Raw genomic sequence first — 57075 nt, 5'->3', positions numbered from 1 at the left:
TACCTGCCACAGACGCTGGCTGTAAAGCGGGCGGCGGAAAAGGCCAACCAGATGATTTTGAGGGTGGCGCGGAAAAACTCGCAGTGCCAGGACATGGGAACGACACTGACGCTCGCCGTGTTCCACGATGATCGCATTTCCATTGCTCATGTGGGTGATTCACGTCTTTACCGCTTGCGCTATGACCGGCTTGAACAACTCACTATGGACCACTCGTTGCTGCAGGGCCAGGTCGAGGCTGGATTGATCGATTCCGGGGATGCCAAACTTTCACATAACCGTAACCTGGTGACTCGTGCATTGGGCAAAGAGGAAAAGGTTGAAGTGGATGTGCGCGAAGAGGGCATGTTGCCGGGGGATCTCTACCTGCTCTGCTCTGACGGCCTGAATGATATGGTGGAGGATACCGACATCGAGCTTGCCTTGTGCGAACTTAAAGCAAATTTGCCGCTGGCGGCGAATTTGTTGGTCCAGATGGCGAATGACAATGGCGGGCACGACAATGTCTCCGTGGTTCTGGCTCGGGTGCGGGCACAATCCGCCAGGCGTGGACTGTTTGAGAGACTGTTTGGCTGGTTCAGGAGATAAGGCAATGGCGAAGCTGGTGGTAACTTTGAATGGAGCGATGGTCGGTAATCATTTTATCGACAAGGGGCGGATTACCATCGGTCGTCGGTCCGGCAACGATATTCACCTCGACGATCCGAGTGTGAGCAAGGAACATGCCGTTATTCAGACGGTGGGCAACGACCATATTTTCGAGGATCTGGGTAGCACTAACGGCTCGACCTTGACCGGTGCACGCATTACCAAACATATTTTGCAAAATGGCGACGTAATAGAACTCGGTGCTTATCGGATCAAGTACGGCAACATCAAAGCCAACCCGGAGATGGATTACGACCGGACTATGATGATACGCGCCGTCGATAGGGAAGTCGGGGCGGTTCCGCAGTCAGCAGGAAGGGATGCGGGCAGCCATGCTTCGGTCTCGACTGCGAGGTCTTCACTTCGGGCGAGTTTTCCGTTGGGCCTGGTGAGAGGTATCAAGGGCAAGTTTGCCGGTCAGAATATCGAGTTGGAACGGCCGCTTAAAACTTTCGGAACTGCGGGAGAACAGGTTGCGGTGATCATGCGGCGGCCGCCAGGCTATTTCATCACTCAAGTGGAAGGGAATAAAGCCGCAAGGCTTAACGGACAGGCCATCGGCAGTGGGCCACATATCCTGCAGGACGGTGATGTGATCGAGGTCGGACAGGAAAAGCTGGAGTTTTTCCTGAAGTAGATGCTAGCCCGGATTTGCCTCGATAATCTGGCCGCTCGTCCCATGGCTGTCCGGACCCATGAGGTAGAGGTAGAGCGGCATCAGCGTTTCAGGCTTGGGCAGACTATCCTTGCGCTCACCGGGATAGGTGCGGACACGCTGTGGTGACTGCACCGGGCCTGGCACCACCGTGTTGATGCGTAGCGTGGGGTAAACCTCCAGTTCTTGCGCCCATATCTTCACCAGCGTTTCCACGCCTCCTTTGGCAACAGCAAAGCCGCCCCAGAAGGCGGTTGGAGTGTGGCCGTGGGTTTCCGAGGTCATCAGGATCGAAGCGTCCGGCGAAGCTTTCAGCAGTGGCAGGCAGGCGCGGGTGAGGGCGAAGGGTGCGGCCAGATTAATGCGCAGCAGTGGCAGCCACTGCTCCAGGGTTTGGTCTTCCAGCGGCTGCGGACGATCAACCTTGGCGGCGTTGTGCAGAATGCCGTCGAGCCGCCCGAGCTGTCCGCCAATGCCGTCAGCCATTGCAGCGAAATCCTTGTCTTCAGCCTTGTTTAGGTCAAGCGGAAAAATCGCCGGCTGTGGGTGGCCTGCGGTCACGATTTCATCGTATACCGCTTCCAGTTTCTTTACCGATCGGCCATGCAGGATTATCGTGGCGCCGTGGGCAGCAAAGGTCAATGCTGCGGTTTTGCCTATGCCTTGGCCCGCACCTGTGATGAGAATGACACGGCCCTTGAGTAGGTCTTGAGGTGCTTGGTAATTTTTCATGCTGATTCCTGAATAAGTTTTGCGCATTTTACCCCACTTCGTACTGCACTTTCGAGAGTGGCGGGATAATCGCCGGCGGTGTAGTCGCCGGCGAGGAAGAAATTTGGTAGCGGTGTGACTTGGTCGGGGCGCTCCATGCCTGGGCTACAGGCAAAGGTGGCGCGCTTTTCCGCAATCACCTTGTGCCACAAAGGTTGTGGCAGATCGGGAAGGAGCACACGTAATTCGTCATGCACCCGTTGTGCCAGATCGTCGTGATCAAGGGTCTGGTGCGGGCCTTCCGAGCTGATTACGGCACACAGCAGACCGTTTTCGTGGTTGAGCTGGCCGCGGTCGAGCACCCATTGAGTGACTCCACCGTACAGGCCGATCATGGGCCGGGACAGGCGAGTTGCAGCGGGATATTGCAGGAACACGCTGTAGATCGGCTGGTAACTGAAACGGGCGACCTGTGCCCTTGCTTCCGCTAGTTCAGGCAGGTTGGCGGTAAGAGCAGCCAAGCGCTGTGGTGGCACCGCAGAAATGACCTGGTCGAACTTTTCAGACCCTGATTGCATTTCGAGGGAGAAGCCGGCGGCCTCGGCTTTGACTGCGAGCACAGGTTGGGAATGCACAATTTTGCCGCCATGGCTCTCGATGAATGCGGCCGCGTGTTCCGGAAAGAGATGAGTCAGATTTGCCAGTGGCAGCAGCATGTCGCTGTCTTCCCGGCTGCCGGCCAGGCTGTCGCGCAGGACGTTAAGGAATACCTGGGCCGAGGCGGTTTCGAGTGGGGTGTTCAGCGCGCCAATGCACAGCGGCTCCCATAAATAGCGGCGCAGATTGCCAATCTGGCCATGCATAGTCAGCATTTTTCCGGCGTCAATGTCGTCATTAAGCCGGAAATTCCGACGCCGCATTACGCTCATGAAACGCGCAGCAGAAAGACGTTCGCCCCAGGTCAGACCATGCGCAGTGAGCAGGGCTAGCACCAAATGTAGAGGGGCTGGCAATGGCGCCGCTTGCAGGCTGAAGCGGCCAGGAATGACCAGTTGCAGGGGTAGTCGCAGCAGCAACACAGCGGGATCGGCACCGGTCATGCGCATCAGGCGCAGGGTTTCGCGGTAGGCGCCGAGGAGAATGTGCTGGCCGTTATCCAGTGCCATGCCGCGGTAATCCACCCGTCGTGCACGGCCTCCAAGCTGCCTGGCAGCCTCGAAGACGGTTACGGGTATCCCTTTTGCGGCCAGTTCCACCGCCGCCGCCAAGCCGGCATAGCCGGCGCCGATGACGGCGACTCTCATTCTTTGAGCCAGGTCCTGTACGCAATCCACAGTTTGCGCAGTGGCGTCAGCGAGATTCGCTGATTCAGGACGTGGTAGCCGTCTTGTCTGACTTCATCCAGTACAGCATGGTAAATCGCCGCCATGATCAGGCCGGTGCGCTGACTCTTGCGATCCGCCATTGGCAACTCAGAGAATGCCTGAGCGTAGTAATGGTTTGCCCGCTCACCCTGGAACGTCATCAGTTTGATGAAATTTTCAGTTTCACGGCCATGCAGAATATCGGCTTCGCTGACGCCGAACCGGGTCAGCTCGTCCAGGGGCAGGTAGATGCGGTTGCGTCTGGCATCTTCGCCGACATCGCGGATAATGTTGGTGAGCTGGAAAGCTAGGCCGAGGTCGTGGGCGTAGGCTTCAGTGCGCGCATCCTGGTATCCGAAAATGCGTGCGGAAAGTAGTCCCACTACGCCCGCCACACGGTGGCAGTAGAGCTGGAGCTGGTCGAAATCGGCATAGCGGTTTTGGGTCAGATCCATTTCCATGCCGGTGATGATTTCATCGAACTCCGCGGCGGGCAGGCCGAATTCCCGAACCAGCGGCGCCAGGGCCTGCCCCACGGGATGCTCGGGGCGGTCGGCGAAGAAATTGGAGACTTCATTGCGCCACCAGGCAAGCTTGGTGCGGGCGATTGCGATATCGTGGCATTCGTCAGCGACATCGTCCACTTCGCGACAGAAGGCATACAGGGCGGTGATCGCACGACGCTTGAGCGGCGGCAGGAAAAGGAAGCTGTAATAGAAGCTGGATCCGCTTTTTGCGGCTCGTTCCTGGCAGTATTGGTCAGGGGTCAAGGTGTTTTCCTTCATTTTTTTCGCAGTGCCCGATACAGCATGAATATCCAGTCGCCAGGCTTGATCAGCGGACGGTCATTGAAAATATCTCCGTCGGATTTATGCAGCTTACGGAGTATGGTTTCGCCACCCATGATGATCATGCGCATTTCCAGGCCGATCCTGCCGCGCAGTACGCTGCCAAGCGGCGCGCCTGCCTGCAGCAACTTGCGCGTGCGCTCGATCTGGAATTGCATGAAGGGTTTCCACAGGCCGCTGTTGTCGCCGCGCGCGATTTGCGTTTCAGAAATGCGGTATTTTGCCAGTTCATCCTGCGGCAGGTAAATTCTGTCCTTGTCGTGGTAGTCGATGGCGATATCCTGCAGGAAGTTGATCAACTGCAAACTGGAGCAAATGGCGTTCGAGTAGCTGATGTTGCGTTCCGTCGCTGCGCCGTAAAGGTGTAGCAGCAGCAGGCCGACCGGATTGGCGGAGCGCTGGCAGTAATCCATTACCTCGCTGAAATGGGCATAACGTTTTTTAACGACGTCCTGTGAAAAGGCGTCGAGCAGGTCGTAGAAAGGTTGCAATGGCAGCTGATGGAGGTCGATGATCTCTTTGATCTCGTGGAACAGAGAAATTGCTGGCGGCAGGCCTGCTTCGATCTTGTCCAGTTCGTCACGAAAGCCGTCAAGCAGAGCCAGTCGCGCATCATCGTCGAGATCGCCTTCATCGGCAAAATCATCTGCCGTACGGGCGAAAGCATAAATGACGCTGATCGGGCGGCGAAGGTGTTTTGGCAACAAAAAGGATGCCACCGGAAAATTTTCATAGTGTTGAGGCATAGGATTTTCAGGTAGGATGGCTCGCGGAACAAGTGAAGCTGGAAACTGATAAGCTGACAGCCGATCATTGAATATATTACACTATAGGTTTTTGCGAAAGTGGCGGAATTGGTAGACGCACTGGATTTAGGTTCCAGCGCCGCAAGGTGTGGGGGTTCGAGTCCCCCCTTTCGCACCAGACATGCAACAGTCATTAATTTAGAGGGATAGACAGGTAATGGAAACGACTACGGAAAACTCCAGCTCACTGCAACGCACGCTTAACCTGGCCGTTTCGCTCGCCAGTATGGAAGCGGAAGTGGGTAACAGGCTGAAACGGCTGGCGCGCACGGTCAAGATGGATGGTTTCCGTCCCGGCAAGGTGCCGATGAAGATTGTGGAGCAGCAGTACAGTGGCCAGGTACGCCAGGAAGTCCTGGGTGAGGCGGTGCAGAAAAACTTTTCCGAAGCAGTCAGGGCGCAGAACCTGAAAGTGGCAGGCTATCCACGGATCGAGGCCAAGCCGGCCGAGGGCGAGTCCAAGGATCTGCAATTTGCTGCGACTTTCGAAGTTTATCCTGATGTAGTGGTAGGTGATGTCAGCGGGGTAGCGATCGATCGCCCGCAGGTGGTGGTTGGTGATGCCGAGGTTGATAAAACTATCGAAATCCTGCGCAAGCAGCGCGTGAGCTATGTGCTGGCCAAGCGCAAAGCTGCAACTGGCGATCAGGTCGAGATCGACTATCGCGGCACCCTGAATGGTGAAGAATTCCAGGGCGGTCAGGCCAAGGATTATAAGCTGGTGCTGGGCGAAGGTCATACGCTGAAGGATTTTGAAGAGGCTATCCTTGGCATGACGGCAAGCGAGAGCAAATCGTTTGAATTAACCTTTCCAGATGATTATCATGCCAAGGAACTAGCCGGGAAAACCGTGACTTTTGCGGTGACGCTGAATCAGGTGGCGGAGCCGAAACTGCCGGAAGTCGATGCGGATTTCGCCAAGTCGCTGGGTGTATCGGACGGCAATCTGGAAACCATGCGCAGCGAAATCAAGGCCAACCTGGAACGCGAGGTGAAAAAGCGCATTGACGGCCGGGTCAAGGAGCGCGTGATGCAGGCTCTGCTCGACGCGACACCGTTCGAGCAGCCCAGATCTATGATCGAGATGGAGATCGACCATCTCCGCCAGCAGGCAGGCGAAGATTTGCGTGCCCGTGGATTGAGCGCCAGCGGCGATATTTCGCTGCCGGCCAATTTGTTCGAGGATCAGGCGCGCCGCCGCGTCAGCCTTGGCTTAATCATGTCTGAGCTGGTTAATGCGAACCAGTTGCAGGCCAAGCCCGAGCAGGTGCGTGAACTGGTGAATGAGCTGGCGCAAAGCTATGAGCAACCGGAGCAAGTGCTGGCTTGGTATTATGGTGAACCGAATCGCCTAGCCACAGTCGAATCTTTGGTTATCGAAGACAATGTGGTCAAATGGGTGCTGGAACGCGCCAAAGTGGTGGAAGTTAATTCCGCCTTTGATGAACTGATGGGGAATAATTAATGATTCATAGTCAGAACTGGGAGCCGCAAAACCTGGGTATGGTCCCGATGGTGATCGAGCAGAGTGGGCGAGGCGAACGTGCATTCGACATTTATTCTCGACTGCTCAAGGAACGGGTGATTTTTCTGGTGGGCCCTGTCAATGATGTGACGGCCAACCTGATCGTGGCGCAGATGCTGTTCCTGGAATCGGACAATCCTGACAAGGATATTTTCTTCTACATCAACTCTCCGGGTGGTTCGGTCAGTGCTGGCATGTCGATTTACGACACCATGCAGTTTATCAAGCCGGATGTCAGCACGCTCTGTCTGGGCCAAGCGGCTAGCATGGGTTCATTTTTGCTTGCGGCCGGCGCCAAGGGCAAACGCTTCTGCCTGCCGAACTCCCGTGTGATGATTCATCAACCATCGGGTGGTTTCCAGGGTCAGGCCTCCGATATTGAAATCCATGCCAAGGAAATCCTATACTTGAGACAGCGTCTGAATACGATGCTGGCTCAGCACACCGGCCAGTCCGTTAAAACCATTGAAAAAGACAGCGACCGTGATAATTTCATGAGCGGTGATGAAGCGGTTAAATATGGGCTGGTGGATAAAGTTCTGGCGAATCGAACCGATATTACTGGTTGATGCCCAAAATATTTGAGGAAAACTGAATATGTCTGATAAAACCGGCGGCGAAAAACTGCTTTACTGCTCGTTCTGCGGCAAAAGCCAACATGAAGTGCGTAAATTGATTGCCGGCCCGTCCGTGTTTGTCTGTGACGAGTGCGTCGAACTGTGCAACGACATTATTCGCGAGGAGGCACAGGGCGACCAATCGGCAAAGGGCGGTGCTTCCGACTTGCCTGTGCCTCAGGAAATCTGCCAGATGCTCGACGAATACGTGATCGATCAGCCGAAGGCGAAGAAAATCCTCTCTGTTGCTGTTTACAATCACTACAAGCGGCTCAAGAACAGTTCCAAGACCGATGAGGTCGAACTGTCCAAGAGTAATATCCTGCTGATAGGCCCAACGGGATCCGGTAAGACGCTGCTGGCCCAGACCTTGGCGCGCATGCTCAACGTGCCATTCGTTATTGCCGATGCGACTACCCTGACTGAAGCGGGTTACGTTGGTGAGGACGTCGAAAACATCATCCAGAAATTGCTGCAGAAATGTGATTACGATGTTGAGAAGGCGCAACGTGGCATTGTCTACATTGATGAGATCGACAAGATTTCACGCAAATCCGACAATCCCTCGATTACCCGCGATGTGTCCGGTGAAGGCGTGCAACAGGCACTGCTCAAGCTGATTGAGGGTACTACTGCCTCGGTGCCTCCGCAGGGCGGACGCAAACATCCGAATCAGGAGTTCGTTCAGATTGATACCACCAACATCCTGTTTATCTGCGGTGGTGCGTTTAGCGGCCTGGATAAGGTGATTCGAATGCGCTCCGAGAAGGGCGGTATAGGCTTTGGCGCCGAAGTGAAGAGCAAGGACGACCGCAAAGAAATAGGTGCTGTGCTGCGTGACGTCGAACCCGAAGATCTGATCAAGTTTGGTCTGATCCCGGAATTTGTCGGTCGCCTGCCCGTTATTGCGACCCTCGAGGATCTCGACGAGCATGCTCTGATGCGCATCCTGACCGAACCCAAGAATGCCCTGATCAAGCAGTATCAAAAACTCTTTGCGATGGAAGGTGTCGAACTTGAGTTCAGGGAAAATTCGCTGCTCGCCATTGCCAAGAAAGCGTTGGCGAGAAAGACTGGCGCCCGTGGCTTGCGTTCGATTCTGGAACACACCCTGTTGGATATCATGTACGACCTGCCTTCCATGAGTAATGTCGCCAAGGCAGTAATCGACGACGGAGTGGTTAGTGGGGAGAATCAGCCGATTCTGATTTATGCCGATCAGCCGAAGGTGGCCGGCACAGCCTGATGTTTTGCCGCCGCTTCCCCAGCGGCGGCTTGTTTGGCTCTTTCTGTTGGCGGCGTTCGAATTTTCTCAGATGCACTTGAATTGCCGCAAGTCGTCCCTACCTTTGTAACTGTAAGTTAAATTTCAGGTGGAGCCCATGACTGTACACAATGACACGTTAGATCAACCCGTGAAACTGCCGCTGTTGCCGCTACGCGACGTGGTGGTGTTCCCGCACATGGTGATCCCGCTATTCGTAGGTCGTCCCAAGTCTATCAAGGCGCTGGAAACAGCCATGGAGTCCGGGAAGCACATCATGCTGGTGGCGCAAAAGTCCGCCGCCAAGGATGAGCCTGTACCAGAGGACCTGTACGAGGTTGGCTGCATGGCCAGCATCTTGCAGATGCTGAAACTGCCCGATGGCACCGTCAAGGTGCTGGTGGAAGGCAGTCAGCGCGCCCAGGTCACTAAATTTTCTGATGCCAAGACCCACTTCGTCGCGGAAGCCGACCTGATCACGCAGGAAGATGGTGAAGAAAACGAGATCGAGGCCTTGCGTCGCGGTCTTTTCGCGCAGTTCGATCAGTACGTCAAGCTCAACAAGAAGATTCCCCCCGAGATCCTCACTTCGCTCGCCAGTATTGATGAGGCGGGGCGCCTGGCTGACACTATTGCCGCTCACCTGCCGCTCAAGATCGAGCAGAAGCAGGAAATCCTGGAAATGGTTAGCGTGCAAAAACGCCTGGAGCACATGCTCGGCATTCTGGATGCGGAAATCGATATCCTTCAGGTGGAAAAGCGCATCCGTGGTCGTGTCAAACGCCAGATGGAAAAGAGCCAGCGCGAGTATTATCTGAACGAGCAGGTTAAGGCGATCCAGAAAGAGCTGGGCGATATGGAAGAAGGCTCTGATCTGGATGAACTGGAAAAGAAAATCAAGGCCGCTTCCATGCCCAAGGAGGCATTGGCCAAGGCTGAATCCGAATTGAAAAAACTGCGCCTGATGTCACCAATGTCTGCAGAGGCGACGGTGGTACGCAACTTCATTGATGTTCTGACCGGATTGCCGTGGAAGAAGAAAACCAAGATCAGCAAGGATCTGAAGGCTGCCGAAGCAGTGCTGGAGAAGGATCATTATGGTCTGGAGAAGGTCAAGGAGCGTATTGTCGAATATCTGGCAGTACAGCAGCGTGTGGATAAATTCAAGGCGCCGATTCTGTGTCTGGTTGGCCCACCAGGGGTAGGCAAGACCTCCCTGGGTCAGTCAATCGCCCGCGCAACCAATCGAAAGTTTATCCGCATGGCGCTGGGCGGTGTGCGTGACGAAGCCGAGATTCGAGGGCATCGCCGCACTTACATCGGTTCCATGCCGGGCAAGGTGTTGCAGGGCATGACCAAGGTCGGCGTGCGTAATCCACTGTTTTTACTTGACGAAGTGGACAAGATGGGGGCGGACTTCCGTGGAGACCCCTCCTCTGCGTTGCTGGAGGTGCTCGATCCGGAGCAGAACCATACCTTCGTCGACCATTATGTCGAGGTGGAATATGACCTGTCCGACGTGATGTTTGTCGCCACTTCTAACTCCTTGAACATCCCCGGTCCGCTACTCGACCGGATGGAGGTGATTCGGCTTTCTGGCTACACCGAGGACGAGAAGATCAACATCGCGATGCGCTACCTGCTACCGAAGCAGCTGAAGCTGCACGGACTTAAGGATGAAGAGGCCAGTATCGCCGAAAGTGCTGTGCGCGATATCGTTCGTTATTACACCCGCGAGGCGGGCGTGCGTAGCCTGGAGCGGGAAATCGCCAAAATCTGCCGTAAGGTGGTTAAAGCGCTGTTGCTCAGAAAGGGCAAAGGCAAAATTGCGGTGACCTCGCGCGGCCTTGATAAGTATTTGGGTGTGCGCCGTTACAGCTACGGTATGGCAGAGCAGAACAATCAGGTTGGCCAGGTGACGGGTCTTGCCTGGACCGAAGTGGGGGGCGAGTTGCTGACCATTGAGGCGGTGGCGCTGCCTGGCAAAGGAAAAATGATCACCACGGGCAAGCTTGGTGAAGTGATGCAGGAATCGATTCAGGCCGCACTTTCCGTGGTACGTAGCCGCTCACGTGCGTTAGGTATCCCCGAGGATTTTTACCAGAAGAACGATGTCCACATTCACCTGCCGGAAGGCGCCACACCTAAGGATGGGCCCAGCGCGGGTGTTGCCATTACCACCGCGATGGTATCCATACTGACCGGGATTCCGGTGCGTGCTGATGTCGCGATGACCGGCGAGATCACGTTGCGTGGTGAGGTTTTGCCGATCGGTGGGTTGAAAGAGAAACTGCTGGCGGCTCACCGTGGCGGGATTAAAACTGTCTTGATTCCGCATGAGAACGTCAAGGATCTGGTTGAGATCCCTGATAACATCAAAAATCGGTTGGATATCCACCCAGTCAAGTGGATCGACGAAGTGCTCGGTTATGCACTCGAGCGCAAGCCGGAGGCGCTGCCAGAGGAGGTTGCATCTACGTCTATTCCACCGGTTGAAGAAAAGGCAAAGGACGCCGTCATCAAGCATTAACTCGCAACGCGCTTCATTCAAAGCCAATCCGGCAATTCGCCGCCCGGATTGGCTTTTTTATCGGCATGAAAACGCTCATGTTTATTGTCAATTATTTGCTGGCTGCCCGGAACCCCTTAATTGACGCCGTTAAATTAGATTAATTTTGCGGAAACCGCTTGACACATGGTTTTGCGGCTTGTTATAAAGTGTGTGCAGGACTCAACCTGTTTCTCAAACCAAATAGAAAGGGGACTACACGTGAACAAATCCGAGTTGATTGATGCAATCGCTAAATCCGCCGATATGTCCAAGGCTGCTGCTGGCCGTGCTCTGGACGCTACTATTGGCGCCGTTAAAGTCGCGCTGAAAAAGGGTGATATGGTTACCCTGGTTGGTTTTGGTACGTTCTACGTCGGTACACGCGCCGCTCGCAATGGCCGCAATCCCCGCACCGGCGCAACCATCAAGATTAAGGCAGCTAAAGTGCCTAAGTTCCGTTCTGGCAAAGCGCTGAAGGATGCTGTAAACTAGCGAACTTCGGGTGCTTAGCTCAGTAGGTAGAGCGTCGCCCTTACAAGGCGAATGTCGGCGGTTCGACCCCGTCAGCACCCACCATTATTATTTTGAAGTCTTTATAGGTACATGGAGTGGTAGTTCAGTCGGTTAGAATACCGGCCTGTCACGCCGGGGGTCGCGGGTTCGAGTCCCGTCCACTCCGCCATACATGGGCGAACTCTGTTTCGCCCATTTTTTTTGTGTTTCCCCGCAATGGGGCCGAGGTGTTCGTAATATGCTGGAAATCATTCGAGATCGCGCCCAAGGACTGATCGCCAAGGTCATCATTGGCCTGATTACAATTCCTTTTGCGCTATGGGGGGTCGACTCCTACATACGCGGTGGTGACAAGGCCGATAATCTGGCTAAGGTGGATGGTCATGAAATTACCAGACAGGAATTCGGCCAGGCTTTAAAGGAGCAACAGGAGCGGATGCGTGGTGCGATGGGCGAGCGTTTCGATCCGGCCATTCTGGATCGTCCTGAAGTCCGTCAGTCGGTCCTGGATGGATTGGTTCAGCAGCGCTTGCTGGCCACGGAGGCTAACCGCGTCGGATTTAATCTGCCCGATACACTGCTTGCCTCTATTATTGCCGAGATCCCGGAGTTTCAGCAGGAAGGCAAATTTTCTCAGGCTCAGTATGAATCCATGATACGTGCCCAAGGCATGACCCCTACTGTTTTTGAGAATCGTCTGCGCCAGAATCTGGTGATTCAGCAGCTGTTAGAGGGATTATCTCATGGCGTTGCAGCGCCACACACCGCAGAGGACATGATTGCGCGACTTGCGGAACAGCAGCGTGAAATCAGCCAGGCTATGCTGACGCCAGAACAATACATGATTCAGTTGAAAGTGAACCCCGCCGACGTCAAAGCCTACTATGAAAAGCACCGTGACGAATTCCTTGTTCCCGAGCAGGCCCGGCTTGATTATGTGGTCTTGTCGGTGGATGAATTACAACAGCAGATGGTTATCAGCGATGAAGAATTGAAGAAATATTATGACGAACATAGCGCCCAATATAATGATCCGGAGCAACGCAGAGCGAGTCATATTCTGATTGCAGAACGTACCCAGGCAGAGCAGATCCTGAAAGAATTAAAACAGAACCCGGCAAAATTCGAGGATCTCGCCAGACAGTACTCCAAGGATCCGGGTTCTGCAGTCAAAGGAGGAGATCTGGGTTATTTCGCACGTGGTGCAATGGTTAAGCCGTTTGAGGATGCCGCGTTTGGCATGAAGGGCGGGGAAATCTCCGGCCTGGTTCAGTCCGATTTCGGTTTTCATATCATTAAACTGACAGCGATCAGGCAGGGCGGCGCGCGCAGCTTCGATGAAGTCAGGGGGGCGATCACGCAGGAACTGAAGAAACAGAAGGCGGTCAAGAAATTCGCCGAACTGGCTGAAACCTTCAGTAATACGGTTTACGAACAGCCGGACAGCCTCAAACCAGTGGCTGACGCTCTGAAATTAAAAGTTCAGTCTAGCCAGTGGATCAGTAAAAAAGGGACGGACATACCCTTGCTGAAGCATCCCAAGCTTTTGCAGGCTGTGTTTTCAGAGGATTCTCTCAAGCTTAAACGCAACACGGAAGCGGTTGAGGTCGCGCCGAATACGTTGGTGGCTGCGCGGGTGACAGAATTCAAGACTGCTAGCTATAAGCCGTTCGAAGAGCTGAATACTGAATTGGCCAAGCGCCTGCTACGCGAACAGGGCAATGCCATGGCGGTGAAACAGGGCAAGGATGCGTTAGCTAGCCTGCAGAAAGGGGATGCGGTTGCTGATTTGAAATGGGGTGCGACTATCCTGATCAACCGTGAAAATGCTTCCAGTATGGGCAAGGACGTGTTGAACCAGATTTTCCGGGCGGACTCGGGCAAACTGCCGGCCTATACGGGTATCGAGAGCCCCAAGGGCGGGTATCTATTGATAAAAGTAAGTAAGGTTGTCGAGCCTGGCGCAATCGATCCGGAAAAAAAGAAATCCTATGCCAATCAGTTGAGGCAGGCAATTGCACAAGAATATTCTGCTGCCTATCTGGCGAGCCTGAAGCAGAAGGCGGACATCAGCATTAAGAAAGAAAAGCTGGAAAAGGTTGAGCATTAAAGAAATTGTCGCAACAAGTGCAGGCTTAACGAAGGGCGAGGCCCACCAGCCATCAGGCGGTGGGCCTTTTTTAATGGTGGATGCGCCACTGGTTTTGGTGATATTTTGAAGTGCTCGCCCAATAAGCCACAGGCATTGCCGGTGCATAATTGACGCGTCGCGTCAAATCGGGTACGGTATTTAGCTATGGCTGATAAACTTGCAATCATGCTGCTGACGGTCGATCCGGATCATCCTCATGTGTGCGGTACGCCGTTTTTCCAGGCAGCAGCAGCAGCTGCGATGGATGTGGAGGTCGAGATTTATTTTGCCAGTCGTTCTGTGCGCCTGTTGATCAAGGGTGTGGCTGAGGATATTTTCCCCAGTGACAACCGGACAAAATCAGTCTACGGTTTCATGAAGGATGCTTCCGAACTCGGCGTCAAGTTCTTTGCCTGCGGCGGGGCGATGGAGCCTTGCGATGTGACACAGGAGGAACTGGTGCCGGAATGCACCGGCATTGCCGGCGCAGCGACCTTCGTTACTCGGGTCATGGATGACGACTGGAAGACGATTACCTATTGAGTAATGGACTCTGTGCATTCTGGTGGGCAAAAAACAGAACACGGATGAACGCTGTTTCCATCTGCTCCATAACTTCTTCAGCTTGCTCCCAGGCTCCAGTCCTGATTGCCTGTTCAGCTTCACGTGCCAGATCGGCCATTTTTCGCGCAGCGATATAAGCTGATGCTCCCTTGAGTTCGTGGGCGGCCTTGGCGCCTGCGACATCCTTGCGCTCGATCGCGGCCTTAAGTCTCTTCAGGAGCGATGGTGTTGTGTCGAGATAAAGCGCCATCAATTCCTCAACGATTTTACGATCCTGATTGAACGTGTTGTATAGGTGTTCAAGATCGACAGGCGCCATCTCTGTAGACGTGGATGCTGTGTTGTCTTCCAGTTGTGGCAGCCATATTTTAAGTGTTGACTCCAGATCTCCTGGTTCCAGTGGTTTTATCAGGTAATCATCCATGCCTGCCGCCAGGCATTTTTCTCGGTCACCGTGCATGGCGTTGGCGGTAATGCCGATAATCGGAACTCTTTTTGCGTGCGCGGCTTTTTCGCGGCGACGTATTGCGGCAGTGGCCTCGAATCCATCCAGTTCTGGCATCTGACAGTCCATCAGCACCAGGTCATAGCAACTTTTTGCCAGCGCTTCCAGGGCTTCACGTCCGTTGCTGGCACTTTCGGCCTGAAGCGCTAGTTTATTCAGCATGTAGAGCACGACCTTGCGGTTGACCAGGTTGTCTTCTACGATCAGGATGCGCGCCGCAGGCGAAATTTTCGCGGCGGGGCGAAGCGTCGAGTCGGTATGACGGTCGCGTACTGGTTGCTCCGCACCAGCCAGGACAGCTGCAAGCTTATTCATGCGCACCGGTTTGGTGAGCATGACGTCGATGCCGGCTGCGATTAGCTCTTCCTGGTGGGAACGTAACGTAACAGGTGCCAGCAGCACCAGACGTGGTGATGCCTGCCCGGCATCGTTCTTGATCAGGCGCGATAGAGTGGTGATGCTGTGGTCGGGCAGGGTGGAGTCGAGGATCACCAGGTTAAACATGGTTTCTTCATCCTGCGCGGCATGCAGCTGTATTAAGGCTTCTTCGCCGTTAGTAACTACGGCACAGGGGACTTGCCAGAATTCGAGTTGATGTTCCAGAATGGTGCGGCAATTGGCGTTGCCGCTGGCGATGAGCACGCGCAACCCGTGCAGGCTGATATCGGGCTCGACCGGAACTGAACGCCCCGGCTGCCTGCCCAGGTGCAGTCGGAACCAGAAGGAGCTGCCCTGTCCGGGACTACTGTCCACACCGATTTCACCACCCATCATCACGGTGAGTTGTTTTGAGATGACCAGACCGAGTCCGGTGCCGCCGTGCTTGCGGGTGGCAGATCCGTCTCCCTGGGAGAAAGACTGGAACAGGCGCTGATGGCCTTCCTCGCTAATGCCGATGCCAGTGTCAATAACCTCGAAACGCAACGTTACAACACCGGCTTCTTCCTTCTCGGGGATTACCTTCAGCAGCACTTCGCCGGCATCGGTGAATTTAACTGCATTGGCGGTCAGGTTGGTGAGAATCTGGCGCAAGCGCCCGGCGGCACCGCGAAGGCGGAACTCGTGTCCGGGTGGAATGTCGTAGAGTAATTCGAGATCTTTGCATTGTGCTTGACCCGCCAGGAGTTCCGCTACTTCCGCAACGATCTCGCGCAGGTCGAAGTCCTCTGTTTCCATCTCCAGTTTGCCGGCCTCGATCTTGGAAAAATCGAGGATGTCATTGATGATGGCGAGCAGAGATTCCGCTGAGGTGCGCACCGTCTCGGCATAATCCCGCTGCTCCGGAGTCAGCCGGGTGTCGAGCAGCAAAGCGGCCATGCCGAGGATGCCGTTCATTGGAGTGCGGATTTCATGACTGACGTTGGCGACGAATTCGGACTTGATGTTGGCAGCGTGCTCAATTTCGTGGGTATGCTGCGCGGCACGGCGGGTGACCAGAATGGCGATGCCGATGCCGAGAAGTAAAGCAGAAGCACCCAGCAAGAGCATCAGCATTCGAGTTTCTCGGTAAGCCTGAGCCGCTTCCTGCGCTGCTTTATTCGTCGCTTCGCGTTGCAACTTGAGCAGGTCGTCCAGCTCGCGTAAAAGTCTCTTTTGTGCCGGGATGGTTTCATGCTGCAGCACGTCGAAGGTCGATGGATCGTGTGCCATGGCGAGTTCTATTGTTTTGATGACCAGGGGTTGGGTAGTCTGGGTGAGATTACTAATTTCAGTCATGACCAGCTTTTCTGCCATGCTGGAGACCATTTGATCCAGCTTCTGCCGGGCGACAGCAAAATTTTCTCCATAACTGTAAAAGCGTAGGCGCTCGCTATCCTGCTCGAACGGATCTTTTAGCACTACGATGGTATGCATGCTGACAGCCCGTTCCCGTAAGGAATCACGCATGACGGTGGCAAGCTCGGTCTTGACGTTATTTTCTTCGACAATATGTTCCAGTCGCTCGTTGATTGCGGCCATCTGGTGCAGGCCCACCAGTGTAAGAGCGAACATCAGCAAGAGCACCAGCGCGAAGCCGGCACCCAGACTGAATTGCGAGTTTTTGGCGATCATGCCTGAGCCTTGTAGGGTATAAACGATGGACGACTGATTTTACCTTACAATTACGTTTTTAAATTTATTGCGATTTCATGTTCACACGAGCTTTCTTTCTGTTGGTACTGATCCTTTCTGGCTGTGCATTACTACCGTCAACCGCCGAAACATCCCTCCCCAAAGTTCAGCCCATCGCCAGGCTGCCGCCGAAAATCGTGCTGGTGCTGGGCGGTGGCGCAGTGCGCGGGTTTGCCCACATTGGCGTGATCAAGACGCTGGAGGCGCATGGCATCGTGCCTGACATGGTGGTGGGGACCAGTGCCGGCAGCGTGGTCGGGGCGCTGTATGCCGGTGGTTACAGCGGATTCGAGCTGCAGAAAATTGCTTTTCAGCTGGAACAGGAAAGCGTGGGGGATTGGGTGCTGCCGGACCGGGGCTTCATCAAGGGTGAAATGCTGCAGAATTTTATCAACAAGGCGTTGCAGAACCGCCCCATCGAGCGGCTGAGTAAGCCATTTGCTGCTGTCGCCACTGAATTGCAGACCGGCGAGATGGCGGTGTTCCGTCGTGGCAATACTGGCATGGCGGTGCGTGCATCGAGCAGCATTCCTGGTGTGTTCCAGCCGGTCAAAATCGAGGGCAGGGAATATGTGGACGGCGGCCTAGTTAGCCCGATCCCGGTCAGGGCTGCACTTAATATGGGGGCGGATATCGTGATCGCAGTAGATATCTCGGGCAAACCGAAGAATGTCCGGCTCAACGATACCATCGATATCTTCCTGCAGGCCTTCAGCATCATGGGACAGACTATCGGGCGCTATGAACTGGCCGAAGCAGACGTAGTAATCCGGCCGCAAACCGGCATGATTGGTGCAACCGAGTTTGACCAGAAGCATCTGGCCATCATGGAGGGGGAGAAAGCGGCGCTAGCCGCACTGCCGCTTATTCGTTCGAAGCTGCAGCAAAAGGCAAGCGGGAAGTAACTACACGGCGGGCACCGTTGAAACGCTTGACCCAGTAGTTTTCCTTCATGTCGACGACTTCGACGCCGCGCCCGGTCACCGAGGCGTGAACGAACTTGTTTTCACCGAGGTAAATGCCGACGTGGGAGTAGGTGTGGCGCATGGTATTGAAGAACACCAGGTCGCCGGGCTGGAGTTCTGAAATGGCGATTTTCTGGCCGAACAGGCTGATGGCGCGGGCGTTGTGCGGCAAAATCAGACCGGCGGCTTGCTGGTAGACGTGGCTGACGAAGCCGCTGCAATCCAGACCGGTTTCAGGTGACTTCCCACCGTACTTGTAATTGACTCCCACCAGGCTCAGCGCATACATCAGCGTTTCCGACGCTTTGTCGATCGAACTGGCGAATGCGGTTTGTTGGGGCACTGCAGCGCCAAAGCCGTCGGCTGTGCTAGCCATGCTAGCAAACAACAGGAATCCGCCGAGCAGGAAAGTTTTGTAGGAGGGCATCATTCTTACTTATGAGGGGATGTGGGTATTTTAATGATTACTGTCTTTTCGTCAAGAAAACCTCCTGAAAATGACTAGAATTTAATCAAGGAGGCACTATGCCATTTCGTGACCGTAACGAAGCAGCTCACCGCCTGGCGGAGCGTCTTTCTGACTATAAAGGGAAGAATCCACTGGTGCTGGCGATTCCGCGTGGTGCCGTGCCGATGGCCAATGTCGTCGCCACAGCCCTTGGGGGGGATGTGGATGTGGTGCTGGTGAGGAAGCTGCGTGCGCCTTACAATCCGGAATTCGCCGTCGGTTCCATCGATGAATGCGGTTGGACCTATATCGCGGATTATGCGGAGCAGGCGGGCGCTACGCCGGAATACCTCGAAGCCGAGAAGAAGACGCAGCTGGAAACCATGCGTAACCGTCGTGCGCAATATACGCCTATCAGGCCGCCGATCGATCCGGTAGGGCGCATCGTGATCGTGCTCGACGATGGTCTGGCTACCGGTGCGACCATGATTTCAGCGCTGCATGCTCTGCGCGCGAAGAATCCGGCCAAGCTGATTTGCGCCGTGCCTGTTTCTCCGCCGGACACGCTGGAAAAGGTGGCGAGCTACGCTGACGAGGTGGTGTGCCTTGAAGCACCAGAGTGGTTCCAGGCGGTGGGGCAGTTCTACATGGATTTTCCGCAGGTTGAGGACGAAGAGGTTATCGCGATTCTGCGCCAGAATGCGGCATGAATTTGCCGAACCAGTTGGCAGCATGCTTTGCGACCTGTTCCAGCGTGCCCGGCTCCTCGAACAAGTGAGTGGCGCCGGGGATAACAATTAACTCCTTTTCGCAGCGCAGTGAGCGGTGGGCTGCCTGGTTGAGGCCGATCACGACGTCGTCCAAACCGCCCACGATCAGCAGGGTCGGGGCGGTGACCCTGTTCAGGGCTTCTTCTCCCGCAAGGTCGGGGCGTCCGCCACGAGAAACCACGGCGGTGATATTCTTCCCATCTTCTGCGGCAGCCTGTAAAGCCGCCGCCGCGCCGGTGCTGGCGCCGAAATGGCCGATGGCGAGGGATAGCGTGGCCGGCTCGCTTTGCAGCCAGCGGGTTGCGGCCAGCAGCCGTTGAGTCAGAAGCGGGATGTCGAAGCGGGTGGCGTAATCCGTATCTTCATGCTGCGTCAGCAGGTCGATCAACAGTGTGCCCAGGCCAGCGTCGCGTAGCACGCGCGCGACAGTGTTGTTCCTCGGGCTGAGGCGGCTACTGCCACTGCTGTGTGCAAAAAGTACCACCCCAGTCGCATATTCGGGCAGTTCCAACATGCCTTCCACGCTGATCGTGCCGGATGGCCCGGCGGGAATTTTCACCTGTCTGGAAATCATGGTGCAGGATGAAAAGCGCTCATCACAACCGGGATGCGGCGCGAGCCGAATGCTTCGACGAATTTTTCGAAGCGCCCGGCAATCGCCGCGCTACACTTCGGACAATGGCCGTCATCGGTCAGGCGGTAGGCGTTGATCTGGTACCAGTCTCGTTCGATCAGGACTTTCTTGCACGATGGGCAAAACGTGGTGTCGCCTTCCGGGTCATGTACGTTGCCGGTATAGACGTAACGCAGGCCTTCCTTCATGGCGATGCGTCGTGCACGAGTCAGCGTAGCGGAAGGCGTAGCCGGCACATCCATCATCTTGTAGTCAGGATGGAAGGCCGAAAAATGCAGCGGCACATCCGCACCCAGTTCCTTGAATACCCAGCGGCTCAGGGCGGTGAGTTCCTCGTCCGTGTCGTTTTGCCCGGGGATGAGCAGGGTGGTGATCTCGAACCAGACATTAGTTTCACGCCTCAGGTAAACTAGGGTGTCGAGGACCGGCTGCAGATGGCCCGCGCATAGCTTGTGGTAGAAGTCGTCGGTGAAACCTTTGAGATCGACGTTGGCGGCGTCTATCTTGGCGTAGAATTCACGCCGCGCCTGCTCATGGATGTAGCCGGCGGTGACCGCCACGGTCTTGATGCCGCGCGCATGGCAGGCATCGGCGGTGTCCATGGCATATTCGGCGAAGATCACTGGATCGTTGTAGGTGAAAGCCACGCTCTTGCAGCCGTGTTTTTCCGCAGCGGCAGCAATCGCCTCGGGCGAGGCCTGATCCATCAGGCGATCCATGTCCTTGGCTTTGCTGATGTCCCAGTTCTGGCAGAACTTGCAGGCCAAATTGCAGCCCGCGGTGCCGAAAGAGAACACGCTGGTGCCGGGGTAAAAATGGTTGAGGGGTTTTTTCTCGATCGGGTCGATGCAGAAGCCGGAGGAGCGACCATAGGTAGCCAGCACCATCTCGCCGTTTTCCACCATGCGGACGAAGCACAGGCCGCGCTGACCCTCCTGCAGCTTGCAGTCGCGCGGGCACAGGTCGCACTGGATGCGCCCATCGTCGAGTTTGTGCCACCAGCGAGCAGGGGTGTTTGCGATCATTTCAGCTCCGATTCCTTCCATTTGTTCACCGTGTAGCGCGCCAGCTTCACATCCGGCGCCCAGAAATCTGGCGGCAGGCCTGCCTTGCGCTTGAGGTGGGTCATGAAAATTCCGCATTCAGGCAATTGCTCCCATACCTGCGGCAGGAAGGTGCTGCGGCGGCCTGCGCACTCGAATACCACGCCGTCGACACCGGGCCGCAACTGGGCAAGTGCATCGATCTCATCGTGGAAAATCATAGGCTGCATAGTGGAAAGCAGGGAAATCTCGATTTCAGTATAGTCGAGCTCGGCCAGGCTAAGGGGCGAAAAGCGGGTGTCGCGGAAGGCTGCCGCATAGGCGTTGGCCTTGACGTCATCCAGCAGCGGGCGGTGCGCCTCCAGGCTGCCGATGCAGCCGCGCAGGTCACCATGCTGGGTCAGGGTAACGAAACAGGCGCCGAGTTCCCTGAGCCATTCTGCATCCTCGTTCGCTTGCATCTCGCGGCCCAACGCGCGTGAGATGGTGGAACGAGCGATCGGAATCAGAATTCGGCCTTTTTCAATGGACACCGGCATGCTCCTCGGTGAAGGCAAAGGCCCCGTAGCCAACTACCCTGCTTCTGTCCCCGGCGGTGTCACCGGAATTACGCAGATTGAGCAGGCGCGGCTTGAGGTGATGGTGTTGCGCGGCCAGCAGCAGCCCATTCACCGGCGTGCCCCCGCAGGCTTGTTCATGGCTTACCGGCCAGCGCAGATCGAGAATGGCCTGTGCCGTGGTGCTGTCGATTTGCTGCGCCTCGCGATAGGTCAGGAAATGGGACAGGTCGGAGCTGATGACGATCAGCGTCTCCGGGCCGCCCCACAGGCGTTCCAGCACCTCGGCAACTTCTTGCGGGGTGACGTCGCCTACTGCCAGCGGAACCAGTTTGAAATCATCGAGCACGGCTTGCAGAAAAGGAAGTTGCACTTCCAGTGAATGCTCCAGGGCATGGGCCGCATCGTATTCCACCACCTGTGGCAGGCCAGCGATCTTCGCCATGGCATCGAGATCGAGCGGCACCACGCCGAGCGGGGTGGCGAAGCCTTCCGTGCTCGGCAAGGCGAGCCCATGAACCGGCACGCGGTGCACCGGGCCCAGCAGTACGACACGGCGGTAAATGTTTCTGCCCTGTTCCAGCAGGGCATAGGCACTGGCGGCAACCGGCCCGGAATAAATGTAGCCGGCATGGGGTACAATAACCGCCTTGGGGAGAGTGGCCGATTTTTCCATGTGCTGTTCCGCTTCTTCCAGCATGGCGGCAACTTCGCTGGCCAAGGATCGCGGATCACCGGTGTAGAATGCGCCGGCGACAGCGGCGGGACGAATCTGTTTCATAACACCTCCAGACCGATTAACTGTTATCTGTTAAACCTTACATTCAAGATAGTCAATTCTATAAAGCAATGCCAAATTATTACGCTTTGATCCCTGCAGCCGGCTTCGGTTCGCGTATGGGGGGAGAAACTCCCAAACAGTATCTTTCCGTTCTTGGCAGGCCGCTGATTCACTACGCGGTAGCGGCCTTGTGCCGTCATGCCGTGATCAGCGGTGTCTATGTGGTACTCGCACCGGAAGATCAATTGTGGAAATCGTACGATTGGAGCGCTTTTGCCGGCAAGCTCAAGCCACTGTACTGCGGTGGCGCGGAGCGTTTTGAATCGGTGCGCAATGGACTGGATGCCATCCGCGACGAGGTCGACTTTGAGGACTGGGTCCTGGTTCACGATGCAGCCCGGCCCGGTTTGAGCGAAGAGTTGCTCGACCGCCTGATTGGTGAGGTCGGCGAAGATCCTTTCGGTGGACTGCTGGCGGTGCCGGTGGCGGATACCCTGAAGCGGGCCGATGCCGATAGCCGCGTCCTGCGCACCGAGCCTCGCGACAAGCTGTGGCAGGCGCAGACACCCCAGATGTTCCGCTACGGCCTGCTGCAGCGCGCACTGTCGCTGCTGGATGGCGCAGTAGTGACCGATGAGGCGCAGGCCATTGAACGTATGGGTTTTCAGGCGAAACTGGTAGTGGGCGACATGACCAATTTCAAGGTGACCTATCCGCAGGACATCAAGCTGACGGAACTGATACTGGGAGACAAGGCATGAGAATCGGCCAGGGGTTCGACGTCCACCAGTTGGTGGAAGGGCGCAAGCTGATCCTCGGTGGGGTGGAAATTCCCTACGAGCGTGGCCTGCTTGGCCACTCCGATGCCGACGTGCTACTCCACGCAATTTCCGATGCGTTGCTGGGTGCTGTGGCGCTGGGCGACATCGGCCGTCATTTTCCCGATTCCGATCCGCGCTACAAGGGCATCGACAGCCGTCATCTGCTGCGCGAGGTCATGCGGTTGGTCAAAGGCAAGAGCTATGGCGTGGTTAATCTGGATGCCACTATCATCGCCCAGGCCCCGAAGATGGCGCCGCATATTGAACAGATGGTGGCGAATATTGCTGCTGACCTTGGCGTGGAAGCGGGCTGTGTTAACGTCAAAGCGACCACTACCGAGAAGCTGGGCTATACCGGCCGTGGCGAGGGAATTGCTGCGCAGGCGGTGTGCCTGATTGAGAAGGTTTAAGCCAGAAACTCGTCGCTCTGAAACGCCAGGACACCGGAGCGACCGGGAATTTCCCCCATCACTACTTCATGCCGGGGCAGTTCGTCCCCCTTCAGGCTTGCGAAATAATCCTTGAGCGATACCAGTTCATAGCCCTGCGCTTTCCAGCCGGTCAGCAGTTCATCGAACACATTGGCCAGTTTCATCCCTTCCAGCTCGGCGTGCAGGGTATAGACGTGACCGCTGGGCGGTGGGGTTCCGGTCAGGCCGAGCAGGTGCTGAGCGACGTTGCCGGGGGTGATGTCGCCGACACCGATCAGTTCGTCCAGGGTGGGCAAGGTTGTGGGTAGCTGCGGGCAGGCGACGATTTCCGCATTCCACATCGGGATGAAAGGGTGGGTGCCGCGCGTGTCCGAACAGTAATCGAACTCCAGCCGCTGCTCCAGGCGCAGCGCGTGAACATTCATTTGCCAGCCGGCGGCACCGTGGACCTTGGCGGGCTCGCCGAAGATCTTTACGAAGCGGTCGCAAGCCAGTTTCATTTCCCGCGCCGTCCAGGCGGCATCTTTCTTCGACACATAATCCTGCCACCTGATGTGATCATAGCAGTGGATGCCGACCTCGAAACCATCATCGCGGACCGTTTGCATGATTTGAGCGCAGCGCTTGCCGATATTCGGTCCCGGTAGCAGGGTGCCGTACATCAGTGTCTTCAGGCCGTAATGTTCAAGCACTGAGGTGCGCGACACCTTCTTCATGAAGCCGGGGCGGAATACCCGCTTGATAGCGCGGCCGGTGTGGTCGGTGCCAAGGCTGAACAAAAAGGTGGCGCCGGCCTGGTGCTTTTTCAGGATTTCAACCAGGCGCGGCACACCCTCGCGGGTGCCACGATAGGTATCTACATCGATTTTCAGGGCTAATTTCATGTAAGGAGTGAGGCGATAGGAGTGAGGAGTCTAGTGGTGTGGCTTTTACTCCTCACCCCTCACTCGTCACTCCTTACTGTTGAGACTACTCGACCAGTTTACGTGCTTCGGCAACTTGGCCACGATAAGCTTCATAGATATGCTTGAGTGCATCCGCCATGGTCACCGACGGTTTCCAGCCGAGGTCATTCATGGTGTTATCGATCTTCGGGACGCGGTTCTGCACGTCCTGGTAGCCTTTGCCGTAGTAGTCTGCGGAGGTGACTTCAAGCGTGTTCACTTTCTTGGCGGTCTCGGCATATTCCGGATATTCCATGGCGAGATCTAGCATCATCTTCGCCAGTTCCTTCACCGAGTAGTTGTTGGACGGGTTGCCGATATTGTAGATCTGGCCGGTTGCCACGCCGTTCTTGTTCTCGATGATTTTCATCAGCGCATCGATGCCATCCGAGGCGTAGGTGTAGGAGCGCTTGGCCGTGCCGCCATCCACCAGCTTGATATCCTCGCCACGCACGATGTGCCCGAGGAACTGGGTGATCACGCGTGAACTGCCTTCCTTGGCAGTGTTGATGTTGTCCAGGCCGGCGCCGATCCAGTTGAAGGGACGGAACAGGGTGAAGTTGAATTCGGTCTTCATGGCATAGGCAAAAATCACCCGGTCCATCAACTGCTTGGAGCATGAGTAGATCCAGCGCGGCTTGTTGATCGGGCCGAGAATCAGCTCGGAATTCTCCGGGTCGAATTCCTCGTCACGGCACATGCCGTAAACTTCGGAGGTGGAGGGGAAAATCAGGTGCTTGCCGTACTGCACGCACTGGCGAACGATCGGCAGGTTGGCCTCGAAATCCAGCTCGAACACCTTGAGCGGTTCCTTGACGTAGGTCGCCGGGGTGGCTATCGCGACCAGCGGCAGAATGACGTCGCACTTCTTAACGTGGTATTCGATCCACTCCTTGTTGATGGTGATGTCGCCTTCGAAGAAGTTGAAGCGCGGGTTGTCCATCAGCTCGGTGACGCGCTCGCTGTACATGTCCATGCCGTAGACTTCCCAATCGGTCGTCTCGAGGATGCGCTTGGAAAGGTGATGGCCGATGAAGCCATTCACGCCCAGGATCAGGACTTTTTTCATCGTTTTCTTCCTAAGTCAAAAATAATAAATTCTATATACCCAGCGGCAGGGTGTCAGAGCCGTAGGTTGAAATCCATTCATCGGCGGTCATGATCTTGCCATCGAATTCGAAGGACAAAATTCGCAGCATCTTCCCGTCGCCGCATTCCGCGTAGTAGCGCCCATTCTCACAATAAAAAACCGGCTCAGCCGCACGTTTTTGACGCTGCGGCTCAAGCAGGGTTTTCAGCACCCGAACCGGCTTGCCGGCAAGCAGCGTGTAAGCACCGGGGTAAGGAGGTGCCACGGCGCGCACCAGATTGTGGATGGTCTGCGCACTTTGCAACCAGTCGATTTTACCATCTTCTGGGCGTCGTCCGCCGAAATATCCGCCCTGGCTCAAGTCCTGCGGCCGGAGCTGGGCCGTACCGGCCAGCAGCTTAGGCAGGCAGCGGTTCAGCGCAACCTCGGCGGCACAGGTGATTTTCTGGAATACTTCCAGAGCGGTGTCGTCGGGCAGGATCGGCACGGCTTGCTGGTCCACGATGGCGCCGTTATCCGGCTTCTCGTTCATCACATGCAGAGTCGAGCCGGTTTCGCGCTCGCCCTTGATGATCGCCCAGTTTACCGGCACCCGTCCGCGGTATTGGGGCAGCAGCGATCCGTGCATGTTGTACGCGCCGCTCGACGGAATGTCGAGCAGCGCCTTCTTCAGCATGTTGCGGTAGTAGAAGGAAAAAATGAAATCCGGATTGAGCGCCTGGATTTGCGCAACCACTTTGGGAGTATTGGGGTCGTCCGGCGTGATCACCAGAATGTTGTGCAGCGCCGCAAGCTCGGCTACGCTGTCGAACCAGATGTTTTCGTTCGGGTTGTCAGTGTGCGTTACTACCAGCGGGACTTCGACGCCATGGGCGAGCAGTACCGACAGGCAACGCACGCCTACGTTGTGGTAGGCGAAAACGACGGCTCGACTCATTCGGATTTTTCCAGAATGGCTTGCACCAAATAACGTGGCCGATGTCGCACCTGCTGGTAAATCCGGCCAATGTATTCGCCGAGCAGGCCGATGCCGAACAGGGTGATGCCGATCAGGAAGAAGGCGATGGCAAACAGGGTGAACAGTCCTTCTGCTTCAGGGCCGACAATCATGCGGCGGATTAGCAGGAAGACGACGAAGAATGCCGACAGCAGGGAAACGATGATGCCGGTGAAGGAGAATATCTGCAGCGGCACCACCGAGAAGCCGGTCATCAGGTCGAAGTTGAGGCGGATCAGGCTGTACAGTGAATACTTCGATTCGCCCACCGCGCGCTCCTCGTGCCCCACCACCACTTCCGCAGGGCTCTGCGCGAAGGTGTAGGCCAGCGCCGGAATGAAGGTGTTGCCCTCCTGACAGGAATTGATGGCGTCAATGATGTCGCGGCTATAGGCGCGCAGCATGCAGCCCTGATCGGTCATCTTGATGCGGGTGATGCGTTCGCGTAGTCGGTTCATGGCACGCGAAGCTACGCCACGCCACCAGCTATCCTGGCGCATGCGCCGAATGCTGCCGATGTAGTCGTGGCCTTCATCCATCTTGGCGAGCAGCTTGCCGATATCTTCCGGCGGGTTCTGCAGATCGGCGTCCAGGGTGACGATGCGCTGGCCGCGGCAGTGCTCGAAGCCGGCCATGATCGCCATGTGCTGGCCGAAGTTGCCGTTGAATAACACCACGCGGGTGACGTCAGGGCGTTTCTGGAACTGCTCGCGCAGGATCGCGGCAGAACGGTCGCGGCTGCCGTCGTTGATGAAGACGACCTCGTAGCTAACGCCGAGCTTGTCGAGCGCAGGGTAGAGCCGGTCGAACAGGGCATGCAGGCCTTGCTCCTCGTTGTATACCGGGACGATGACGGAGAGTTCGATAGGGTTCATTTCTTGGCGGTCTCGATGATTTCCTTGGCTGCGGCGCAGACCCGTTCCACATCGACGAGCTCCATCGTCGGGAATAGCGGCAGGGTGACGGTTTCGCGCCCGATGCGTTCGGCGTTGGGGAAGTCGCCTTCCTTGCAGCCCAGTCCGCGGTACAGGCTAAACAGGTGCAGCGCCGGGTAGTGGATACCTACCCCCAGCCCATGCTGGTGCATCGCGTCGATGAACTGCTTGCGGCTGAGATTGAGCTGGTCGAGTGGCAGCAGCGGCGCGAACATGTGCCAGCTATGTCCTTCGTCACCGCGCGACGGCAGCAGGCAGGCCGGGTCGGTTGAGAAATGCTGGAAGTAATGGGCAACCAGATCCCTGCGCTTGGCATTGAAGCCGTCCAGCAGCGGCAGCTGGCCGACGCCGACGCGCGCAGCCACATCGGATAGATTGTACTTGCCGCCGGCGACGGAGACGTCCATGTTGCCTTCGGCATCGCGCGAAATACCGTGGAAGCGCAGCAGGTCGAATTTCTTCACCTCTTCTGCGTCGGCGAAGGACAGCGCGCCGCCCTCGATGGTGGTCATGTTCTTGTTGGGGTGGAAGCTGAACGAGACAATGTCGCCGAAGCTGCCGATGCGCTTACCTTTCCAGCTAGAGCCGATGGCATGGGCGGCATCCTCGATCACGCGCAGATTGTGGCGTTTAGCGAGGTCATAAAGCGCATCCATGTCTACCGGCAGGCCGGCGAAATGCACCGGCATGATGGCTTTCGTTCTCGGCGTGATCGCGGCTTCAACCAGGTTGAGATCAATGTTGCGGCTGGCGAGATTGACGTCCACAAACACCGGTTTCGCGCCGACCCGCAAGATCACATTCGGTGTGGCAGCGAAGCTCATTGCCGGCGTGATGACCTCGTCGCCCGGCCCAATGCCGCACACCTGCAATGCCACTTCCAGCCCGCCGGTGGCAGAGGTGAGGGTGCGCACGATGCGTCCGCCCAGATAGTCCGACAGCGCCTTTTCCAGAGCCTGCACATTGGGGCCGGTGGCCAGCCAGCCGGAGCGAAGCACCTCGACCACGCCCTGAATGGTGGCTTCGTCGAGAGTTGGTTTGGTAAAGGGCAAGTAATTCAAAGTTTCGAGTCCTGATATGTTAGCTGCGCGCAACGACATAAACGCCGACAATTATAATGCCGATGCCGGCCATGCGGGTGACCGAAACAGCCTCGCCGAAAAGCCACAGTGCGGCGAGCGCATTTACTACGTAGCCGATCGACAGCATCGGATAGGCGATGCTGACTTCGACACGAGACAGCGCCATGATCCATACCACCACGCTGATCACGTAGCAGGTAAGACCACCCATGATATGCGGCTCGGTGGCGAGCTGCCAGCCCACCGGCAGGATGTTGTCGCGGCTGAAGGCGAAGTGGCCGACGGCATTGGTGCCGGCCTTGAGCAGCAATTGGGCGGCGGCATTGAGCAGCACGCCGAATAGAATCAGAGAAAAACTGAGCAGGTTCATGGTGTGGTTACCGCTGTCTTGTCAACGCTGCGGGCGATAACCCGCATCGGCAGTCCTTGTTGGGAGAGTCGTTGATAGGTGGCATGTGGCATGATTGCCAAGGCGTAGGGCTGATGAATCCAAGCCTGCTTGAAAGACTCGATGGTTGGCAGCCATTTGTCCGGTTCCTGGGCGATGCCGAAGGCCATCTCGTCCTGATATTCGACCAGGGTCACGGTGCGCTTGAGATAGTAAGTCAGTGTCTGGTCGTACCCTGACAAACTGTAGAAGGGCACGCCGGGCCGCAGATGGGGCTTGATTTGCTCGGCAATGGCGTAGTCCGAGCGCGTCGCTGACAGGCTGTCGTGGCCGGTCAGCAGAACCTGGGCGGCGATCAGGCTGGTGCAGGCGAGGACCACGATCGCGCTACGCACTTTATCGCGGTAACTCAGCAATAGTGCAGATACGGTTCCGACCAGCCAGATTGCGGATGCAGCCAGCAGCCAGTTGGCGAACAGGGTGTATTGTCCCCGAGCCAGTTCATTATCGGCAAAGCGCACCGTATTGGGGGCCAGCAACAGGCCGGCCGCGGCCAGGAATGCCACCGGCAGTATCTGCCAGAACAAGCGGCGTCCGTCGATGCGGCTGAGGTGATCGCCGATCAGCAGGGCCAGTGCTGGGAAGATCGGCAAGATGTAGGAAGCGAGTTTTGAGCCGGAGAGGGAAAAGAAAACGAAAATGAACACCGCCCAGATCAGCAAGAATCGTTTGGGTTTGAATTGCTGTTTTGCCGCCGGCTCAACTTTCCAGGCGAACACCAGGGAGTCAATCAGGGTGATGAGCCAGGGCAGAATGCCGGCGACCAATATGGGGATGAACCACCACCAAGGTTCGTAGCGACCGTGGGTTTTGGTCAGGAAACGCTCGAAATGTTCATGTATGAAGAAGAAATGAAAAAACTCGGGGTTGGCGATTGATACCGCGATGAACCAGGGTGCTGCGATAGCCATGAAAAGCACTATTCCGCTGAGCAGGTGCAGTTTTTTCCACAAGCCGAAATCACGTTCGATCAAAGTGTAAAGAACAATTACTGCGCCTGGCAAAACGATGCCCATCAATCCCTTACTCAGGACGGCAAATGCCAGGGCAGCCCAGGTAACGTGCATCCACAGGCGGTTGGCGGGTTTGCTGGCGCCATCCTGTTGCGCCAGCAGGAAACTCATCAGCGCAGTGCCCATGAAAAACGTCATCCCCATATCCAGGGAGTTCATGTGGGCGATCAGGGTATACAGCAGGCTGCTGCCGAGCACTGCGGCGCTTAACAGGCCGGCCTCTCGACCAAACAAACGGGTAGCGGCGAAGGCGGTGAAGAAGATGCCGAGAAACCCGGACAGCGCGCTCCACAGCCGCGCAGTCCAGTGGTGTTCGCCAAACAGGCGGTAAGCTCCCGCCGTGATCCAGTATTGCAGCGCGGGTTTTTCGAAATATTTGATGTCGTTCAGGCGCGGCGTAATCCAGTCACCGCTGACGGCCATTTCACGGGCGATTTCCGCGTAGCGCCCCTCGTCCGGCCTGACCAGCTTGCGATATTCGATATTGCCGAACCAGACCGCAGTCATTATCAGGACAAGAAGCATCCAAATGCGTCGTCTGTTTACCGAGTCGGGAGCCATGCAATGTCCGTATAAAAAGCGTTGGCTGGCATTATAAACGAGACCGGCTAAATGCCAGCAGGAAGACCGGCAGCAGGCAGACTAGCGCCAGTCCCCGCTGCAGTATGATCGCATCGGGATAGCTGGTGTCGGGCGAAATCAGCAGGGCCAGCGCGCAGGTAGCCAGTGCCAGCCCCAATATCCATTTTCCGGAACGGCTGACTCCCCAGCGCCAGCGCTGCGCGAGCAGGGTGCCCAATACTGCTGAAAGCCAACCGCCGAAAGCACCGCCCAGCACGTCGAGCGGCCAGTGCACGCCGACCGCGATGCGGGAGAGGCCGACCAGCAAGGCAGCCGCAACCACCAGCCAGATCAGGGCGCTGCGCCGGAGATACAGACTCAGGATGCCCGCTACGGTGAAAATCGTGGTGCTGTGCCCCGAGGGGAAGGAGCCATAATGGTGCGCCGGGCCGATGACATGCAGCAATTCCGGGGGGATCACCGCCGGCGGGCGTAGCGCGTCGATTGGGCCTTTCAGCCCATGCACCCACAGGGTGGCAAGGATGACGGCGAGTGCGAGCGACCAGAGGATATCCGGCCGGCGTCCGATCAGCGGAGCCAGCATGGTCAAGCCAGCCAGGGTGCCGCCCAGTACGGTCAGGTTCTGCCACAGCACATCGCTGGCCAGCGTGCCCAGGCTATTCAGATACAGGAACAGGCTGCGGTTGCTGTCGCTGGCAATGAGTACGACCATGCCGGCGGCTGCGAGCAGCGGCACCAGCCAGACGCGCTGCTCGCGCCAGGAAATGCGACAGGGTTCGGGGGAGAGGAGAGGAGAGGGGGAGATGAAGTTCACGCCGTTATTCGCTGACCCTGATCAGGGCGATGCCGTTCTTGCTGTAGAGCGTTTCATAGGCGCGCAGCTCGGTCAGGCGGTTGGTTTGGGTGATGACGATATCGCCGCGGCGCGGGTCACGTTTTTCCACGATGCGCTGGCTGTAGACACTGAAGCTCGGCATGTTGAGCCCCCACATCACTACCGTGTAGCCACGGTCGCGCGACAGCAGCGCGGCTTCCTTGATCGGCCCCTGCTGCATGCCGCCGAATAGGGGCAGGAGCAGCAGTGAAAAGCCGGTTGCCAGGATGACGCCGCTAGCCAGCAGTTTGGCGCTCAGGGCGAATCGCTTCTCCACCATGAAATACAGGGTGAGTAGAGAGAATCCAGCAAAGAAGGGGTAATACCAGCTGCTCAAGGATTGCCGGGTGGCAGCAAGCATTTCCCGGTAATAGGGCTTGTTGATATGGGGGATGGCGGCTTCGATCAGTTGCGGCAGGGACAGCAGCACTGCAAGCAATAACACCAGCGGCAGGAAAGCGAGCAAGCGCGAGCGCAGTTCATCCAGGTAAGCCGCCATCAGGATAAAAACGCCGGAATAGCCGTAAATCAGGTAATGGGGCAACTTGGTGCCAGAAAACGAGAAAATTACGAAGACGGTGACGAACCACAGCAGGAGAAAAAGCTGCAAGTCGTCCTTGATGATGCGGCGCCATTGCGCAAAAGCTTTGAGCAAGACCGTGGTGTAGGGCAGCACGCTCAGCAGCAGCACGGGAACATAATAAAAATAATTGCCGCCATGACTTTCCATCGGCGCGGAGAAACGGTCGACGTTATGCTTGAGGAAAAATCCGCGAAAAAACCCGTCGCCTTCGACCAGATACTGCGTCACATACCACGGCGCAGCAATGGTGATAAACAGAGCAATGCCACGCCAATTTAGCGCCAGCGTCAGCCAACCCTTGAGATCATTGCGCAGCGCGCTGTAGAGGAAGGTCACTATGCCCGGAATAATTACGGCAACCGGACCCTTGGTCAGGAACCCCAGGCCCATGGCAGCAAAGGCGAGATACAGATATTTGCGTTCGTGAAAGCGCAGGAACAGGTAGGCGCTGAACAGCGTGGCGCTGATCAGCAGGTTGAGCAGGGCATCGGCGGTAGCCACTTTGACGATAATGGAAACCGCCAGCGCGCTGGCGGTGATGATGCCCGCTGCCAGGGCCTGCCGTGCATTAGCCGCCCGGCGCACGAACAGATAGGTGAATATCACCCAGCCGCTGCCAGCCAGAGCAGAGGGCAGGCGGAAAGCGAATTCCTTGATGCCGAACAGGTAAACGCTGGCTGCTTGAAGCCAGTAGATTAAAATCGGCTTGTCGTAGCGTGGCTCGCCGTTGAGCGTGGTGGACAGGAAATTGCCGCTCGCCAGCATCTCACGCGTGGCCTCGCCGAAAGCGCCCTCGTCGAGATCGAACAGGGGAAAACCACCGATTCCAATAAAGAAACAGCCGAGCACGGCGACGGCGAGCAGGGCATAGTGGGTGAGTGGAATGGGGCGTGAAAAATCTTGCAAGTAAGGCTCGAATGATTGGTTAATGAAAAAAGCATTTTACCGCAAAGGACGCAAAGGGTCGCAAGGTAAAACAAAGGTAAATGCTAGTCCCTTGATAACAGGAACAGAGGGGCGTAGAGGATGCCCTGAATTACGGCGCACAGGCCGTACAGTATGGCCGTCGCGGTGGCTATCTCGCCGGATACGCCGGCGAAGCCGAACACCAGAACTGCGGCGAATTCACGTGTACCCCATCCGCCGATGCCGACTGGCAGGGCGGCGATGATGAATACCGGCGCGCATAAAGCTAGCACCAGCCAGTACGAGATATCCAGTCCAACCGAAATTCCGCCGAGCCAGAACGCAAGCGACGAAAAAATCTGAACCATCACCGATTGCAGCGCCATCTTGGGCAGGTTGTTGCGAAACAAGGCCAGCTGCTGGGCCAGGCTGTTCCATGATCTTAGCAGCCCATCCAGCTTGCTTTGTCCTTTGGGTTCTAATCGTGGCAGCGGCAGGAAAGGCAGCAAAATCAGGCTGCCGAGCAGGGCAGCATAAATTATCAGTTTTTGCGCCAGGGCAGGGTCGTGTGTCAGGGAGTTCGTGCCGCTCCATAATGCCGCCGCTACGGCAGAGACCAGGCACAGCACCCAGAGGCCGCTGAAGCGGTCGAGCACGACGCTGAGCGTGGATGGCCCGAGCGGGTTACCCAGCTTGTGCAGCTGGTAGGCACGCAGCATGTCGCCGCTGAGGGTGGCACCGGGAAGAAGGTTGTTGATCGTCACTCCGCGGCCATAGATGCCTATCAGTGGAAACGCTGGTGCGGTAAGGCTGAAAAGGCGGGCGATGTGTGCCCAGCGCAGGGCGGAGGCGATGTTGGCCAGAATAGAGGCGGCTACCGCTAAGGCGAACCAGCGCAATTCCACATTGCTCAGGGTCTTGACCAGCTTGGCCGGATTGGCGTACCAGATTACGGCCGAGAGCAGGCAGCTCGCGGCGATAAAACGAAGTATCTTGATGCCGGTTTTGCTCAAGAATTCGGCTCTGGGGCGGTTTTGGAAGTAGGGTTCGCTTTCCCGCGCCGACGCGGGGCGGCCCGCAACAGATATTGTGCCCGACCCGCGGGCTCATGGTAGATGCGAATCAAGATCTCGCCCAGCAGGCCCATGGCGACGAGTTGTACGCCCATCAGGGTCAGCATCACGCCGAGCAGCAGGAGCGGACGACCGCCGATGTTTTCACCGAGAAACACTTTCTCGACCACGAGAACGCCCAGAGACAACAGGCCGGGCAGGAGCAAGGTAATGCCGGCTCCGCCGAATGCGTGCATCGGACGGTGCAAAAAGCGCAGCAGAAATTTCACCCAGAGCAGGTCGAGAACCACGCGCAGAGTGCGGTCGATGCCATACTTGGATTGGCCGTGCATGCGGGCATGATGGGAAACCGGTACTTCGATAACCTTGGCGCCGAACTGAGCGGCGAGAGCCGGAATGAAGCGGTGCAGTTCGCCATAGATTTTGACGTCGCGGATGCTTTCGCTACGGTAAACCTTGAGCGAGCAGCCGTAATCGTGCAGATGGACGCCGGTCATGCGGGAAATCAGGCCGTTTGCGATCATCGATGGCAGCTTGCGGTTGATGTAACGGTCCTGTCGGTTTTTGCGCCAGCCGGAAATGATGTCGATTTCCGGCCTCTGATCGAGCATGTCCAGCAGGCCGGGAATGTCGGCGGGGTCGTTCTGCAAGTCGCCGTCGAGGGTGACGACCACGGCACCGGCAGCCGCGTCGAAGCCGGCCTGCATCGCAGCCGACTGGCCGTAGTTGCGAATCAGGTAAAGCGGGTGCAGCCAGGGACGGGTGGTGGCGAATTGTTCCAGCAGAGTAGCGGAAGTGTCGGACGAGCAATCATCAATGCAGATCAGTTCCCAGGATCGTCCTGTGGGTTCCATCGCCTCATGGACTCGGCGCAACAGTTCGCCGAGGTTCTCTTCCTCGTTGTAAATCGGAACAACAATGGAAACCTCAAGTGCATCAGGTGTATTTTCGATCATGGTAGGGGCGAAGTATGGACTGCTGAAGGGTAGAGATTGTAAGGGAGGGAGGCTGCGAAATCCAGCGAGAAGGACAAGATCAGCGCCGGGCCACCTTGAGAAGTACGATCACCGCGCCGCTGCCGCCATCCATCGGCCGTGCCTGGCAGAAAGCCAGAACCTCATCACGTTGCATCAGCCAACTGGCTGTCTTCAGCTTTAATACCGGTTCGCGGTTTCTGGAGCTTAATCCCTTTCCATGAATTATACGCACGCAACGCAGGCCGAGTTGTTTGCATTCGTCGAGGAATTCGATCAGGCTGGCTCGGGCCTCGTCGCTGGTCATGCCGTGCAGATCCAGTTCTGCCTGAATTCCCCAGTGGCCGCGGCGCAGTCTCTTCATGGTCAGAGGCGCCACACCAGGGCGCTGGAAGAAAAATTCCTCTCCGGTTTCTGTCAGTTCCTGGGGGATATAGTCGCTTAAGGCATCCGCCGGCAGTGGATTTGTGTCAGTTCGGTTTCGTCGGAGATCAGGCCAGGGGAGATGGGGAGGAAAAAAGGTCTTGCCGTTATCCGGCAATGGCCGGGTGTCGCCGATGCTGGTGCGGAAGAGGTTGGATTCCTCATCGGACAAGGGTGGCGGCGTGGTCTTGCCGCCCCCCTTGTCTTCTTTGGGAGCTTTGCGTTTTCCGGTCACTTGCCCAGATTGTCGAGATAACGCTCCGCGTCAAGTGCGGCTTGGCAACCAGTTCCGGCGCTGGTGATGGCCTGGCGGTAGATGTGATCCTGTATGTCGCCGGCAGCGTAAACGCCCTCTATGCTGGTCTGGGTGGCATTGCCAGTGTTACCGCCCTGGGTGACGATGTAGCCGCCTTCCAGTTTCAGTTGCCCCTGGAAGAGATCAGAATTGGGCTTGTGGCCAATGGCGATGAAAATCCCTTGCAGCTGCACATCCTTGGTGCTGCCATCCTTCACGTTCTTGATTCGCATCCCGGTAACGCCGGTTTTGTCACCCAGCACCTCATCCAGCTCGCAGAATGCTTCGAGGCTGATGTTGCCGTTCTTGATCCTGTCGTGCAGTTTGTCGACCATGATCTTTTCCGCTTTGAAGGTGTCGCGGCGGTGTACCAGCGTGACATGCTTGGCGATGTTGGACAGGTACAGCGCCTCTTCGATGGCGGAGTTGCCGCCACCGACCACGGCGACGTCCTGGTTCTTGTAGAAGAAACCATCGCAGGTCGCGCAGCCGGACACACCCTTGCCCATGAAAGCCTGTTCGGATGGCAGGCCGAGGTACTTGGCGGAGGCACCGGTGGCGATGATCAGTGCGTCGCAGGTAAAGGTGCCGGTGTCACCGATCAGGGTGAAGGGTCTTTCGGTCAGTTTGGCGGTGTGGATCTGGTCGAAAATGATTTCGGTATTGAAGCGCTCGGCATGTTTCTGGAAGCGCTCCATCAGTTCCGGTCCTTGCACGCCCATTACGTCGGCGGGCCAGTTGTCCACTTCGGTGGTGGTAGTGAGCTGGCCACCTTGCTGCATGCCGGTGATTATCACGGGATTGAGGTTGGCACGGGCGGCGTAAATGGCGGCGGTGTAGCCAGCTGGGCCGGAACCAAGAATAAGTAATTTGCAGTGTTTCACGGACATATTGAGCATTCTCCATAAAAAAGTAAGGGTATATCAAAGGCTGATTTATTGCCACTTAAGGGATGAAAATAAATCTAGCAATTAGAATTAATCTAATAGTAAATAGTATTGAATGAATAGGCAAATTTTCAATGTTAATTTGGGCACAATAAAGAATGATAATGGTCAGCCACCGGAGTCATTTAATGTCGTTGATTAGAACGCCTCACTTCTTGGTATGATGGCGCTATAATTCTTGCTGACTTTTTTGATCAGACAAGAAAATTTACCTGGGCGCAACGACAAGAAAATCAAATATCAATGGCCTTTCTGAATAAGACTTCCTCCCTGAATACGCGGGGTTCGAACCGCCGGGCTCCTCCCGAGCCGCTTTCGCCGAAATTGTCCGGCCTGCTCCGTGAGGCGCGCTGGCTGGCGGTGATGGTATTGGCCTTGTATCTGACGCTGGTATTGTTCAGTTATGACTATGCCGACCCGGGCTGGTCGCATAGCGGCAGTATGCTTACCGTTCATAATGCCGGCGGTGCTCTGGGCGCCTGGTTGGCGGATTTGCTGCTTTATGTATTCGGTTTTTCAGCCTACTGGTGGGTGGTGTTTTCCCTGTACGTGGTCTGGTGGGGCTACCGGCGCATCGAAAGTAAAGGTACGTCCGACCGGCGCTCACTGTTCGTTGCGGTCGCCGGTTTTGTTATTCTCCTGCTTGCCAGCAGCGGTCTGGAGGCGTTGCGGCTATATAGCCTCAAAGCCGTCCTTCCGCTTTCGCCGGGAGGGATGCTCGGATCGGTGGTCAGCAGTTATCTGGCTACCAGCATAGGCTTCACCGGCGCTACTTTGATATTGTTGCTGAGCATGGCGGTGGGCTTCAGCCTGTTCACCGGCATGTCGTGGCTGAAATTCATGGAAGGTCTCGGCGGCGCCATGGAAAACAGCGCTCAGTGGATCTTTCGCACCTGGGATGCCTGGCAGGATCGGCGCGCCGGCTCGGTAGCGCTGAACAAGCGCGAGGAAGTCGTAGAAGAGAAAAAGCGGGTCGATGACCACAAGCCGGTCCACATCGAGCAGCCACAGATGGTCATTCCCCAGATTCCGCTCACTGAGCGCGAGGTGCAGGCGCCGTTGTTCGATAACTTGCCGGATTCGCCCTTGCCCCCGCTGAACCTGCTGGACGAGGCGGAAGCCGATACCGAAACGCTCAGCCCGGAGACCCTTGAATACACCTCACGCCTGATCGAACGCAAGCTGGCCGATTTTGGCGTCGAGGTAAAAGTCATCGCCGCCTACCCCGGCCCGGTGATCACGCGCTACGAGATCGAGCCGGCGGTAGGCGTGAAGGGCAGTCAGATCACCAACCTGGTCAGGGATCTGGCACGCGCCTTGTCGGTGGTCAGCATCCGCTTGGTGGAAACCATCCCCGGCAAAAACTTTATGGGGCTGGAAATTCCCAACCCCAAGCGGCAGGTGGTTCGCCTGCGCGAGATTCTCGGCTCGAAGGTTTACGCCGACATGGCTTCGCCGCTCACCATCGCCATGGGCAAGGACATCGCCGGCAAGGCAGTGGTGGCCGACTTGGGAAAAATGCCTCACGTACTGGTGGCGGGCACTACCGGCTCGGGTAAATCGGTGGCGATCAACGCCATGATCCTGAGCCTGGTCTACAAGGCCGATCCCGCCAAGGTACGGCTGATCTTGGTCGACCCGAAAATGCTCGAGCTATCCGTCTATGAAGGTATTCCCCACCTGCTTGCGCCGGTGGTAACGGACATGAAACACGCTGCCAACGCGCTCAACTGGTGCGTCGCCGAGATGGAGCGGCGCTATCGCCTGATGTCCTCGCTGGGCGTGCGCAATCTGGCCGGTTACAACCAGAAGGTGCGCGAAGCTGAGAAATCAGGCACGAAGCTGCCCAACCCCTTCAGCCTCACGCCGGACGCCCCTGAACCCCTGGAGGAAATGCCTTTTATCGTGGTGCTGATCGACGAACTGGCCGACATGATGATGATGGTGGGCAAAAAGGTCGAGGAGCTGATCGCTCGTCTGGCACAGAAGGCGCGCGCCTCCGGCATCCACCTTGTGCTGGCGACGCAGCGACCGTCGGTGGACGTGATCACCGGCCTGATCAAAGCCAACATACCGACCCGCGTCGCCTTCCAGGTGTCGAGCAAGATCGACTCGCGCACCATCCTCGATCAGATGGGCGCCGAAGCGCTGCTCGGCCAAGGCGACATGCTCTACCTGCCGCCCGGCACGGGTTACCCGCAGCGCGTGCACGGCGCCTATGTCGCTGACCATGAAGTACACAGAGTAGTCGAGTATCTGAAAGCATTGGGCGCGCCAGATTACGTTGAAGGTATCCTCGATGCGCCGGAAGTGGCCAGTGATGGCGAGGGCAGCGAAGCAGGCGGAGACGCCGAATCCGACCCGATGTACGATCAGGCCGTGGCGCTGGTGCTCAAATCGCGCCGCGCCTCGATCTCGCTGGTGCAACGCCAGCTCAGGATCGGCTACAACCGCGCGGCAAGGCTGATCGAGCAGATGGAAAAGGCCGGGCTGGTTTCGACGATGCAGAGCAACGGGAATCGTGAAGTGCTGGTGAAGGGGGCGGAGTAAAGAGCGCCCTTTCGTGGCGACCGTGCTTGCCGGGTAAAAAAAGGGCCTACATCTTTGTAGTCCCTTGTTTTGTCCGGTTCGCCGGCTCAGACAAATCTGGTAACTGGACCTTGCTTGTGATGATTAAATGATAAAACTGTGCGTTCCGAGTTGCATCGCAGCGAAACGTCTGGACGAGCGAGTTATTATAAGTTTCTTGGCAATGCAAAATACGCCTCTATTATTTCAATTGTTGCCTTATGAATTGCCTTGGTCGCTTCAATTGCTTCTTGAAATAGCTCAGGCTTGACTCGTTTTCTGAATCCGCCGATTCCAATTTCAATTACCCCTTCACCTTTCCCTTCTGAGGCTGCGGCAAAAATATGCGTCTCCGAAAAATGTACCCACCCACAAAGGGTATCGTACATTGACTCTACCCACGGTAGTTCAGCCATAAGCGAATTTACTAGATGGCGGTCTGTGAATTTGTTTCCTTTATCGTCAGTTAACTTACGTAGTTCGACACCTTTAATCACTTGACCAGCTAAATCGTTTGGTTTTGCGACCATCCTGAACGCATGCAAGCGCAATAGTCCGTCTAACTGAACTCTCAACAGTGGTGCGAGGGCATGAATATTCTCGTCTTCTATTAGCTTCGGCAGCGCTTCGATAAGTCCAATGTTTCTGTCCATAAGGCCAAACACCACCAGATCCATCGAATAAATTGGAGTTTCGTCTGCATTTTCGATATGTCCCGAAAAAGCTTTCAGGTAACCTTTTCGAATTTCCTGAATGGTCTCGTTCATTAGATTACCTATTGCGTATTAAGGTTTGAGGCAACCGGCCGCCGGAGCAAGAAGCGCGAGGAAACCTGTAATCTCAGCTTGCTGGCGGTCAGGTTGACCGATGGGGTGCCTTGTCGCTGGGCGTTGTTCGCCTGTGAGTGACTACAAATATATTCGGCGCTTTTCTGACGAGAACCAGCCGGACTTGACATCGACATCAATAAATGGCTTCCATATCCACTGTGAAGTTTGCCACTCCTCTTCATGCACAAACTCATAAATGATAGTGCCATTGACATTGGATAGCGCTTGTTTCACCAACGGAAGGCTAGTAACACTTTTTCCCTTAACAACACAATACTCACCTCCTCCCGTAACTGGCACCAAATCTAAAACTGATAACAAACCTTTGTAATTTGGTGAATACTCGCTTTGCAAGCCAACGCTATGTGCAGTCAGTGAGTAAGTGAAATTGGGGGTTGGCTGACGATTAATGAATCTGTGGTGAACGTCTATCCCCCATTTCTCAATCAACTTCGATTTCCTTAGTCGAGGTGGCTCTGTTTCTGAAACATTGTTCTTTCCATGATCGGAGGCATGTTCAATTCGCCCTAGAAAGATACGCATTGGGCGATCAAAATCCGTAGTTTCCTCCCTGACGCCTAGATTTCCGAACGGACTTGGGGTGATGTCATGAAATTCGACAAAGATGCTTTCATAGCCGTCTGGCGGGTAGAAATCGGTGTCATAGCGGGGGAAATGGATGTCGGAGATTGTGTCGAAGCACTGATTTGCGCTCTCGGAGGGTGACACCTTGGAGGATTTTACATGGGCCAAATCACAAAGATCGTTGACAAAGACTTGAAGCCTCTCAAATCCCCCGTCAAGCAGCCAAACACGACTATACGAAGAGTAGTCGAGCTTAGTGCGTAAAGATGAGCCACGGTGCCTGAATTTTGCGTCCAACTGGTAAGGTTCTGAAGGCCAGAGGGATGGCTTCGCTATGGGGCTGCCACACTTGAAGCAATGTTTGGCTTCGTTAGTTACCGCAACGCCACACTGGGAACAATAGATATTATCGGTTGTCATTTCCAACGCTCAATCATCTGAGTCTCAGATGCCCAACATAAAGAATCGCCCTAATTGACGCAATACATTGCATCAAAGTGATGGCTAAAATATATATCAGAATATAAATTACATGTGTTATTACAATATGTTACTGTTTTTTATCATCCTAAAAACCCTCAAAAAACCTTCATGCGTGTGTTCCGCCAAACTGCTTTCAGTTACGGCCCCGTTCATGTAACACGGGGGGCTACGGATACAAGATCATTCGGCCACTATAGGCATTTCCCCTGTTTACGACAAGGGAATATTCCATGCTGCAGCCGCAGCCAGTATCCGCCCGCCAATCTAGACCAAGGTATGGTATTACCGTCCTAGAAGCGGCTCCAGCAGCCCCATGGCAGCGTTGATGGCTTGGAGTTTTTCCATCTCGCCGCCCCGGTCGGGGTGATGTTCCATCGCCAGTTCCCGATAGCGGCGCTTGATCTCAGGATAATCCACCGGGTCGGCGAGCCCCAACTCGGCGAGGGCTTCGGCGCGCCGGTCATTGCGGACGAAGCGTAGCCAGAAGGCGTCGAGCATTTCCAGGACTTCCTGCTTGCCGGTTTTTTCCAGGTGGGTGAGGTCGAGGTAGTAGGCCAGCAACGGGTCGGGGGTGGTGGGCAGGAGGTCAGTGCCATCCGGGCATGGGTGCAGCACGATCTTCAGGCAATGAATGGCGAGGTCGCCTTGTCGCTCATTCCACAGCATGTCCCGCAGGCGGTAGAGGTGGTGGAACAGGATGAAGTGGCACTGGAACAGGGAAAGCTCGTTGGTGTAGGCGTCAGGGCCGAAGGCGGGGTCATCGTGGGCCAGCTTGCGAATCAGGTCATGCTCGGTGAGGCCGTCTGGGTGGGCGCGCAGGATGGCGAGTAGCGTTTCGGCGAGGATGATGTTCAATTATTTATTGGGTGCTACTTTTTTGAGTTGATGACGATTCAGCAAGCACCATGTAGCTTGGATGCAGCGTAGTTGAATCCGTGGATTCCAATCCGACCCGATGTGCAATCGAGCAGCGCGGTTGGGCGAGAGGCGGGGCGGGCGGTGAACAGCTCTTCCTGGACAATCGCGCGATAGCGGCCACTTAATCCAGAGCAATCTGGTGGCTGATCAGCCAGTTCTTGTCGAGTTCCCATTTCACATCGGTTACGCCGGGCTGGGACAGGACGATCTGCCGCGCTTCTGACTGGATTTTCGCCAGTGCCTTTTCAGCCGCGACGAAATCCGGATTGTCCGGCGCCTTGCCTCTGAGCGCCGGGTCGATGGCCCCGATCATCCGATACACCGGCATGGCAGGAGAGCGGGGCGTGTTCATCACGGCGGCAGTGCCTTCCATCCGCAATACTTTGAAGGGGTAGGGGTATTTTTTTAGCTCCGGGCTGCCATTCGCCTGGATGGCCTGATTGAGGGCCTCTACTAGCGGGTCGCTGCGAAACACCGTCAAATAGAGGGTGGACACGGCAAGAATGGCTGCCAGGATGCTCAGGGTTATGCGGCTGTTCATGTTTTGCTCCGGTTCGAGTCGGTATTCATCAATTCGGCAATTAACTCCGGTTTCTGGAACGGCAGTGCGTGATCTGCGCCCTGTATCAGGTGGCAGGTCCAGTCGTTCCGGATTGCAGCAATCTCCCGGCAACGGCGGTAGATCTCGGGGTGGGAGCGCCCGCCGATGAAGCTGCTGACATTGGCTTGTGCAGCGATCAGGGCGGTACGATCAAGCTGTTTGGCGGCGTGGGATACACACTCAATGGCGCTGGCCAGCCCAGCCGGGCGGTGGGATAGACGTTCACGGATGATTTCCTCGTTCTTCGAGCCACGGATGCGCTGGGGAGAGATGGCATCGAGGAACAATTCCAGCCCTTCGCCTATGTTTTCCAGATCGCGTAGTCGCTTGGCGGCATGCAGGATCATCTCGTGCGAACGGGTCGATTCCTCATCATTCATTTTGACCAGCAGGGCGGGTTCGATCAGGTAGGTTTTACCCACCGCTGACGGGCGGGAGGCCTTGAGCAGCATGGCGATCATTCCGCCATAGGAGTAGCCGCCCAGATCGAATTCGCTCCAGGCCAGATGGTCGAGCAGGGCCGCGAGATCGGCCACGACTTCCTCGCCTTCGAAACCGTGTTCCTTGTGGTCGAGGTAGCGGGTCCTGCCGGTGCCGCGCAGGTCGGGAACCAGGATTTCGTTCCAGTGTTTTAAATGGGGCAGAATGGCGCCCCAGGTGATTTTGCCTGCTACGCCGCCGCCATGGAGCAGCAGCAGTCGGCGCGAGGGTGCGCTGTCGAAGCGGTAGAGGCGGTAGTAGACCTCCTGCGTCGGCAGGGTGAGGGTAGATTTGATGGCGGGTTCAAGCATGGCTTATTTACCGCAAAGGACGCCAGGTAACGCAAAGGAAAACAATTCAGGAAATCCTTTGCGTCCTTAGCGGTTAATCATGTTTTGCCAACGGGATCTTGCCGATTTTCATGCGCCATTCGGCTGGCCCGGTGTTGTGTACAGACGTGCCGTTGGCATCCACCGCCACGATGACCGGCATGTCCTTGACCTCGAATTCGTAGATCGCTTCCATGCCCAAGTCGGCGAAGGCCAGCACTCTGGAAGCCTTGATCGCCTTGGCCACGAGGTAGGCCGCACCGCCCACCGCCATCAGGTAAACCGCCTTGTGCTTCCTGATGCTTTCGATTGCAGCCGGGCCGCGCTCGGCTTTGCCTATCATGCCGATCAGGCCAGTTTTATCCAGCATCATGTCGGTGAACTTGTCCATGCGTGTCGCCGTTGTAGGGCCGGCCGGGCCGACTACTTCGTCGCGTACCGGGTCGACGGGGCCGACGTAGTAGATGAAGCGATTGTTGAAGTCCACGCCTTCAGGCAGCTTTTCCCCTTTGGCGAACAGGTCGGCGATGCGCTTGTGGGCGGCGTCACGCCCAGTGAGCAGCTTGCCCGACAGGAGCAGGGCTTCGCCCGGCTTCCAGCCGGCGAGCTCCTCGCGCGTGACGGTGTCGAGGTTGACGCGGCGTGCATCGGGAGCAGGCTGCCAGTCCACCTTCGGCCATTCGTCGAGATTGGGCGGGATCAGCACGGCCGGGCCGCTGCCGTCGAGGGTGAAGTGGATGTGGCGGGTGGCGGCGCAGTTTGGGATCATTCCCACCGGCAAACCGGCGGCATGGGTCGGGTACTCCCTGATCTTGATATCCACTACGGTGGTGAGGCCGCCCAAGCCCTGCGCACCGATGCCCAGCGCGTTCACTTTTTCAAATAATTCTAGTCGCAGTTCCTCCATCCGGTTTTGAGGTCCGCGCGCTTGCAGCTCGTGGATGTCGACTGGCTCCATCAAGGCTTCCTTGGCGAGCAGCATGGCTTTTTCCGCGGTGCCGCCGAGGCCGATGCCCAGGATTCCCGGCGGGCACCAGCCCGCGCCCATGGTGGGAACGGTTTTCAGCACCCAGTCGACGAGGCTGTCCGACGGGTTGAGAATGACGAACTTGGCTTTGTTCTCCGAGCCGCCGCCCTTGGCCGCGAGTGTGATTTCGACTTTGTCGCCGGGAACGATCTCGTAGTGGATCACCGCCGGGGTGTTGTCGCGGGTGTTCTTGCGCGTACCGGCAGGGTCGGCCACTACTGAGGCGCGCAACACGTTGTCCGGGTTCAGGTAGGCGCGGCGTACGCCTTCGTTAACCATGTCGGAGACGCTCATTTGCGATTCCCAACGCACTTCCATGCCGACCTTGATGAAGGCCACCACGATGCCGGTGTCCTGGCAGACCGGGCGGTGGCCTGTCGCGCTCATGCGCGAGTTGGTGAGGATCTGGGCGATAGCGTCCCTGGCGGCGGGGGAGGCCTCCCGTTCGTAGGCTTCACCCAGCGCCTTGATGTAATCGAGCGGGTGGTAGTAGGAAATGTATTGCAGTGCGTCGGCGACGCTGGCGATTAAGTCTTCTTGGCGGATGGTAGTCATGGTATTTTTACTCTCCAGATATAGAATTGTACTACCGTTAATTACATGTTTCATTGGAAGAGCGACTAAACATGACTGAAACCCTCCAGGATTACGATGACGGAATTGCCGCGATAGACGCTCAACACATCCGACCCGGCCTTGCCGCGATCCACTTACTGGTCGAAGGCGATAAGGCGGCTTTTATCGACACCGGGACAAATTGCTCGGTTCCCGGGGTGCTGGAGGCGATGCAGCGGAAAAACCTGCGCCCGGAAAATATCGCTTATGTGATCGTGACCCACGTCCACCTCGATCACGCGGGGGGTGCGGGCGAGATGATGCGCTTGTTTCCCGAGGCAATGCTGGTAGTGCATCCGCGCGGGGCGCGCCACATGATCGATCCGACTAAACTGGTGGCGGGCTCGGTCGCGGTTTACGGCAAGGAAAGTTTTCGCCGTGCCTATGGAGAAATCGTGCCGGTTTCAGCCAATCGTGTGATCGAGGCGTCGCATGGATTCACTCTGGATCTGAATGGCCGGAGGCTGTTGTTCCTCGATACGCCTGGCCATGCCCGCCATCATTTCTGTGTTTTTGATGAGCGCAGCAAGGGCGTTTTTACCGGTGACACTTTCGGGATTTCTTACCGTGAGTTTGATGTCGATGGGCGGGAATTTATCTTTCCTACGACCACCCCCGTGCAGTTCGAGCCTGAGGCAGCGCATGATTCCATAGATCTGATCATGTCACACCATCCCCGCGCTGCTTACCTGACCCACTATGGTCGAGTGACTCAATTGTCACGTCTCGCGGATGACCTTCACCGCACGCTGGACGATTTCGTGGATATTGCAGAGGGAGTACGTGACACCGGGGCGGTGCGCCATCAACGCTTGGTTGAAGGACTGGGGAACTATTTGCTGGAACGTCTTAATGCGCATGGGTGCAGGCTTAGTCATGATGAAGCCCTCACTTTGCTGGAGAACGATATCGAGCTCAATGCCCAAGGGTTGGCAGTCTGGATGGATAGGGGATAAAAGGTCGCTTGCCCATCGTTCTCCCTAAATGCTCTATATTGAAAACTGGAACCCATTTTTGCCCAAGGCGGCCCGTGTAAGAGATTAAATTTAAGGAGGTATGACCATGCAACGCCCAATCCAAATAGTCATGCGCGATATGCCTCATTCCGAGGCGGTGGAGGCTCATATCAGGGAGAAGGTGGAGAAGCTGGAGTTATTCAATTCCCGCATTGTTGGCTGCAAAATTACGCTCGAATTTGCGGGAAAACATAAACACCAAGGCAAGCTTTTTAATGTGCGGCTCGATATCTCTGTTCCTGGTGCGGAATTGGTGGTCAATCGCGACCTGCATGAAGACCTTTATGTGGCGTTGCGAGATACGTTCGATGCGGCAAGGCGTCAGTTGGAGGATTACGGGCGGCGTCAGCATGGCGATACTAAAATTCATGAATCACCGCGGCATGGACATATAGCCAGACTATTTCCGGAAGAGGGTTTTGGTTTCATCGACACACCGGATGGTGATGAACTTTATTTCAGCCGGGATAACGTAAGCCATCCTGATTTTGACAAACTCGAAGTCGGTAGCGAAGTGCAGTTTCTGGAGGAAGCTGCTGCCGAGGGATTGCAGGCGAAGCGTGTGAGCGTCGGCAAGCACCATTATCCGGAATGAGGCACAGTCGTTTAGTCGGAAAGGTTTAGGGAGCGCTTCGTGAGGCTCACGGATGCTATCGATAGCATCACGATAAATCAGCTGATTTTTTCCGGCTAGGGGATTCCACTAGTCAATCATCGTATTTCTCCCTATCGACTATTCGGGCATTGCCCGCCACACAATTATTCTTCCCCCGATGGGTTTTTTTAAATCCGGCATTAAACTTGAATTACTTATTCGAGGTAATGGGGATGTGTGTGGAAGGGGAGAAAATGAATTTCATGATTGTTAGTGATGATGTGTCAACATGCCTTTATTTAGAGATACTTGCCCATCAGGATGGTGTGAGCGCCAGGTATTTCACTGAGCCTTCAGTGGCATTGCAGGCCTATCAGAGCAACCCTGATCATTGGTCGCTGGTAATTGTCGATATGCTATCGCCACTGATAATAGAGTTTGCATTAGTTGACAAGATCAAAGCCGTTAAACTTGATACTCGGCTGGTGATTCTGGCTACACATGCCCCGGATGCGATCAAAAAAGTATTCAAGTGTGAATCCCTGTGCGGTTTGTGCCACGACTGTAACGATACAAGCAACCGCCATTGTTTTTTTCTGCATAAGCCATTTTATCGTGATTTTGATCGAGTCATTGAGATGGCGCTGGGAAAGGGCAGGGTCGGATTGGCGGCTTGATCCACCCGTAGGGTACTGGCTTTACGTTGGTCATGTATCGCGTCATCTTCTGTTAGTGAACTTTCTGCGGGAGTGGCAAACAGTTATACTGTGCATCACTTAAATAGCGCTTGCACAGGATGAACGCAAAAACCGCTTTGCTCCTTTCCTTCCTGGTTGTTTTTCTTACTGCCTGTGCTTCTGCACCTGTACCTGTACCGCTCCGGACAGAGGGTAAGAAACGTCCCCCGGTTTCATCCGACCTGAAGTTCTCCTCCTTTGTAAAAACCGATATCGATACGGTGGCCGAGATTCACCAGCAGGAAAGCTTCAGCCATCTACGCACGTTGATGGAAAAGCTCTATCGGCGTAACCCTCGCGAATGGAAGAAGGGTGGGCAGCTATCGATGGAAAGCGCGATTGCTCGGGCATTTGATGCAGGGCATGACTGGCGCTTTCCGGAATTGAATGGGAAACGTGGAGCCGATTGCTTCTATCTTGCCTTCCAGGAAAACTATCAGGGGGACCGGGTGCTGGCTTTTATTGCGGGCATGGCAACCATGATCATGGCCTCCTACAATGAAAAGACTGAACTTTATGTCCTCGACGAACTCGATCCGCAGAAACTTTACAATAGTGCGCGTAATGTCGAGATCGCTGTCTGGAAGCTGAGTGGCACGCGTGATAGTCGGGGTGAGTTGTTTCTGCTCAGCAATGCAAACGATGCAAGCAACCGCAATATGAGCTTCGAGCGGGAATTCGGCAAGCTGATCGCGCAGCAGGACACTCTGGCCAGAATCATCGCAGAAAAGACCAACCGCACCATCGTACGTGCTATTCAGAGTGTGGCCAGTGCGGTTTTTCTTCCTATTTAAACGTACAAATAGAAAAAGGGGGCAATGCCCCCTTTTTCTATTTCTTACTTTGGTTTGCTTGCTGGATTACAGCTCGCCAGCGTGCTTGGCCAGGTAATCGGCAACACCTTTGGTATCGGCTTTCATGCCGGCCTTGCCTTTGCTCCAGCCTGCTGGGCAGACTTCGCCATGCTCTTCGGTGAATTGCAGTGCATCGATCATGCGCAACATTTCATCGATGTTACGGCCCAGTGGCAGGTCATTGACCACCTGATGACGGACCACGCCGTTTTTGTCGATCAGGAAAGAGCCACGGTAGGCTACGCCAGCATCAGCTTCCACATCATAAGCTTTGCAGATTTCGTGCTTGATATCGGCTACCAGAGGGTAGGCAACTTTGCCAATGCCACCGTTGTTGATGGCAGTGTTTTTCCACGCCAAGTGGGTGAAATGGGAGTCGATGGACACACCGATGACTTCGACGCCACGGTTCTTGAATTCGTCCAGGCGATGGTCAAAGGCGATCAGTTCGGATGGGCATACGAATGTGAAGTCCAAGGGGTAAAAGAAGATTACAGCGTACTTGCCCTTGATGTGGGACTTCAGATTGAAACCTTCTTCAATGCTGTTGTTACCCATTACGGTGGCGGCGGTAAAATCTGGTGCGGCTTTGCCTACGAGAACGGCCATGCTTAGTCTCCTTGATTGGTGGTGTTAGGTTTAGAATATGTCTAAATATTGCACTAGTTTTTATTCGCTGTCAAATGAATTGATACGACAGACTTAACGCGTCAATCGTCGATAAATGTCAGTTACTTTAAGTGGAAGCTCTTTCACGTCAGCAATAACAGTGTAGTTCACTGCGCCGTACATATGGGGTAGGTAGTCTCGCCCTTCGGTATCTATTGTTATGCAGAACGGGTGGATGCCGCTACGCTTGGCTTCGATCAGTGCCATGCGGGTGTCCTCGATGCCGTATTGGCCACGATAGCCGTCATGGTAGTCGTCCGGTTTTCCATCCGAGAGCGTGATTAGGAGCTTGGTGCGTGCATCGACTTCATTGAGAATGGTGGAGAGATGGCGGATTGCGACACCCATGCGGGTGTATTCCTGCGGGGAGATGCCTGCGATGCGCCGTTGCACCATTTCTCCGTAGGGTTCGTCAAAGCTTTTGACGCGGAATATTTCGCAGCGTTTGCGGGTGATGCCGGAAAAGCCATAGATGGCGTAGCGGTCGCCCAGTAGTTCCAGCGTTTCGCATAGCAGGATCAGGGATTCGCGTTCCGCGTCATTGATCCAGCCTTTGGTCGAACCGCTCATGTCCACCATAAACATGACCGCAATGTTGCGCTCGCTGCGGTGCATGCGCATGAACAGACGTTCACTCATTTCGCTACCGTCGCGGGCATCAGCCAATGCCTCGATCAAGGCATCAATATCCACTTCATCGCCAGACGGTTCGCGCTTCAGTAACCGATTTTCGTCGCGCATTGCCTCGAAGGTGCGGCGCAAGTGTTTGACCAGGCCGCTGTGTTTATCCAGTGTCTGCTGCAAAAATCCATCATTCAGCGGTTTCACCTCCTTCTCGCGCAGCACGCACCAGTTCTTGCGGTAGTGCTGCCGGCCAAAATCCCACTCCGGGTAAAGGCTTGCCCCTTCCTCATGGTAGGTGCCCTGCCATACCGTATCAGGGTCCTGGGTTTTGTCCTCAAACAGGGATGTGTCGTATTCGCCTGGTCCTGCTGGAACCAGATATTCGGGAGGGATTTCGCCCAGATCGAGAAAAATTGAGGTGAGTAGCTGGTTCACACCTTCAGGCGGTGCAATCGGCGCATCATCCAGAGTAATTTCCATGCGAGGCAAATCACTGCGGTCGTCTGCTGCTATCTGCTTAACGTCGAAACTCGGAGCGTCGGAGCGGATTTCGATGGTTTGCTTTTCAAACTCCATCGCCAATTTAACTCGCAGCAGAATTTTTTCCCGTTCTATCCGTGCCGCAATACTGGCGGCCACGGCATCGAGCCGCAACTCACCCTGGTAGCAGACAGCATCGGGCGTTGCGCCAGGATAAACCCTCTCCAGAAGGCGGAGGCTGTCGGCCACGCTGGCTTCCGGTCGGGCGAGATCGGCTGCATAGTGTTCCCAGCCAGCCGGCTGGCTCACGCCAGTCTCGGTTTTGAGGCGTTGCATTTCCCGGTACAGGCCAGGAAGCTCGCGGCCGATACAGGCTTCTAGGCGCAGGGTTTCCAGGGCGTGAAACTGCTTCAGCGCTTTGTCGCTATCCGGGTAGGGTTTTAGTGCTTCGGTCAGGTTGATGCGGAAGGTGCCGTAACGGGTCTGTGCCCATAGCAGAGCCACCATGGCCTTGCACAGCTTGAAGTTATCCGCCGCCTCTCGCATCTGGGCGACCACGGCAGGCAGAAACAGGGTTTCGCTGTCAGTATAGGCCGCTTCACCTTTTTCCAGCTTGAGATGGCGCCCCGAAAGCCCGCGCACGAAAGTCAGCAGAATACCGCCAACCTCTTCGAATAGTGCGCCTGCGGCATGTTCGTGACTGAGTTGGGCGAAGTTGTCCAGCTCGTTGATTACCTTGAAAGCGGGGCTTGATCCGGCTCGGTCATAGGTGTCCATGGCATGCAATGCCCAGGCTTCGATCATGCGCCGGTCCATGTGAGCGAGCTGGCTAATGGCACGGAGGGCGAATTGGTGCGCGATCTGGATGTTGGTGGTGGCAATGCGCCTTACCCAGCCAAGCAGGAAGTCCTGATCTTCACGAGGCAGGGATACAATCGAGGAGGCCAGATCTTCTACCTGAATAAAGGTAAATTCCACCTCCAGCCACTGTTCCAGAGCCTGTCTGATCTGTTCGGCCGATAACGGGTGGTTATCCGCCATGTGCTAGAAAAGCGAAGTAGAAAGTTCTCGAACTGCTGCCAGCATTTCAGCATCGTCGGTAATTGCCTGGGCAATGGCGCTGCGACAGGCGGCAATCGGTTCCACGCCGGAAGCGATGAGCTTACCTGCATGCACCAGAAGGCGGGTGCTGGCGCCTTCATCCAGGCCGCTGCCTTTGAGATTACGGGTCATGTGAGCGAATTTGACCAGCTTTTCAGCCAGTGCGGTGTCTACGCCGGACTCCTTGGCAACAATCTTGCGTTCCAGGTCTGCACTGGGGTAATCGAATTCCAGGGCAACAAAACGTTGCCGGGTGCTTTGCTTGAGATCCTTGAGTACGCTCTGGTAGCCAGGGTTGTAAGAAATCGCCAGGCAGAAGTCGTCGTTGGCCTGCAACAGGGTGCCCAGTTTTTCCATCGGCAGTACGCGGCGGTCATCGGCGAGGGGATGGATCACCACAATGGCATCCTTCCGCGCTTCCACGATTTCATCCAGATAGCAGATTGCTCCGGCTCGCACGGCGCGGGCGAGCGGACCATCTACCCATACCGTCTCCCCACCCTTGATCAGAAAGCGTCCGACCAGGTCGGAGGCGGTCAGGTCATCATGACAGGAAACCGTAATCAGGGGGCGCTTCAGCCTCCATGCCATGTATTCCATGAAACGAGTCTTGCCGCACCCGGTCGGTCCCTTGAGCAATACGGGTAGCTTATTTTGATATGCGGCCTCAAAAATGGCGATTTCGTCGCCGGTGGCCTCGTAATAAGGCTCCGATTCGACGTAATATTCTTCACTGGTCAGGGCGCGAGATTGCACGTGATAGCCTCAGTCGCAACCGCACTCAGGGTGGTCGTAAGGTGAGTCTGGAGTAATTTCTGGTGCCGGTTCGCTGGATATAAGGCCCGCTGCCTCACGTTCCTGTTTTTTTGCCAGGCGTTTGTCAAAGGCATCGGCTTTCACGGCAATACTTTCTTCGCTGAACATGACCTGCCGGAGAAAACGGAAGCCAAATTGCATGAGTTCAATTTCGTCCTCGGCAAGCGTTTTTTTGAGGTCGTCAGATAAGTCATACACTTCGTTGAATGAATCGCTGAAGACGAAATCGCGGAAACGATCGAGATCGTAGCAGGCCATGAAAAACAGTTGCAGGCTTCGCTTGGATGGCGCTCCGACGGTCGGGCCGGAAGATTTCTTCTTCAGGATCAGTTGGCGCCAGCCGCGGCCTTGTTCGTCATAGTCTTCCAGGCCTTGCTCGTGGCGGTATTCGTCGATAGTCAGGGAACGATCTTCTTTATGCCCAAAGCAGTGGGCTTCTTCAACCAAGGCGTAGGAATGTGTGTCGGTGTTCTCGTTCTGCTTACGCATCGAGACTAGAGCTACGGGGTAGTAGCGGCAGGCAGTGGGACGGTCTTCATAGACGCTGCATCCCTCGTCAGTCATGAACTGACATGCTGTTCCACCATCTACGGGCTTGAATTTGACGCCGGCGATGCTGTCCTTGTCCATTTCGTAGGGTTCGGTGAAGCCCAGCAGGAATTCGCCAGAAGTCAGATCCAGTCGGCGCTTCAGGCGCAGGATGTCGTAGGGGGTGAGGGTGATGTCGATATTCTTGCAGCAGGCGTTGAAGCAAGCGATTTCCTTATGGCAACGAAACTGGATCACCTTCGAGCCATCGTATGAGGTTGGTATAACCGGGCTGGGGACAAAGGGGGATTCATTGATAATATTTTCCATCATTCTTACCTCATTGGTGCTCTGCAAAAAAAAATTAGACTCTGCCATGTGCGCAGAGTTGCATGAAACTAATTATCTTGCCGTCCATGATGCCAAAACGGTTTTAACGGTCTTACAGAATGAAAAACCGGGCGCCGTGAGGCGCCCGGTTTTAGTTTGCTACAGCTATTCGCAACTACCTTAGTGAGCGGCAGGCTTGAACAGCTTGGATTTGTCGACGATATCGACATGCTTACGCTTGAACACAGTCCACTTGTGGGTGGTTTTGTCGTAGACGGAGTTTACGAAACACTTCCAGTTTTCCTCATCGACAAAGTTTTTGTCCATGCGGTAGTAGAAGCCCGGGTAACGGGATTCTTCGCGGAACTGGATGTGCTTCATGTGGGCTTCAGCCGTCAGGATGCGATGGTAGTTTTCCCATGCACGCAACAGTTCGTGCAGGTCTTTCGCACGCATCTTCATTGCGTCTTCCTTCAGCATGCCCAGCTTCTCTTCAGCAACGGCCAGCATTTTGTCGTTGGTCGTGTAGTAGGTGGCAACGCCAGCAACGTACTCGTCCATGATCTTTTGCAGGCGGAATTGAAGCATTTTCGGCGTGATGTAGTTAGGGTTCACGTCGATAGCTGTTGAGTAATCCTTGTGCTCCAGGAAGTTACGCACAGGCTGGTAGATTTGCGCGACTAGTTCGTCGGCAGAGGTATCCAGTTCTGGTTTCCAGTCCTTGTTGTCGATGCAGTACTTGACCATCGATTTGGCGCACATACGGCCTTCAGCGTGTGAGCCGGAGGAGAATTTGTGGCCGGATGCGCCCACGCCGTCGCCGGCGGTGAACAGACCCTTGACGGTGGTCATGGAGCGGTAGCCCCAGTTCCAGCCGCTTGGCAGGTGAGCTGGAATCTTGCCAGCGTCTGCGTGATCTTCGGAGGTCGGTGCGCCGACATCTTCAGGACCGGATACCCAGATACCGCAGCAACCGGAGTGGGAGCCGAGCAGGTAGGGTTCGGTGGGCATCAATTCGGAATTCTTCTTCTCCGGTTCGATGTTCTCACCCACCCAGACGCCGCACTGGCCGATACACATGTCAAGGAAGTCTTCCCAGGCTTCTGCTTCCAGATGCTTTACTTCGCGTGGGGACAGGGTCTCACGCAGTTTTGCAAGGGCGGACACGGTGTCCATGTAAATCGGGCCGCGACCTTCCTTCATCTCATGCAGCATCAGGTGGTTACGCAGGCAGGAGGCGGGAACGGCTGCTTGGCCATAAGGCGGGTAGTCGTTCAGCATCTCTTTGTTACGAACCATGTAGACTTCGCCATTGGCGTTGACGGCTTGGGCCTTGAACAGCAGGAACCAGGCGCCAACCGGGCCGTAACCGTCTTTGAAACGGGCAGGCACGAAACGGTTTTCCATCATGGTCAGCTCTGCGCCAGCTTCGGCGGCCATGGAGTAGGTGGAACCAGAGTTCCAGACCGGATACCAAGCACGACCTTGGCCTTCACCAACGGAACGGGGGCGGAACAGGTTCACGCAACCGCCGGCAGCCAGCAGGCAGGCCTTGAACTTGTACACAATGACTTTGTGGTCGCGTGTGGAGAAACCAACAGCACCAGCGATGCGCTTAGGATCGTTCTTGTCGTTCACCAGCTTGACGATGAAGATACGTTCCTGAATGCGATCCATGCCGAGGGCTTTTTTGGCGGCTTCAGCAACGATCCACTTGTAGGATTCGCCGTTGATCATGATCTGCCATTTGCCGGAACGAACAGGCTTGCCGCCGTCTTTCAGCTTGGGCATGTCAACGGAGCCGTCATGACGCTCGCCGTTTTCGTCCAGCTTCCAGATTGGCAGGCCCCATTCTTCGAACAGGTGGACGGATTCATCAACAACGCGGCCCAGATCGTAGGCCAAGTCGTCGCGGGTGATACCCATCAGGTCGTTGGACACCATACGGGCGTAATCCGCAGGATCCTGCGTATCACCGATGTAGGTGTTGATTGCGGACAGACCTTGAGCCACGGCGCCGGAGCGATCCATGGCCGCTTTGTCGACCAGCTTGATTTTCAGATCAATACCGGACTCAGCCTTGGCGGCGTCAGCCCAGCGCATGATTTCGTAAGCGGCGCCGCAGCAGGCCATACCGCCACCAATCAGAAGAATGTCAACTTCTTCTTGAATTACTTCAGGATTTCCAAAAGTTCCAGACATTGCATTTACCTTTCAATGTTCGTTATATCAATTACCGTTTTGCTGATCTTACTTGCGGATCAGTTCAGCGGGGTTGCCAGCGCGGAAGCCATTCATTTGGTTGAAGAAACCAGCCTTGGTGATGTTCGCCATGACCGCCTCAGGCTTGCCGCCGTAGCAATCAATGGAGCCTTCCGGGGTGGTACGGATTGGGAATTTGAAACGCTTCATGCTGCCATTACGGAATTTGATGGTCCACATGATGGAGTCAGTACCGCGCAATGGTTGCACGGAGCCGCCCAGAGGAACCATATCGGCGTAGTGACGGACTTCGATCGCATTTTGTGGGCAAATCTTCACGCAGGAGTAGCACTCCCAGCACTGTTCCGGTTCCTGGTTGAACGCCTTCATGGCGTGACCGGTTTCGGAACCATCTTTATCCAGCTTCATCAGATCGTGGGGGCAAATATACATGCAAGCAGTTTTGTCCTGACCTTTGCAGCCATCACATTTTTCTGTACGTACAAATGTTGGCATTGCTTCTACTCCTCGTAGTTATCACAGTACTACTATTAACAAAGGCCAGTTACTTGCGTAACCGGCCAACCATAAAAAACTATTTTGCGGAATGGCCTTTCAGCTCAACCTTGACATTCTCTTCAGCACTCAGGCCTGCGTAGTACTTCTGCAACACCTTGGCGACTTCGGGGCGGCTGAATTCGACCGGCAGGTCTTGGCCTTCAGAAAGCATTGAGCGCACTTTTGTGCCAGACAACAGAATGCGGTCGTCCTTGGTGTGAGGACAGGTGCGTTGCGAGGCCATGCCGCCACACTTGTTGCACCAGAAGGTCCAGTCGATATTCATATTCAAGGTTTCGAGTGAACCCTTGGGAATTTCGTCGAAAATCTTCTGGGCGTCGAAGGGGCCGTAGTAATCGCCCACGCCAGCGTGGTCACGACCGACGATCAAATGCGAGCAGCCATAATTCTGGCGGAACAGGGCGTGCAACAGCGCTTCGCGTGGGCCTGCATAGCGCATGTCCAGCGGGTAGCCGGCCTGGATCACGGTGTTGGGGGCAAAGTAGTTGTCAACCAGGGTGCTGATGGCTTCGGAGCGGACATCGGCGGGTATGTCACCCGGCTTCAGCGCGCCCAGCAGTGAGTGGACCAGCACGCCGTCCATGGTTTCGATGGCGATCTTGGCCAGGTACTCGTGCGAGCGGTGCATCGGGTTGCGGGTCTGGAAGGCGGCGATCTTGGACCAGCCCATTTGTTCAAACTTGGCACGGGTCTCGGCGGGAGTCATGAACTGGTCGCCGTACTTTTCTTTGAAGCCGCCGGTGGACAATACCTTGACCGAGCCGGCCAGGTTGTATTTGCCCTGAGCCATTACCATCTTGACCCCAGGGTGCTCCATGTCAGTGGTCTTGTAGACCTCCATGCATTCATGTGCTTTGTCGATGGTGTACTTCTCGGTCACTTTCATGGTACCCATGATCTCGCCGCTTTCACCGTCCACCAGGGCGACATCGTCGCCAACCTTGACGTTCTCGTCGTCGGTCGACAAGGTAACAGGAATGGGCCAAAACAGGCCATTGGCCATTTTGTAGCCATCACATACACCCTGCCAGTCAGCATGTGTCATGAAGCCATCGAGAGGCGTGAAGCCTCCGATGCCTAACATTATAAGATCGCCTGTTCCGCGTGAACTCATGCGCACCTTAGGCATTGCCTGGGCGCGTGCTAGCTCCTGCTTCAAAGTCTCGCCACTTAATAGCAGTGGTTTGAGTTCTCCTCCGCCATGCGGTCTTACAAGTTTAGACATGATTTATATTCTCCATTTTAAGTAGCAACACTTGTTAAGTCGTCGAAGAATAGCATGGATGCAAAAAGGGGGTTATCCATTCTTTTTATTGTTATATAAGAAATTTCGATAATTTTGTCCGGTTAGCTTTTGCTTGATTTCGTTGCCTACATTGGTTGTGCCGCGTTTAGGTCTAATTTCAGATATTTTGTAGTTTGGCGCTTGGTTTAGCGCTCCGGTCGACGTGTTGAGACTATAAATATGCACGATATGGACGGTCATCCAGATATGCGCTGAAAATATGCGACCGTTCAGATGTGGAAACGCAAGCTTTAAGCGTTAAATATAGAGCATATTTCAATAAAGTGGAATGGGTTGCGGAAGTCGATTCCATGGCAATATGGCCTGACATGATAGTGTTTTATTTATTCATCAACGGGTTGGGTTGCACTGGCGTGCTGGTTTTAATAAGGA

54 protein-coding genes and 3 tRNA genes (1 of these 57 only partly in view) are annotated in these 57075 nt (G+C 55.7%); 21 read left to right on the top strand and 36 right to left on the bottom strand.

Features of this window, described 5'->3' with window-relative positions; genetic code table 11:
- Positions 1 to 588: the 3' portion of a PP2C family protein-serine/threonine phosphatase gene (locus tag SCD_RS08820; protein ID WP_009204785.1), read on the top strand. The gene continues 237 nt to the left of window position 1, outside the view; 588 of the gene's 825 nt are visible here — the last part of the coding sequence; the start codon falls outside the window, past its left edge; it ends in the stop codon at positions 586 to 588.
- A 4-nt stretch (positions 589 to 592) separates the two neighbouring features.
- Positions 593 to 1285: an FHA domain-containing protein gene (locus tag SCD_RS08815; RefSeq protein ID WP_009204784.1), complete on the top strand. Its 693-nt coding sequence runs from the start codon at positions 593 to 595 to the stop codon at positions 1283 to 1285.
- A gap of 3 nt (positions 1286 to 1288) precedes the next feature.
- On the opposite strand, the gene SCD_RS08810 is transcribed toward SCD_RS08815, so the two are convergent.
- From SCD_RS08810 to hpnC, 4 genes are read right to left on the bottom strand one after another with little or no spacing between them, the layout of a single operon-like run.
- Entirely contained in the window at positions 1289 to 2035 is a 747-nt protein-coding gene (locus SCD_RS08810; RefSeq protein WP_009204783.1) for a YciK family oxidoreductase, read from the bottom strand.
- Entirely contained in the window at positions 2032 to 3318 is a 1287-nt protein-coding gene (gene hpnE, locus SCD_RS08805) for a hydroxysqualene dehydroxylase HpnE (protein WP_009204782.1), read from the bottom strand. Before hpnE ends, SCD_RS08810 begins: the two co-directional genes overlap by 4 nt.
- Positions 3315 to 4148 carry a presqualene diphosphate synthase HpnD gene (gene hpnD / locus SCD_RS08800; RefSeq protein ID WP_041673893.1) on the bottom strand — a complete coding sequence of 278 codons (834 nt, stop codon included), beginning with the start codon at positions 4146 to 4148 and terminating at the stop codon, positions 3315 to 3317. The genes hpnE and hpnD overlap by 4 nt, the downstream gene beginning before the upstream one ends.
- An 11-nt stretch (positions 4149 to 4159) precedes the next feature.
- Positions 4160 to 4972, bottom strand: coding sequence for a squalene synthase HpnC (gene hpnC / locus SCD_RS08795; RefSeq protein WP_009204780.1), 813 nt, complete (start codon positions 4970 to 4972; stop codon positions 4160 to 4162).
- A gap of 93 nt (positions 4973 to 5065) precedes the next feature.
- Between hpnC and SCD_RS08790 the strand changes: the two genes are divergently transcribed.
- The 10 genes from SCD_RS08790 to SCD_RS08745 all read left to right on the top strand — a co-directional run bounded on the left by SCD_RS08790 (position 5066) and on the right by SCD_RS08745 (position 14176).
- Positions 5066 to 5150, top strand: a tRNA-Leu gene (locus tag SCD_RS08790).
- Positions 5151 to 5189: 39 nt separating this feature from the next.
- A complete protein-coding gene (gene tig / locus SCD_RS08785) occupies positions 5190 to 6497 on the top strand; it encodes a trigger factor (protein ID WP_009204779.1) in 1308 nt (435 codons plus the stop codon).
- On the top strand, positions 6497 to 7126 hold the full coding sequence (clpP, locus tag SCD_RS08780; RefSeq protein ID WP_009204778.1) for an ATP-dependent Clp endopeptidase proteolytic subunit ClpP: 630 nt from the start codon (positions 6497 to 6499) through the stop codon (positions 7124 to 7126). The genes tig and clpP overlap by 1 nt, the downstream gene beginning before the upstream one ends.
- Positions 7127 to 7154: 28 nt before the next feature.
- Entirely contained in the window at positions 7155 to 8420 is a 1266-nt protein-coding gene (gene clpX / locus SCD_RS08775; protein ID WP_009204777.1) for an ATP-dependent Clp protease ATP-binding subunit ClpX, read from the top strand.
- Between the two features lie 136 nt (positions 8421 to 8556).
- The gene (gene lon, locus SCD_RS08770) at positions 8557 to 10968 is read left to right on the top strand and encodes an endopeptidase La (RefSeq protein ID WP_009204776.1); all 2412 of its coding nucleotides are present in this window, start codon (positions 8557 to 8559) and stop codon (positions 10966 to 10968) included.
- A 240-nt stretch (positions 10969 to 11208) separates the two neighbouring features.
- The gene (locus tag SCD_RS08765) at positions 11209 to 11481 is read left to right on the top strand and encodes an HU family DNA-binding protein (protein ID WP_009204775.1); all 273 of its coding nucleotides are present in this window, start codon (positions 11209 to 11211) and stop codon (positions 11479 to 11481) included.
- An 8-nt stretch (positions 11482 to 11489) separates the two neighbouring features.
- Positions 11490 to 11565: transfer RNA gene (locus tag SCD_RS08760), tRNA-Val, on the top strand.
- A 29-nt stretch (positions 11566 to 11594) separates the two neighbouring features.
- Positions 11595 to 11671, top strand: a tRNA-Asp gene (locus SCD_RS08755).
- A 69-nt stretch (positions 11672 to 11740) separates the two neighbouring features.
- Positions 11741 to 13612: a SurA N-terminal domain-containing protein gene (locus tag SCD_RS08750; RefSeq protein WP_009204774.1), complete on the top strand. Its 1872-nt coding sequence runs from the start codon at positions 11741 to 11743 to the stop codon at positions 13610 to 13612.
- A 186-nt stretch (positions 13613 to 13798) separates the two neighbouring features.
- On the top strand, positions 13799 to 14176 hold the full coding sequence (locus SCD_RS08745) for a DsrE/DsrF/DrsH-like family protein (RefSeq protein WP_009204773.1): 378 nt from the start codon (positions 13799 to 13801) through the stop codon (positions 14174 to 14176).
- Here the strand turns inward: SCD_RS08745 and SCD_RS08740 are convergent.
- Complete coding sequence (locus SCD_RS08740) at positions 14166 to 16754, bottom strand: response regulator (protein WP_009204772.1); 2589 nt, start codon at positions 16752 to 16754, stop codon at positions 14166 to 14168. The genes SCD_RS08745 and SCD_RS08740 overlap by 11 nt on opposite strands.
- A 77-nt stretch (positions 16755 to 16831) precedes the next feature.
- Between SCD_RS08740 and SCD_RS08735 the strand changes: the two genes are divergently transcribed.
- Positions 16832 to 17719, top strand: coding sequence for a patatin-like phospholipase family protein (locus tag SCD_RS08735; protein WP_023506916.1), 888 nt, complete (start codon positions 16832 to 16834; stop codon positions 17717 to 17719).
- Here the strand turns inward: SCD_RS08735 and SCD_RS08730 are convergent.
- Entirely contained in the window at positions 17679 to 18209 is a 531-nt protein-coding gene (locus SCD_RS08730; protein WP_009204770.1) for a C40 family peptidase, read from the bottom strand. The two genes, SCD_RS08735 and SCD_RS08730, sit on opposite strands and share 41 nt — an antisense overlap.
- 95 nt (positions 18210 to 18304) lie before the next feature.
- Between SCD_RS08730 and SCD_RS08725 the strand changes: the two genes are divergently transcribed.
- Positions 18305 to 18937: a phosphoribosyltransferase gene (locus SCD_RS08725; protein ID WP_009204769.1), complete on the top strand. Its 633-nt coding sequence runs from the start codon at positions 18305 to 18307 to the stop codon at positions 18935 to 18937.
- Here SCD_RS08725 and SCD_RS08720 read toward each other — a convergent pair.
- From SCD_RS08720 to amrB, 4 genes are read right to left on the bottom strand one after another with little or no spacing between them, the layout of a single operon-like run.
- A complete protein-coding gene (locus tag SCD_RS08720; RefSeq protein ID WP_009204768.1) occupies positions 18906 to 19571 on the bottom strand; it encodes a dienelactone hydrolase family protein in 666 nt (221 codons plus the stop codon). The two genes, SCD_RS08725 and SCD_RS08720, sit on opposite strands and share 32 nt — an antisense overlap.
- Entirely contained in the window at positions 19568 to 20656 is a 1089-nt protein-coding gene (gene amrS / locus SCD_RS08715; protein WP_009204767.1) for an AmmeMemoRadiSam system radical SAM enzyme, read from the bottom strand. The genes SCD_RS08720 and amrS overlap by 4 nt, the downstream gene beginning before the upstream one ends.
- A complete protein-coding gene (gene amrA, locus SCD_RS08710; RefSeq protein ID WP_041673412.1) occupies positions 20653 to 21213 on the bottom strand; it encodes an AmmeMemoRadiSam system protein A in 561 nt (186 codons plus the stop codon). The genes amrS and amrA overlap by 4 nt, the downstream gene beginning before the upstream one ends.
- Entirely contained in the window at positions 21197 to 22012 is an 816-nt protein-coding gene (amrB, locus tag SCD_RS08705) for an AmmeMemoRadiSam system protein B (RefSeq protein ID WP_009204765.1), read from the bottom strand. Before amrB ends, amrA begins: the two co-directional genes overlap by 17 nt.
- Positions 22013 to 22080: 68 nt before the next feature.
- Between amrB and ispD the strand changes: the two genes are divergently transcribed.
- Together ispD and ispF are read left to right on the top strand one after the other, a co-directional pair.
- Positions 22081 to 22773 carry a 2-C-methyl-D-erythritol 4-phosphate cytidylyltransferase gene (gene ispD, locus SCD_RS08700; protein ID WP_009204764.1) on the top strand — a complete coding sequence of 231 codons (693 nt, stop codon included), beginning with the start codon at positions 22081 to 22083 and terminating at the stop codon, positions 22771 to 22773.
- Positions 22770 to 23243: a 2-C-methyl-D-erythritol 2,4-cyclodiphosphate synthase gene (ispF, locus tag SCD_RS08695; protein ID WP_009204763.1), complete on the top strand. Its 474-nt coding sequence runs from the start codon at positions 22770 to 22772 to the stop codon at positions 23241 to 23243. Before ispD ends, ispF begins: the two co-directional genes overlap by 4 nt.
- Here the strand turns inward: ispF and SCD_RS08690 are convergent.
- The 13 genes from SCD_RS08690 to trxB all read right to left on the bottom strand — a co-directional run bounded on the left by SCD_RS08690 (position 23240) and on the right by trxB (position 36373).
- The gene (locus SCD_RS08690; RefSeq protein ID WP_009204762.1) at positions 23240 to 24148 is read right to left on the bottom strand and encodes a polysaccharide deacetylase family protein; all 909 of its coding nucleotides are present in this window, start codon (positions 24146 to 24148) and stop codon (positions 23240 to 23242) included. The two genes, ispF and SCD_RS08690, sit on opposite strands and share 4 nt — an antisense overlap.
- A gap of 85 nt (positions 24149 to 24233) precedes the next feature.
- Positions 24234 to 25277: a bifunctional UDP-4-keto-pentose/UDP-xylose synthase gene (locus SCD_RS08685; protein WP_009204761.1), complete on the bottom strand. Its 1044-nt coding sequence runs from the start codon at positions 25275 to 25277 to the stop codon at positions 24234 to 24236.
- A 31-nt stretch (positions 25278 to 25308) separates the two neighbouring features.
- Entirely contained in the window at positions 25309 to 26235 is a 927-nt protein-coding gene (locus SCD_RS08680; protein WP_009204760.1) for a formyltransferase, read from the bottom strand.
- A complete protein-coding gene (locus tag SCD_RS08675; RefSeq protein WP_009204759.1) occupies positions 26232 to 27170 on the bottom strand; it encodes a glycosyltransferase in 939 nt (312 codons plus the stop codon). Before SCD_RS08675 ends, SCD_RS08680 begins: the two co-directional genes overlap by 4 nt.
- Positions 27167 to 28291 (bottom strand): DegT/DnrJ/EryC1/StrS family aminotransferase, encoded by a 1125-nt coding sequence (locus SCD_RS08670; protein WP_009204758.1) that lies wholly within the window; start codon positions 28289 to 28291, stop codon positions 27167 to 27169. The genes SCD_RS08675 and SCD_RS08670 overlap by 4 nt, the downstream gene beginning before the upstream one ends.
- Positions 28292 to 28310: 19 nt before the next feature.
- The gene (locus tag SCD_RS08665; protein ID WP_009204757.1) at positions 28311 to 28682 is read right to left on the bottom strand and encodes an SMR family transporter; all 372 of its coding nucleotides are present in this window, start codon (positions 28680 to 28682) and stop codon (positions 28311 to 28313) included.
- A complete protein-coding gene (locus SCD_RS08660) occupies positions 28679 to 30280 on the bottom strand; it encodes a glycosyltransferase family 39 protein (protein ID WP_009204756.1) in 1602 nt (533 codons plus the stop codon). The genes SCD_RS08665 and SCD_RS08660 overlap by 4 nt, the downstream gene beginning before the upstream one ends.
- A gap of 85 nt (positions 30281 to 30365) precedes the next feature.
- Positions 30366 to 31169 (bottom strand): phosphatase PAP2 family protein, encoded by an 804-nt coding sequence (locus SCD_RS08655; protein ID WP_009204755.1) that lies wholly within the window; start codon positions 31167 to 31169, stop codon positions 30366 to 30368.
- Positions 31170 to 31173: 4 nt separating this feature from the next.
- A complete protein-coding gene (locus SCD_RS08650; RefSeq protein WP_009204754.1) occupies positions 31174 to 32718 on the bottom strand; it encodes an ArnT family glycosyltransferase in 1545 nt (514 codons plus the stop codon).
- Positions 32719 to 32801: 83 nt separating this feature from the next.
- Positions 32802 to 33731 carry a lysylphosphatidylglycerol synthase transmembrane domain-containing protein gene (locus SCD_RS08645; RefSeq protein ID WP_009204753.1) on the bottom strand — a complete coding sequence of 310 codons (930 nt, stop codon included), beginning with the start codon at positions 33729 to 33731 and terminating at the stop codon, positions 32802 to 32804.
- On the bottom strand, positions 33728 to 34747 hold the full coding sequence (locus SCD_RS08640; protein WP_009204752.1) for a glycosyltransferase family 2 protein: 1020 nt from the start codon (positions 34745 to 34747) through the stop codon (positions 33728 to 33730). Before SCD_RS08640 ends, SCD_RS08645 begins: the two co-directional genes overlap by 4 nt.
- A gap of 79 nt (positions 34748 to 34826) precedes the next feature.
- The gene (locus tag SCD_RS16635; RefSeq protein WP_009204751.1) at positions 34827 to 35423 is read right to left on the bottom strand and encodes a Smr/MutS family protein; all 597 of its coding nucleotides are present in this window, start codon (positions 35421 to 35423) and stop codon (positions 34827 to 34829) included.
- A complete protein-coding gene (gene trxB, locus SCD_RS08630) occupies positions 35420 to 36373 on the bottom strand; it encodes a thioredoxin-disulfide reductase (RefSeq protein WP_009204750.1) in 954 nt (317 codons plus the stop codon). Before trxB ends, SCD_RS16635 begins: the two co-directional genes overlap by 4 nt.
- A 300-nt stretch (positions 36374 to 36673) precedes the next feature.
- On the opposite strand from trxB, the gene SCD_RS08625 reads away from it, so the two are divergent.
- Positions 36674 to 38980: a DNA translocase FtsK gene (locus SCD_RS08625; protein ID WP_009204749.1), complete on the top strand. Its 2307-nt coding sequence runs from the start codon at positions 36674 to 36676 to the stop codon at positions 38978 to 38980.
- Between the two features lie 185 nt (positions 38981 to 39165).
- Here the strand turns inward: SCD_RS08625 and SCD_RS08620 are convergent, their stop codons facing one another.
- The 6 genes from SCD_RS08620 to SCD_RS08595 form a co-directional block, all read right to left on the bottom strand.
- Positions 39166 to 39765, bottom strand: a complete 600-nt coding sequence (locus tag SCD_RS08620; protein WP_009204748.1) for a hypothetical protein — start codon at positions 39763 to 39765, stop codon at positions 39166 to 39168.
- Between the two features lie 141 nt (positions 39766 to 39906).
- Positions 39907 to 40833, bottom strand: a complete 927-nt coding sequence (locus SCD_RS08615) for a zinc ribbon domain-containing protein (protein ID WP_041673411.1) — start codon at positions 40831 to 40833, stop codon at positions 39907 to 39909.
- Positions 40834 to 41178: 345 nt separating this feature from the next.
- Positions 41179 to 41751 carry a DNA-J related domain-containing protein gene (locus SCD_RS08610; RefSeq protein WP_009204747.1) on the bottom strand — a complete coding sequence of 191 codons (573 nt, stop codon included), beginning with the start codon at positions 41749 to 41751 and terminating at the stop codon, positions 41179 to 41181.
- 184 nt (positions 41752 to 41935) lie between these two features.
- A complete protein-coding gene (locus SCD_RS08605; RefSeq protein ID WP_009204746.1) occupies positions 41936 to 42355 on the bottom strand; it encodes a hypothetical protein in 420 nt (139 codons plus the stop codon).
- A complete protein-coding gene (locus tag SCD_RS08600; RefSeq protein WP_009204745.1) occupies positions 42352 to 43206 on the bottom strand; it encodes an alpha/beta fold hydrolase in 855 nt (284 codons plus the stop codon). Before SCD_RS08600 ends, SCD_RS08605 begins: the two co-directional genes overlap by 4 nt.
- Positions 43207 to 43279: 73 nt before the next feature.
- Positions 43280 to 44806 (bottom strand): fumarate hydratase, encoded by a 1527-nt coding sequence (locus SCD_RS08595; protein WP_009204744.1) that lies wholly within the window; start codon positions 44804 to 44806, stop codon positions 43280 to 43282.
- A 71-nt stretch (positions 44807 to 44877) separates the two neighbouring features.
- On the opposite strand from SCD_RS08595, the gene SCD_RS08590 reads away from it, so the two are divergent.
- The 4 genes from SCD_RS08590 (at position 44878) to SCD_RS08575 (ending at position 48008) form a co-directional block, all read left to right on the top strand.
- Positions 44878 to 45822, top strand: coding sequence for an MBL fold metallo-hydrolase (locus SCD_RS08590; RefSeq protein ID WP_009204743.1), 945 nt, complete (start codon positions 44878 to 44880; stop codon positions 45820 to 45822).
- Positions 45823 to 45922: 100 nt separating this feature from the next.
- Positions 45923 to 46477 carry an HPF/RaiA family ribosome-associated protein gene (locus tag SCD_RS08585; protein ID WP_009204742.1) on the top strand — a complete coding sequence of 185 codons (555 nt, stop codon included), beginning with the start codon at positions 45923 to 45925 and terminating at the stop codon, positions 46475 to 46477.
- Positions 46478 to 46731: 254 nt separating this feature from the next.
- On the top strand, positions 46732 to 47154 hold the full coding sequence (locus tag SCD_RS08580) for a DNA-binding transcriptional response regulator (RefSeq protein WP_023506911.1): 423 nt from the start codon (positions 46732 to 46734) through the stop codon (positions 47152 to 47154).
- A 119-nt stretch (positions 47155 to 47273) separates the two neighbouring features.
- A complete protein-coding gene (locus SCD_RS08575) occupies positions 47274 to 48008 on the top strand; it encodes a hypothetical protein (RefSeq protein ID WP_009204740.1) in 735 nt (244 codons plus the stop codon).
- A gap of 66 nt (positions 48009 to 48074) precedes the next feature.
- On the opposite strand, the gene SCD_RS08570 is transcribed toward SCD_RS08575, so the two are convergent.
- The 7 genes from SCD_RS08570 to sat form a co-directional block, all read right to left on the bottom strand.
- Positions 48075 to 48677, bottom strand: coding sequence for a peroxiredoxin (locus SCD_RS08570; protein WP_009204739.1), 603 nt, complete (start codon positions 48675 to 48677; stop codon positions 48075 to 48077).
- 93 nt (positions 48678 to 48770) lie between these two features.
- Positions 48771 to 50882: a nitric oxide reductase activation protein NorD gene (locus SCD_RS08565; protein WP_009204738.1), complete on the bottom strand. Its 2112-nt coding sequence runs from the start codon at positions 50880 to 50882 to the stop codon at positions 48771 to 48773.
- 3 nt (positions 50883 to 50885) lie between these two features.
- A complete protein-coding gene (locus tag SCD_RS08560) occupies positions 50886 to 51698 on the bottom strand; it encodes a CbbQ/NirQ/NorQ/GpvN family protein (protein ID WP_009204737.1) in 813 nt (270 codons plus the stop codon).
- A 9-nt stretch (positions 51699 to 51707) separates the two neighbouring features.
- Positions 51708 to 52619 carry a YkgJ family cysteine cluster protein gene (locus tag SCD_RS08555; RefSeq protein WP_023506910.1) on the bottom strand — a complete coding sequence of 304 codons (912 nt, stop codon included), beginning with the start codon at positions 52617 to 52619 and terminating at the stop codon, positions 51708 to 51710.
- A 177-nt stretch (positions 52620 to 52796) separates the two neighbouring features.
- Positions 52797 to 54818, bottom strand: coding sequence for an adenylyl-sulfate reductase subunit alpha (aprA, locus tag SCD_RS08550; protein WP_009204735.1), 2022 nt, complete (start codon positions 54816 to 54818; stop codon positions 52797 to 52799).
- A 48-nt stretch (positions 54819 to 54866) separates the two neighbouring features.
- Complete coding sequence (gene aprB, locus SCD_RS08545; protein ID WP_041673408.1) at positions 54867 to 55334, bottom strand: adenylyl-sulfate reductase subunit beta; 468 nt, start codon at positions 55332 to 55334, stop codon at positions 54867 to 54869.
- Positions 55335 to 55413: 79 nt separating this feature from the next.
- Entirely contained in the window at positions 55414 to 56622 is a 1209-nt protein-coding gene (gene sat, locus SCD_RS08540) for a sulfate adenylyltransferase (RefSeq protein ID WP_009204733.1), read from the bottom strand.
- Positions 56623 to 57075 lie beyond the last annotated feature (453 nt).

The organism is Sulfuricella denitrificans skB26, from assembly GCF_000297055.2.
Classification (GTDB): Bacteria; Pseudomonadota; Gammaproteobacteria; order Burkholderiales; family Sulfuricellaceae; genus Sulfuricella; species Sulfuricella denitrificans.
Note: the sequence above shows the minus strand (reverse complement) of the source record. Positions and strands in the feature narration are given on the sequence as shown.

What these genes read in the sequence shown, in the direction of transcription:
- SCD_RS08690 (WP_009204762.1), bottom strand. Translation starts at nt 24,148, where the DNA reads ATGAAATTAGCCCTGAAAATCGATGTAGATACCTATCGTGGCACCCGC.
- SCD_RS08565 (WP_009204738.1), bottom strand. Translation starts at nt 50,882, where the DNA reads ATGGCGGATAACCACCCGTTATCGGCCGAACAGATCAGACAGGCTCTG.
- lon (WP_009204776.1), top strand. Translation starts at nt 8,557, where the DNA reads ATGACTGTACACAATGACACGTTAGATCAACCCGTGAAACTGCCGCTG.
- clpX (WP_009204777.1), top strand. Translation starts at nt 7,155, where the DNA reads ATGTCTGATAAAACCGGCGGCGAAAAACTGCTTTACTGCTCGTTCTGC.
- tig (WP_009204779.1), top strand. Translation starts at nt 5,190, where the DNA reads ATGGAAACGACTACGGAAAACTCCAGCTCACTGCAACGCACGCTTAAC.
- trxB (WP_009204750.1), bottom strand. Translation starts at nt 36,373, where the DNA reads ATGTCCGTGAAACACTGCAAATTACTTATTCTTGGTTCCGGCCCAGCT.
- SCD_RS08730 (WP_009204770.1), bottom strand. Translation starts at nt 18,209, where the DNA reads ATGATGCCCTCCTACAAAACTTTCCTGCTCGGCGGATTCCTGTTGTTT.
- SCD_RS08735 (WP_023506916.1), top strand. Translation starts at nt 16,832, where the DNA reads ATGTTCACACGAGCTTTCTTTCTGTTGGTACTGATCCTTTCTGGCTGT.
- SCD_RS08640 (WP_009204752.1), bottom strand. Translation starts at nt 34,747, where the DNA reads ATGATCGAAAATACACCTGATGCACTTGAGGTTTCCATTGTTGTTCCG.
- SCD_RS08675 (WP_009204759.1), bottom strand. Translation starts at nt 27,170, where the DNA reads ATGAACCCTATCGAACTCTCCGTCATCGTCCCGGTATACAACGAGGAG.
- ispD (WP_009204764.1), top strand. Translation starts at nt 22,081, where the DNA reads ATGCCAAATTATTACGCTTTGATCCCTGCAGCCGGCTTCGGTTCGCGT.
- SCD_RS08750 (WP_009204774.1), top strand. Translation starts at nt 11,741, where the DNA reads ATGCTGGAAATCATTCGAGATCGCGCCCAAGGACTGATCGCCAAGGTC.
- SCD_RS08685 (WP_009204761.1), bottom strand. Translation starts at nt 25,277, where the DNA reads ATGAAAAAAGTCCTGATCCTGGGCGTGAATGGCTTCATCGGCCATCAC.
- aprA (WP_009204735.1), bottom strand. Translation starts at nt 54,818, where the DNA reads ATGTCTGGAACTTTTGGAAATCCTGAAGTAATTCAAGAAGAAGTTGAC.
- SCD_RS08580 (WP_023506911.1), top strand. Translation starts at nt 46,732, where the DNA reads ATGAATTTCATGATTGTTAGTGATGATGTGTCAACATGCCTTTATTTA.
- aprB (WP_041673408.1), bottom strand. Translation starts at nt 55,334, where the DNA reads ATGCCAACATTTGTACGTACAGAAAAATGTGATGGCTGCAAAGGTCAG.
- SCD_RS08605 (WP_009204746.1), bottom strand. Translation starts at nt 42,355, where the DNA reads ATGAACAGCCGCATAACCCTGAGCATCCTGGCAGCCATTCTTGCCGTG.
- SCD_RS08570 (WP_009204739.1), bottom strand. Translation starts at nt 48,677, where the DNA reads ATGGCCGTTCTCGTAGGCAAAGCCGCACCAGATTTTACCGCCGCCACC.
- SCD_RS08720 (WP_009204768.1), bottom strand. Translation starts at nt 19,571, where the DNA reads ATGATTTCCAGACAGGTGAAAATTCCCGCCGGGCCATCCGGCACGATC.
- SCD_RS08725 (WP_009204769.1), top strand. Translation starts at nt 18,305, where the DNA reads ATGCCATTTCGTGACCGTAACGAAGCAGCTCACCGCCTGGCGGAGCGT.
- SCD_RS08745 (WP_009204773.1), top strand. Translation starts at nt 13,799, where the DNA reads ATGGCTGATAAACTTGCAATCATGCTGCTGACGGTCGATCCGGATCAT.
- SCD_RS08600 (WP_009204745.1), bottom strand. Translation starts at nt 43,206, where the DNA reads ATGCTTGAACCCGCCATCAAATCTACCCTCACCCTGCCGACGCAGGAG.
- amrB (WP_009204765.1), bottom strand. Translation starts at nt 22,012, where the DNA reads ATGAAACAGATTCGTCCCGCCGCTGTCGCCGGCGCATTCTACACCGGT.
- SCD_RS08595 (WP_009204744.1), bottom strand. Translation starts at nt 44,806, where the DNA reads ATGACTACCATCCGCCAAGAAGACTTAATCGCCAGCGTCGCCGACGCA.
- ispF (WP_009204763.1), top strand. Translation starts at nt 22,770, where the DNA reads ATGAGAATCGGCCAGGGGTTCGACGTCCACCAGTTGGTGGAAGGGCGC.
- clpP (WP_009204778.1), top strand. Translation starts at nt 6,497, where the DNA reads ATGATTCATAGTCAGAACTGGGAGCCGCAAAACCTGGGTATGGTCCCG.
- SCD_RS08585 (WP_009204742.1), top strand. Translation starts at nt 45,923, where the DNA reads ATGACCATGCAACGCCCAATCCAAATAGTCATGCGCGATATGCCTCAT.
- amrS (WP_009204767.1), bottom strand. Translation starts at nt 20,656, where the DNA reads ATGATCGCAAACACCCCTGCTCGCTGGTGGCACAAACTCGACGATGGG.
- SCD_RS08620 (WP_009204748.1), bottom strand. Translation starts at nt 39,765, where the DNA reads ATGAACGAGACCATTCAGGAAATTCGAAAAGGTTACCTGAAAGCTTTT.
- SCD_RS08625 (WP_009204749.1), top strand. Translation starts at nt 36,674, where the DNA reads ATGGCCTTTCTGAATAAGACTTCCTCCCTGAATACGCGGGGTTCGAAC.
- SCD_RS08590 (WP_009204743.1), top strand. Translation starts at nt 44,878, where the DNA reads ATGACTGAAACCCTCCAGGATTACGATGACGGAATTGCCGCGATAGAC.
- SCD_RS08740 (WP_009204772.1), bottom strand. Translation starts at nt 16,754, where the DNA reads ATGATCGCCAAAAACTCGCAATTCAGTCTGGGTGCCGGCTTCGCGCTG.
- SCD_RS08575 (WP_009204740.1), top strand. Translation starts at nt 47,274, where the DNA reads ATGAACGCAAAAACCGCTTTGCTCCTTTCCTTCCTGGTTGTTTTTCTT.
- amrA (WP_041673412.1), bottom strand. Translation starts at nt 21,213, where the DNA reads ATGCCGGTGTCCATTGAAAAAGGCCGAATTCTGATTCCGATCGCTCGT.
- sat (WP_009204733.1), bottom strand. Translation starts at nt 56,622, where the DNA reads ATGTCTAAACTTGTAAGACCGCATGGCGGAGGAGAACTCAAACCACTG.
- SCD_RS08555 (WP_023506910.1), bottom strand. Translation starts at nt 52,619, where the DNA reads ATGATGGAAAATATTATCAATGAATCCCCCTTTGTCCCCAGCCCGGTT.
- SCD_RS08680 (WP_009204760.1), bottom strand. Translation starts at nt 26,235, where the DNA reads ATGAGTCGAGCCGTCGTTTTCGCCTACCACAACGTAGGCGTGCGTTGC.
- SCD_RS08665 (WP_009204757.1), bottom strand. Translation starts at nt 28,682, where the DNA reads ATGAACCTGCTCAGTTTTTCTCTGATTCTATTCGGCGTGCTGCTCAAT.
- hpnE (WP_009204782.1), bottom strand. Translation starts at nt 3,318, where the DNA reads ATGAGAGTCGCCGTCATCGGCGCCGGCTATGCCGGCTTGGCGGCGGCG.
- SCD_RS08660 (WP_009204756.1), bottom strand. Translation starts at nt 30,280, where the DNA reads ATGACTGCGGTCTGGTTCGGCAATATCGAATATCGCAAGCTGGTCAGG.
- hpnC (WP_009204780.1), bottom strand. Translation starts at nt 4,972, where the DNA reads ATGCCTCAACACTATGAAAATTTTCCGGTGGCATCCTTTTTGTTGCCA.
- SCD_RS08615 (WP_041673411.1), bottom strand. Translation starts at nt 40,833, where the DNA reads ATGACAACCGATAATATCTATTGTTCCCAGTGTGGCGTTGCGGTAACT.
- SCD_RS08815 (WP_009204784.1), top strand. Translation starts at nt 593, where the DNA reads ATGGCGAAGCTGGTGGTAACTTTGAATGGAGCGATGGTCGGTAATCAT.
- SCD_RS08810 (WP_009204783.1), bottom strand. Translation starts at nt 2,035, where the DNA reads ATGAAAAATTACCAAGCACCTCAAGACCTACTCAAGGGCCGTGTCATT.